The organism is Methanoculleus formosensis, from assembly GCF_025384765.1.
Lineage (GTDB): Archaea > Halobacteriota > Methanomicrobia > Methanomicrobiales > Methanoculleaceae > Methanoculleus > Methanoculleus formosensis.
Genome location: NZ_VHLL01000010.1, coordinates 1 through 56,839, shown reverse-complemented (window position 1 = coordinate 56,839; position 56,839 = coordinate 1). Strand labels below are relative to the sequence as shown.

Annotated in this window: 54 protein-coding genes and 1 pseudogene; 28 read left to right on the top strand and 27 right to left on the bottom strand. The window is 60.5% G+C overall.

Features of this window, described 5'->3' with window-relative positions:
- Positions 1-346: Fic family protein (locus FKB36_RS12270; RefSeq protein WP_390895716.1), on the top strand; the 346-nt coding region annotated here is incomplete at its 5' end.
- A gap of 68 nt (positions 347-414) precedes the next feature.
- Here FKB36_RS12270 and FKB36_RS12265 read toward each other — a convergent pair.
- The 3 genes from FKB36_RS12265 to FKB36_RS12255 all read right to left on the bottom strand — a co-directional run bounded on the left by FKB36_RS12265 (position 415) and on the right by FKB36_RS12255 (position 1,340).
- Positions 415-660, bottom strand: a complete 246-nt coding sequence (locus tag FKB36_RS12265) for a hypothetical protein (protein WP_261598382.1) — start codon at positions 658-660, stop codon at positions 415-417.
- A 153-nt stretch (positions 661-813) separates the two neighbouring features.
- Complete coding sequence (locus FKB36_RS12260) at positions 814-1,059, bottom strand: type II toxin-antitoxin system MqsA family antitoxin (protein WP_261598381.1); 246 nt, start codon at positions 1,057-1,059, stop codon at positions 814-816.
- Positions 1,056-1,340, bottom strand: coding sequence for a DUF4258 domain-containing protein (locus tag FKB36_RS12255; protein WP_261598380.1), 285 nt, complete (start codon positions 1,338-1,340; stop codon positions 1,056-1,058). The genes FKB36_RS12260 and FKB36_RS12255 overlap by 4 nt, the downstream gene beginning before the upstream one ends.
- A 256-nt stretch (positions 1,341-1,596) precedes the next feature.
- On the opposite strand from FKB36_RS12255, the gene FKB36_RS12250 reads away from it, so the two are divergent.
- Positions 1,597-2,103 carry a hypothetical protein gene (locus tag FKB36_RS12250; RefSeq protein WP_261598379.1) on the top strand — a complete coding sequence of 169 codons (507 nt, stop codon included), beginning with the start codon at positions 1,597-1,599 and terminating at the stop codon, positions 2,101-2,103.
- A 73-nt stretch (positions 2,104-2,176) separates the two neighbouring features.
- Here the strand turns inward: FKB36_RS12250 and FKB36_RS12245 are convergent, their stop codons facing one another.
- The 3 genes from FKB36_RS12245 to FKB36_RS12235 all read right to left on the bottom strand — a co-directional run bounded on the left by FKB36_RS12245 (position 2,177) and on the right by FKB36_RS12235 (position 3,234).
- A complete protein-coding gene (locus tag FKB36_RS12245) occupies positions 2,177-2,311 on the bottom strand; it encodes a hypothetical protein (RefSeq protein WP_261598378.1) in 135 nt (44 codons plus the stop codon).
- A 24-nt stretch (positions 2,312-2,335) separates the two neighbouring features.
- Positions 2,336-2,542, bottom strand: coding sequence for a hypothetical protein (locus tag FKB36_RS12240; protein WP_261598377.1), 207 nt, complete (start codon positions 2,540-2,542; stop codon positions 2,336-2,338).
- Positions 2,543-3,033: 491 nt separating this feature from the next.
- Complete coding sequence (locus FKB36_RS12235) at positions 3,034-3,234, bottom strand: hypothetical protein (protein WP_261598375.1); 201 nt, start codon at positions 3,232-3,234, stop codon at positions 3,034-3,036.
- A gap of 12 nt (positions 3,235-3,246) precedes the next feature.
- On the opposite strand from FKB36_RS12235, the gene FKB36_RS12230 reads away from it, so the two are divergent.
- From FKB36_RS12230 to FKB36_RS13450, 8 genes and pseudogenes are all read left to right on the top strand, one after another.
- Positions 3,247-3,792 carry a nucleotidyltransferase domain-containing protein gene (locus FKB36_RS12230; RefSeq protein WP_261598374.1) on the top strand — a complete coding sequence of 182 codons (546 nt, stop codon included), beginning with the start codon at positions 3,247-3,249 and terminating at the stop codon, positions 3,790-3,792.
- A complete protein-coding gene (locus FKB36_RS12225; protein WP_261598373.1) occupies positions 3,789-4,208 on the top strand; it encodes a HEPN domain-containing protein in 420 nt (139 codons plus the stop codon). Before FKB36_RS12230 ends, FKB36_RS12225 begins: the two co-directional genes overlap by 4 nt.
- 123 nt (positions 4,209-4,331) lie before the next feature.
- Entirely contained in the window at positions 4,332-5,498 is a 1,167-nt protein-coding gene (locus FKB36_RS12220; RefSeq protein ID WP_261598372.1) for an ORC1-type DNA replication protein, read from the top strand.
- Positions 5,499-5,681: 183 nt separating this feature from the next.
- Entirely contained in the window at positions 5,682-5,960 is a 279-nt protein-coding gene (locus FKB36_RS12215) for a hypothetical protein (RefSeq protein WP_261598371.1), read from the top strand.
- Positions 5,957-6,271: a hypothetical protein gene (locus tag FKB36_RS12210; protein ID WP_261598369.1), complete on the top strand. Its 315-nt coding sequence runs from the start codon at positions 5,957-5,959 to the stop codon at positions 6,269-6,271. The genes FKB36_RS12215 and FKB36_RS12210 overlap by 4 nt, the downstream gene beginning before the upstream one ends.
- Positions 6,268-9,174, top strand: coding sequence for a hypothetical protein (locus FKB36_RS12205; protein ID WP_261598367.1), 2,907 nt, complete (start codon positions 6,268-6,270; stop codon positions 9,172-9,174). The genes FKB36_RS12210 and FKB36_RS12205 overlap by 4 nt, the downstream gene beginning before the upstream one ends.
- Positions 9,175-9,299: 125 nt before the next feature.
- Positions 9,300-9,602, top strand: coding sequence for a nucleotidyltransferase family protein (locus FKB36_RS12200; RefSeq protein ID WP_261598365.1), 303 nt, complete (start codon positions 9,300-9,302; stop codon positions 9,600-9,602).
- Between the two features lie 60 nt (positions 9,603-9,662).
- A pseudogene (locus FKB36_RS13450) lies at positions 9,663-9,931 on the top strand (HepT-like ribonuclease domain-containing protein).
- A gap of 106 nt (positions 9,932-10,037) precedes the next feature.
- Here the strand turns inward: FKB36_RS13450 and FKB36_RS12185 are convergent.
- Positions 10,038-10,208, bottom strand: a complete 171-nt coding sequence (locus FKB36_RS12185; RefSeq protein WP_261598363.1) for a type II toxin-antitoxin system HicB family antitoxin — start codon at positions 10,206-10,208, stop codon at positions 10,038-10,040.
- Positions 10,209-10,588: 380 nt separating this feature from the next.
- Between FKB36_RS12185 and FKB36_RS12180 the strand changes: the two genes are divergently transcribed.
- The 6 genes from FKB36_RS12180 to FKB36_RS12155 all read left to right on the top strand — a co-directional run bounded on the left by FKB36_RS12180 (position 10,589) and on the right by FKB36_RS12155 (position 19,535).
- Positions 10,589-13,531 carry a phosphoribosylformylglycinamidine synthase subunit PurL gene (locus tag FKB36_RS12180; protein ID WP_261598361.1) on the top strand — a complete coding sequence of 981 codons (2,943 nt, stop codon included), beginning with the start codon at positions 10,589-10,591 and terminating at the stop codon, positions 13,529-13,531.
- A gap of 1 nt (position 13,532) precedes the next feature.
- Positions 13,533-14,339 carry a phosphoribosylformylglycinamidine synthase subunit PurQ gene (locus FKB36_RS12175; protein ID WP_261598360.1) on the top strand — a complete coding sequence of 269 codons (807 nt, stop codon included), beginning with the start codon at positions 13,533-13,535 and terminating at the stop codon, positions 14,337-14,339.
- A 104-nt stretch (positions 14,340-14,443) separates the two neighbouring features.
- The gene (locus tag FKB36_RS12170; protein WP_261598358.1) at positions 14,444-14,815 is read left to right on the top strand and encodes a hypothetical protein; all 372 of its coding nucleotides are present in this window, start codon (positions 14,444-14,446) and stop codon (positions 14,813-14,815) included.
- 133 nt (positions 14,816-14,948) lie between these two features.
- The gene (locus tag FKB36_RS12165; protein ID WP_261598356.1) at positions 14,949-15,830 is read left to right on the top strand and encodes a DNA-methyltransferase; all 882 of its coding nucleotides are present in this window, start codon (positions 14,949-14,951) and stop codon (positions 15,828-15,830) included.
- A gap of 375 nt (positions 15,831-16,205) precedes the next feature.
- Positions 16,206-18,266 carry a formate dehydrogenase subunit alpha gene (gene fdhF / locus FKB36_RS12160; protein WP_261598355.1) on the top strand — a complete coding sequence of 687 codons (2,061 nt, stop codon included), beginning with the start codon at positions 16,206-16,208 and terminating at the stop codon, positions 18,264-18,266.
- A 3-nt stretch (positions 18,267-18,269) separates the two neighbouring features.
- Positions 18,270-19,535 carry a Coenzyme F420 hydrogenase/dehydrogenase, beta subunit C-terminal domain gene (locus FKB36_RS12155; protein ID WP_261598354.1) on the top strand — a complete coding sequence of 422 codons (1,266 nt, stop codon included), beginning with the start codon at positions 18,270-18,272 and terminating at the stop codon, positions 19,533-19,535.
- 7 nt (positions 19,536-19,542) lie between these two features.
- Here the strand turns inward: FKB36_RS12155 and FKB36_RS12150 are convergent, their stop codons facing one another.
- The gene (locus FKB36_RS12150; protein ID WP_261598353.1) at positions 19,543-21,423 is read right to left on the bottom strand and encodes a chloride channel protein; all 1,881 of its coding nucleotides are present in this window, start codon (positions 21,421-21,423) and stop codon (positions 19,543-19,545) included.
- Positions 21,424-22,594: 1,171 nt separating this feature from the next.
- Between FKB36_RS12150 and FKB36_RS12145 the strand changes: the two genes are divergently transcribed.
- Complete coding sequence (locus FKB36_RS12145) at positions 22,595-23,467, top strand: formate/nitrite transporter family protein (RefSeq protein WP_261598352.1); 873 nt, start codon at positions 22,595-22,597, stop codon at positions 23,465-23,467.
- A 22-nt stretch (positions 23,468-23,489) separates the two neighbouring features.
- Entirely contained in the window at positions 23,490-23,999 is a 510-nt protein-coding gene (locus tag FKB36_RS12140; protein WP_261598383.1) for a nucleotide-binding protein, read from the top strand.
- 84 nt (positions 24,000-24,083) lie between these two features.
- On the opposite strand, the gene FKB36_RS12135 is transcribed toward FKB36_RS12140, so the two are convergent.
- From FKB36_RS12135 to FKB36_RS12120, 4 genes are read right to left on the bottom strand one after another with little or no spacing between them, the layout of a single operon-like run.
- Positions 24,084-25,682, bottom strand: a complete 1,599-nt coding sequence (locus FKB36_RS12135) for an ATP-binding protein (RefSeq protein WP_261598351.1) — start codon at positions 25,680-25,682, stop codon at positions 24,084-24,086.
- The gene (locus FKB36_RS12130; protein WP_261598350.1) at positions 25,660-26,700 is read right to left on the bottom strand and encodes a DNA double-strand break repair nuclease NurA; all 1,041 of its coding nucleotides are present in this window, start codon (positions 26,698-26,700) and stop codon (positions 25,660-25,662) included. Before FKB36_RS12130 ends, FKB36_RS12135 begins: the two co-directional genes overlap by 23 nt.
- Entirely contained in the window at positions 26,697-29,870 is a 3,174-nt protein-coding gene (locus FKB36_RS12125) for an AAA family ATPase (RefSeq protein WP_261598349.1), read from the bottom strand. The genes FKB36_RS12130 and FKB36_RS12125 overlap by 4 nt, the downstream gene beginning before the upstream one ends.
- Positions 29,857-31,017: a metallophosphoesterase family protein gene (locus FKB36_RS12120; RefSeq protein ID WP_261598348.1), complete on the bottom strand. Its 1,161-nt coding sequence runs from the start codon at positions 31,015-31,017 to the stop codon at positions 29,857-29,859. The genes FKB36_RS12125 and FKB36_RS12120 overlap by 14 nt, the downstream gene beginning before the upstream one ends.
- Positions 31,018-31,147: 130 nt before the next feature.
- Here FKB36_RS12120 and FKB36_RS12115 point away from each other — a divergent pair, with 130 nt between their 5' ends.
- Complete coding sequence (locus tag FKB36_RS12115; protein ID WP_261598347.1) at positions 31,148-31,330, top strand: hypothetical protein; 183 nt, start codon at positions 31,148-31,150, stop codon at positions 31,328-31,330.
- Positions 31,327-32,505, top strand: a complete 1,179-nt coding sequence (gene pscS, locus FKB36_RS12110; protein ID WP_261598346.1) for an O-phospho-L-seryl-tRNA:Cys-tRNA synthase — start codon at positions 31,327-31,329, stop codon at positions 32,503-32,505. Before FKB36_RS12115 ends, pscS begins: the two co-directional genes overlap by 4 nt.
- A gap of 356 nt (positions 32,506-32,861) precedes the next feature.
- On the opposite strand, the gene thiI is transcribed toward pscS, so the two are convergent.
- Entirely contained in the window at positions 32,862-34,046 is a 1,185-nt protein-coding gene (gene thiI, locus FKB36_RS12105) for a tRNA uracil 4-sulfurtransferase ThiI (protein ID WP_261598345.1), read from the bottom strand.
- On the bottom strand, positions 34,034-34,807 hold the full coding sequence (gene larE, locus FKB36_RS12100; RefSeq protein ID WP_261598344.1) for an ATP-dependent sacrificial sulfur transferase LarE: 774 nt from the start codon (positions 34,805-34,807) through the stop codon (positions 34,034-34,036). The genes thiI and larE overlap by 13 nt, the downstream gene beginning before the upstream one ends.
- A gap of 114 nt (positions 34,808-34,921) precedes the next feature.
- Between larE and FKB36_RS12095 the strand changes: the two genes are divergently transcribed.
- Together FKB36_RS12095 and FKB36_RS12090 are read left to right on the top strand one after the other, a co-directional pair.
- Complete coding sequence (locus tag FKB36_RS12095; protein WP_261598343.1) at positions 34,922-35,548, top strand: DUF2150 family protein; 627 nt, start codon at positions 34,922-34,924, stop codon at positions 35,546-35,548.
- On the top strand, positions 35,545-35,997 hold the full coding sequence (locus tag FKB36_RS12090; protein WP_261598342.1) for a DUF5814 domain-containing protein: 453 nt from the start codon (positions 35,545-35,547) through the stop codon (positions 35,995-35,997). Before FKB36_RS12095 ends, FKB36_RS12090 begins: the two co-directional genes overlap by 4 nt.
- Positions 35,998-36,252: 255 nt before the next feature.
- On the opposite strand, the gene FKB36_RS12085 is transcribed toward FKB36_RS12090, so the two are convergent.
- Complete coding sequence (locus FKB36_RS12085) at positions 36,253-36,687, bottom strand: GNAT family N-acetyltransferase (protein WP_261598341.1); 435 nt, start codon at positions 36,685-36,687, stop codon at positions 36,253-36,255.
- Positions 36,688-36,745: 58 nt separating this feature from the next.
- On the bottom strand, positions 36,746-38,230 hold the full coding sequence (locus FKB36_RS12080) for an oligosaccharide flippase family protein (protein WP_261598340.1): 1,485 nt from the start codon (positions 38,228-38,230) through the stop codon (positions 36,746-36,748).
- Positions 38,231-38,441: 211 nt separating this feature from the next.
- On the opposite strand from FKB36_RS12080, the gene FKB36_RS12075 reads away from it, so the two are divergent.
- The 5 genes from FKB36_RS12075 to FKB36_RS12055 all read left to right on the top strand — a co-directional run bounded on the left by FKB36_RS12075 (position 38,442) and on the right by FKB36_RS12055 (position 44,958).
- A complete protein-coding gene (locus FKB36_RS12075; RefSeq protein ID WP_261598339.1) occupies positions 38,442-39,356 on the top strand; it encodes a Gfo/Idh/MocA family protein in 915 nt (304 codons plus the stop codon).
- 12 nt (positions 39,357-39,368) lie between these two features.
- Positions 39,369-40,802, top strand: a complete 1,434-nt coding sequence (locus FKB36_RS12070; protein ID WP_261598338.1) for a nucleotide sugar dehydrogenase — start codon at positions 39,369-39,371, stop codon at positions 40,800-40,802.
- Between the two features lie 2 nt (positions 40,803-40,804).
- Positions 40,805-41,896, top strand: a complete 1,092-nt coding sequence (gene wecB / locus FKB36_RS12065; protein ID WP_261598337.1) for a non-hydrolyzing UDP-N-acetylglucosamine 2-epimerase — start codon at positions 40,805-40,807, stop codon at positions 41,894-41,896.
- A 309-nt stretch (positions 41,897-42,205) separates the two neighbouring features.
- Positions 42,206-43,321, top strand: coding sequence for a glycosyltransferase family 4 protein (locus FKB36_RS12060; protein ID WP_261598336.1), 1,116 nt, complete (start codon positions 42,206-42,208; stop codon positions 43,319-43,321).
- Positions 43,322-43,485: 164 nt separating this feature from the next.
- Entirely contained in the window at positions 43,486-44,958 is a 1,473-nt protein-coding gene (locus tag FKB36_RS12055; RefSeq protein ID WP_261598335.1) for a lipopolysaccharide biosynthesis protein, read from the top strand.
- A gap of 15 nt (positions 44,959-44,973) precedes the next feature.
- Here the strand turns inward: FKB36_RS12055 and FKB36_RS12050 are convergent, their stop codons facing one another.
- Together FKB36_RS12050 and FKB36_RS12045 are read right to left on the bottom strand one after the other, a co-directional pair.
- Positions 44,974-45,732 (bottom strand): class I SAM-dependent methyltransferase, encoded by a 759-nt coding sequence (locus FKB36_RS12050; RefSeq protein WP_261598334.1) that lies wholly within the window; start codon positions 45,730-45,732, stop codon positions 44,974-44,976.
- A gap of 64 nt (positions 45,733-45,796) precedes the next feature.
- Positions 45,797-46,942 (bottom strand): glycosyltransferase family 4 protein, encoded by a 1,146-nt coding sequence (locus FKB36_RS12045; RefSeq protein WP_261598333.1) that lies wholly within the window; start codon positions 46,940-46,942, stop codon positions 45,797-45,799.
- A gap of 309 nt (positions 46,943-47,251) precedes the next feature.
- On the opposite strand from FKB36_RS12045, the gene FKB36_RS12040 reads away from it, so the two are divergent.
- Positions 47,252-47,452: a glycosyltransferase gene (locus FKB36_RS12040; RefSeq protein WP_261598332.1), complete on the top strand. Its 201-nt coding sequence runs from the start codon at positions 47,252-47,254 to the stop codon at positions 47,450-47,452.
- Here the strand turns inward: FKB36_RS12040 and FKB36_RS12035 are convergent.
- The 9 genes from FKB36_RS12035 to FKB36_RS11995 form a co-directional block, all read right to left on the bottom strand.
- On the bottom strand, positions 47,415-48,731 hold the full coding sequence (locus FKB36_RS12035) for a glycosyltransferase family 4 protein (protein ID WP_261598331.1): 1,317 nt from the start codon (positions 48,729-48,731) through the stop codon (positions 47,415-47,417). The two genes, FKB36_RS12040 and FKB36_RS12035, sit on opposite strands and share 38 nt — an antisense overlap.
- 183 nt (positions 48,732-48,914) lie before the next feature.
- On the bottom strand, positions 48,915-49,616 hold the full coding sequence (locus FKB36_RS12030) for a class I SAM-dependent methyltransferase (RefSeq protein WP_261598330.1): 702 nt from the start codon (positions 49,614-49,616) through the stop codon (positions 48,915-48,917).
- A gap of 4 nt (positions 49,617-49,620) precedes the next feature.
- Complete coding sequence (locus FKB36_RS12025; RefSeq protein WP_261598329.1) at positions 49,621-50,817, bottom strand: glycosyltransferase; 1,197 nt, start codon at positions 50,815-50,817, stop codon at positions 49,621-49,623.
- Between the two features lie 31 nt (positions 50,818-50,848).
- The gene (wecB, locus tag FKB36_RS12020; RefSeq protein WP_261598328.1) at positions 50,849-51,946 is read right to left on the bottom strand and encodes a non-hydrolyzing UDP-N-acetylglucosamine 2-epimerase; all 1,098 of its coding nucleotides are present in this window, start codon (positions 51,944-51,946) and stop codon (positions 50,849-50,851) included.
- Positions 51,943-53,001 (bottom strand): polysaccharide biosynthesis protein, encoded by a 1,059-nt coding sequence (locus tag FKB36_RS12015; protein WP_261598327.1) that lies wholly within the window; start codon positions 52,999-53,001, stop codon positions 51,943-51,945. Before FKB36_RS12015 ends, wecB (FKB36_RS12020) begins: the two co-directional genes overlap by 4 nt.
- A complete protein-coding gene (locus FKB36_RS12010; RefSeq protein ID WP_261598326.1) occupies positions 52,991-53,881 on the bottom strand; it encodes a dTDP-4-dehydrorhamnose reductase family protein in 891 nt (296 codons plus the stop codon). Before FKB36_RS12010 ends, FKB36_RS12015 begins: the two co-directional genes overlap by 11 nt.
- A gap of 6 nt (positions 53,882-53,887) precedes the next feature.
- Positions 53,888-55,117, bottom strand: coding sequence for a glycosyltransferase (locus FKB36_RS12005; RefSeq protein ID WP_261598325.1), 1,230 nt, complete (start codon positions 55,115-55,117; stop codon positions 53,888-53,890).
- A 100-nt stretch (positions 55,118-55,217) separates the two neighbouring features.
- Positions 55,218-55,796, bottom strand: a complete 579-nt coding sequence (locus FKB36_RS12000) for a class I SAM-dependent methyltransferase (protein WP_261598324.1) — start codon at positions 55,794-55,796, stop codon at positions 55,218-55,220.
- Between the two features lie 615 nt (positions 55,797-56,411).
- A partial coding sequence (locus tag FKB36_RS11995) for a hypothetical protein (protein WP_261598322.1) occupies positions 56,412-56,839 on the bottom strand: 428 nt, incomplete at its 5' end.

The following is a 56,839-nucleotide window of genomic DNA, read 5'->3' as shown; positions in this document are numbered from 1 at the left end:
ACAAGTAACCGAACAAGTAACCGAACAAGTAACCGAACAAGTAACCGAACAAGTAACCGAACAAGTAACCGAACAAGTAACCGAACAAGTAACCGAACAAGTAACCGAACAAGTAACCGAACAAGTACGGCGCCTCCTGATCTGCTTGAAGGAGAAGCCATCGGGAGCGAGAGACGCAATGCAATGCCTGGGACTCAGTCACCGGCCCACATTCCTGTACGATTATCTGAAGCCGGCGATTCAGGCGGGCTTTGTTCAAATGACACAGCCCGATTCACCCAAAAGCCCGACACAGAAATACCGGCTGACTGAAATGGGAAAGAGGCGTCTGGAAAGAGTGGAGTGATACCCCGGATGGGAGTGGTGACGGTGCCCACCGATACCATGTCCAGCACCCGGCGGTTCCCTGCCCTCCTACCCGCCGCCGAGCACCCGCACAATCACCGCCACCACCCCGCCCACGACCCCGCCCGCCCCGGCGCCGATCGTCGAAACTCTTCGTTCCTCCCCGGCCTTCTCCGCCCGCCAGCCCTCCAGCGCCCGGAGCCGGCTCTCAAACTCCTCGTCCTGCGCCTCCATCCGCGCGAGCGCCCGGCAAATCCACTTCACGTCCCGGTTCGTCTCGTAAACGAGCTCCCGGGTGGTCTTCTCCTCGGTCATCCTGGTAACCCTCCCGGAGAACAGTAGGACGGGGAAGAGAAAAAGCCTGACCGTAACGGTTATGTGCAGAAAAAAAGGCGGAGCGTTGCGTGTCCGGCCGTGACCGGCTGGAGGATGGTGTGTCAGGTCCGAAAGCCACCGCGCCTTCCGGCTTCACCCGGTGAGTTCAACCTCGCCTGCCGCGAGAGGCCGGCAGCAAAGCCTGCCGCTATGGAAATCTTTCATCACGGCATCGATCTTCCGGGAGACCTCCGCGCTGTAGTATGCCTCGCCGCACCGGTCGCAGACGTATGCCGGGACGTCCCTGATGACGATGATCTCATCCCCAACCCGTGCAATGAACTCGGTCTTTCCATCCTGCAGGGTCCCTTTACAGAGGGTGCATCTCTCTGGAATCATTCTTTCTCTCTCCTCGTTCGCGCATCGATCCAATGTTCGTCATCCGGCATGTAGGCGGTGATGACCCGGAGATGATCGTCGCAGATACCAAGTACTACATGATATGCGTGGTCGCGTATAAAGCCGAGCATGAGTGCGGAGGGACAGGGCTCGTCATCACGATATGATTCGATAATTTCACCGACCCTGATCGCTAAAAAGAGGTCATCGGTGGAGATGTTACGCTCAAACATCCTGACCCGGGCATGGTAGGAGATGATGACCGAATCCTGATCTACCAACCTGATGATCCTATCTCTGCTGCGATTCACGTCTCTTCTTCCCTTGTGAATCACTTCTCTCTTCCGAAAACAAAAACATTCCCAACTGGTAGTCTGTTATGAGAACCGCTTCCATGGCTTACACCTTTGTTGTGGCCTTTTTCCGTCCTATCCCCAATCCGCCCTCCCCGATAAAGTCAGACTGATACCCTTACGGGTCGACCCTATAGTTGTCTGTCACATTCCCGGGAAGCCTGGCAGGCAAGGAGAGCCAACCATGGCAGACTTCGTGCAGACTACCGTGAACAGAACGGCGGTCCGGGACCTCGCCGTCCCGATCGCCAACGTAACGATGTTTAACACCCTCGTCGAGAGCGTCATCGACGACAACCCCTTCGGGTGCGTCGGGTATACGGGCGCCGACGGGCAGCCGGTGGCCGCGGTCGTCCGCAACCGCGAGCACTACACCGCGAAGGTGAACTTCCTCGACGGTGAGGGCAAGCGCGTCGGGACCGTCTCGATCCAGTCGCCGACGATCGCCGCGTTCAACGCGAACGCCGCCGAGGTCATGGACAACGCGGCCCTCGAGGCCGCGATGGGCGGCGAGGCCGTCCGGAACGCCCCCGGCGAGACCTACTACGCGCAGCTCAAGTGCCACGACCCGTCCGGTGACGACTACTACGTCACCTTCACCCGGAAGACCGTCCGGCTCTCGTCCTACCAGGACGAAGCCATCCGGGGCAAGGTCGAGACCTGGGCCGACACCGTCGGTTCGCTGGAGTGAAGAGGGGGAGCCTTCCCTCTTTCACGTTCAGCCCCGTGCGACCTTAGCGAACCGGGTCAGCATCGTCATGCGATCACTCTGCCTCCGGCGTCTCTTCCGACCATTCGATCAGTCGTTTCTTGAGCTCCTCTTTTGAAGGAAGATAGACCTGATACCGGGAAGCGTAGACATTGGCGTCTTTCGGGAGGGTGAGTTCTACCAGTAGCAACCGGGGGGTGAACTGCGCAGACGGTTACCCGGCCCCTGCCTTTGGCTCCCCCTGCTGCTCATGTTCGACGATCCGCCTGCCGATCTCGAAGTCGGTGACGACCTGTATCGAGTTGACGTTCTGTACTACGGCCAGGCGGGCTTTCTGGACGATATCCCGGTTCGGCCTGATGAGAGGGGAGATGGTCACTTCCAGTTCTCTCCCGGCCGTTCTCCCTGCTGGTTTTTCCAATGTATCGCCTCCTCTATCCGTTCCCGTTCACGGCGAGACGGTTGAGACCCCATCGGGGCCAGGCCCCGGGATTGTCTCGATCGGTGTCCTCGTCGGCGTAATGCCGGGGGATCGTGCCCCGAGCAGCTCCTCTCACACCTATCGGCATCGCCAGTCTCGCCCGATAACCAGGAGAGCGAGAGGAGAACCGATAAACGTGGCGGCGAGGCGAGCGAGCCCGCGCTCCGGAAAGATTGGCTCCGACCCGAGGAGGAAGAGGCGTGGAGCAATTTGTGAGGGGCGCTGTTGTCGTTGTACCGTTTCCTTTCTCGGGCCTCTCAACGGTGAAACGGCGACCGGTTCTTGTCGCTGGGGCCACCCCAACGACCGGGCCGTCACATTGGTCATCGATCGGATCAGCGGGACCCTGCAGGCGGAGTAACTTCCTTACCGGGAACCCGCAGTTGCGGCTGCTCGCCCTTCTTCACTTTCAACCCGCGCACGGCCCCTCGTTATCTATTACCTCTTCTCCAGTCTCTCTTATGGCGTATCCCTCTCTTCTCCGTAGCGACCAGACCCTCTTTCGCGACCCGGACGTCTTTAAGTTCGCGGATCGTCTCTCCGACCACCTCCACCACGACGCCCGGAACCTGTCTGACTCCTCCAGTGCCGGATCTTCTGCTCCAAATCCGTTTAATATATTGAACGATCATTCAATACATTGTATGTTTCAGGAGTTCGAGAGGTTTGTCGGGTTCCGGGTCCTTGCCTGGTTCCTCACCCACCCCACGGGCGAGATCCACATCAATAAACTCGCCCGGGAGCTTGGGGTCAGCCCGGGAAGCGTCAAAGCGTATGCCGATGCCTTCGAGCGCGACGGGTTGATCACCGTCACGCGCCTCGGCACCGCACGGCTCCTCTCCCTCGACAACGACTCCTTTGCCGTCCGGGAGTTGAAGCGGGCCTGCATGGCCCTCCTCCTCGCCCGGGCCGGCATCGAGGACCTTGCGCCCGAAAGCATCGCGGTCGCGGTCTATGGGAGCACTGCGGCAGGGACCTTCGATGAGCAGAGCGACATCGACATCCTGATCATCGGTGACGAGATTCAGGTCGACCACGGCCGGTTACCGGCACTGGAGGCGGAGACCGATCGAGAGGTGCAGTTGACGGTCGTCCCCTACTACCGGTGGGAGCGGATGAAAGAGGACAAAGACCCGTTTGTCGCGAGTGTCCTGCAAAACCACATGCTTGTCGGAGGGGCTCGCCTATGAGGTGGCAGGAGTGCGTCGACCGCGGCCTTATCCGCCCTTATCCCGGAGCGGTGGAGCGCATTCCCGGTTCGATCGCATCTGCGGCGAGGTTCCTTCGCGCCGCAGAGAAGAACGTGGCGATCGAAGAGTACGAGATGGCTCATCTCGCCGCCTACAACAGTGCGTTTCATAGTGTCCGGACATTTCTCTACGCTGCAGGTTACGTCGAGCGGAGCCACGCCTGTCTCGTTACCGCAGTACGGCATGCCTCCGGTGACGACCCTGAGATCGCCGGTCTCCTGAACGCCTTTGATAAACTGCGGGTTGCCAGGCACAATGTTCAGTACAGCGGATCGCTTGTATGCGAAGAAGAAGCAGCGTTCTGCATCCGGCTGGCTCATCGAACCCTCGTTCTGGCCCGACAGCGGTTTGGGTAAATGCCGGTCTTCTCCATCCCGACGCCGTCATCGCCCTGAACCAGCGGCCCTCATTCTTCCCCCTTTCACTTTCACTCCGCGCACGGCTCCCTGTTATCAACTGACTCTTCTCCACTCTCTCCTATGACGCATTCCTCTCTTCTCCGTAGCGACCAGACCCTCTTTCGCGACCCGGACGTCTTCGAGTTCACGTATCTCCCCGACCACCTCCACCACCGCGACGCCCAGGTCCGGGAACTCGCCTTCCTCCTCCGGCCGGCCCTCCGGGGCGCGAGCACGGGGAGCGCCGTCCTCCGCGGCCCGCCGGGGACGGGAAAGACCACCACCGTCCGCCGGGTCTTTCGTGAGGTCAGGGAGGAGACCCGGAAGATCGTCCCGGTCTACGTCAACTGCCGGCACGATCGCACGGCGCTCGCGGTCTACCGGAGCATCTTCGCGCAGGTCTGCGGCTGCCCGGCGCCGTCGGCCGGCCGGTACCTCGACGAGATCAAGCAGGGGATCGCCGCCCGGCTCCATGACGAGAACGCTGCACTCGTCGTCTGCCTCGACGATGCAAACTACCTCATCGCGGCCGGGACCTACAACCTCCTCCTCTACCAGCTCCTCCGGCTCTACGAGAAGTGGGACGTCCGGAAAGCCGGAGTCTTCGCGATCACGAGCGATCTTGCCCTGAACCTCTACGCGGAGGCCGACCCGAGCGTCCGGTCGGTCTTCCACCCGACCGAGGTCACCTTCTGGCCCTACACGAAGACCGAGGTCCGGGAGATCCTCACCGACCGCGCCCGGCAGGGGCTCTACCCGGGGGTGATCTCGAAGGTCCTCCTCGACCGCATCGCGCAGATCGCCGCCGACGAGCAGGACGTCCGGATCGGGATCGACCTACTCCGGGGAGCGGTCCAGCGGGCGGAGAGGGACGGGCGCCGCCGGGTCGGCCCCGACGACGTGACAGCCGCAGCCCGGGTGATCACCGCGCCGTCGCTCCGGAGCCGGGCCGTGGAACTCTCGGCGGGCGAGCGGGCGCTCCTCTCCCGGATCGCGGAGCGGTCGCGGGAAGGGAGAGAGATGACCTCGGGGGCGGTCTTCGAGGCGGCCCGGGAGTACCTCCCGGTCGGAAAGACGTCCTACCACGAGCACCTGAACCACCTCGCAGAGATCGGGATCGTCGATCTCGTGCCCCGGGTGGGTAAGGGGCGGGAAGTCCGGCTCCGGTATGACGCCGGGGACGTGGCCGCTGCCTGCGGTGTCCGGACGAAACCCGCAAAAACCCGGACTGAGCACGAGGTTTCGTAACCCGCGGTTTCCTGCCGGATCGGAGATCCTGCCCTGATTCTTCGTTTTTGAAATTATTCACTACAGTAAGATTTATCCAGAGTCCGTCTCTTTTTCCGGGATGGTTGGCTCACCCTTTTAACCGGCAGTTCCCGATGATGGTGTATGCGCCGGAGAGAACGCCGGTGCAGGGAGTTACAAGAAATGCAACCAGAAGCAACCCCGGACAAACGGAGTCCGGGAGGAACCGAACCGAGAACCAGGGGCGGCAGCCCGGATACAAAGTGCCACCACGCGCTCCGCCAGGCCGCCACTGGTACATCTTCACCGGAAGAGATAAACGTCTCCCCGGTCCCGCTCTTCCTCGTCCCGCGAGCGGTCGCCGACGAGATCCGGCGGCACGGGAGAGCCGTCCGCCAGATCAACGTCAGAAGAACCCGGAACCACCAGTATACGATCAGCGTCGAGCGGGGGCGGCCATGATGGAGCCGGGAACCCTCAGCCCCGGCCCCGACGGGGTGCTCCGGATCTCCGTCGAGGCCGAGCGCTACCGGATCGATGCCGGGGATATCAGGAACCTCCTCTTCTACGGCCGTGTCGTCCCGATCACGCAGGCGGCCGCGGACGGGCTCGTCATCGAGGGGCATGCGGCGATGAACGCTTCCGGCAAAGCGGTGATGCTCCATACCCGCGCCGGCTCCTTCATCATCCCGCTCATCAGTTTCCAGCGGGTCGCCCGCGGGGAGGCGGTGAGTGCTCCTCTCTTCCCGCTGGTGCCGGGGGTGACGGGGTGAGCAGCGAGATCCTGAGTGCGGTTAGCACCCTCGCCCCCGGCGGGGTGGTCGAGGTCCGGGCGCTCGCCGACGGCGCGACACATTCGGGCTACTTCGACGACTATACTCTGCTCGCGGAGCAGGTCGAGGCCCTTGACGCCGATCCGGCGGTCGCCGGGGTCTATGTCACCTTGAATGCCGTGAACCCCGCCCTCCTCGCCCGGCGGGCGAACCGGATCAAGATGCGGCTCTCCCGGAAAGACGCCACCACCGCCGACGCCGACATCCTCCGCCGGCGCTGGCTTCCGGTCGACATCGACCCCGTCCGGCCGAGCGGGGTCTCCTCGACCGATGCGGAGCATACCGCGGCGCTCAATGCAGCGGAGCGGATCGCGGCATACCTCAAGGAGCAGGGGTTCCCGGCGCCCATCCGGGCGGACTCCGGGAACGGGGCGCACCTGTTGTACAGGATCGACCTTCCAAACGACGAGACGGCAACGGAGGTCGTGAAGGGTGCGCTTGCCACCCTCGACGCCCTCTTCTCGAACGAGGCCGTCACCGTCGATACCGCGAACCACAACGCCGCCCGGATCTGGAAACTCTACGGCACGCTCTCCCGGAAGGGCGACAGCACGGTGGAGCGACCGCACCGGCGGGCGAGGATCCTCGCGGTTCCTGCGGATATCGGGGTCGTTCCAGTGGAGCGCCTGGAGCACCTCGCCGGGCTCCTCCCCCGGGAAGAGCCGTCGCGGCCGAAAGCCAGCATCGACCTCGCCGCCTGGCTCGCGGGCCACGGCATCGCCGTCCGGTCGACACGGCCCTGGCAGGGCGGCACCCTCTACGTCCTCGCCGAGTGCCCGTTCTCGTCGGCGCACAAGGATGGCGCCTTCGCGATCCAGTTTGCGAACGGCGCGATCTTCGCCGGCTGCCACCACGCGAGTTGCGGCGGGGGCGCCCAGCGGTGGCCGGAACTCCGGGAGATGTATGAGAAGAAGGGGCGCAAGCCAGAGGAGAAGGCGACGGGGAAGAAGGAGCAGGAGGAGCAGCCCCCCTCCCCTCCTCCCGTTGACGAGCACCGTCATCGGGCGATGGAGATCCTCCGGCACGGCGACCCGCTCGCCTTCCTCCTCGGGACCTTCAACAAAGCCCACGTCGGCGATCGGACGGTCGCGGAGTGTCTCGCGATGTCGCTTGCGTCACAATCCGTCGAGAACACGAACGGGCTGCACGTCGCCGTCTCCGGGAACTCCGGGAAGGGCAAGACCCACGCCTGCACGACGATGCAGAACCTCATCCCTGACGCCTACAAACTCAAGGGCACGGTCTCCAATAAGGCGCTCTACTACGACGACGACCTCCGGCCGGGCACCGTCCTCCTCTTCGACGACGTCTCGCTCTCCGACGACCTCCAGGAAGTCCTCAAATCCGCGACCGCAAACTTCCGGGAGCCGATCGAGCACCGGACCCTCACGACCGAGCGGAAACTCCGGGTCTGCACCATCCCGGAGCGGTGCGTCTGGTGGCTCGCGAAGGTTGAGGATATGGGCGACGACCAGGTAATGAACCGGATGCTGACGGCCTGGATCGATGACTCCGTCGACCAGGACAAACGAGTGCTCGAACATATGAAAGAGGTCGAGGCGACCGGATCGCTCCCCACAGAGGAGGATGACGTTCTCGTCTGCCGGGCGATCTGGGAGGCCGTCAAAGCGGAGATCCTCCCCGTCCGGATCCCGTTCGCCCGGCGGGTCCAGTTCTCGACGACCCAGAACCGCCGGAACCCGGGCATGCTCTTTGACCTGATCAAGTGCCATGCCCGGCTCTTCTACCTCCAGCGCGACCGGGGGGCGGACGGGGCGGTGATCGCCCGGGAGGAGGACTTCGCGGCGGCGGCAAGACTCTACGGTGCTCTCTCCGGGACGGCCGGGGGCCAGGAGACCAAACTGACGAAGAACGAGGCGGCGGCGCTTGAGACCGTCGCACGGATGGGGGTCGAGGTCTTCACCGTCCGGCAGCTCCAGGCGGCGATGGGACTTTCGTACCAGAAGACCCGGCGGCTCCTCAACGGCTACGTCAGCCGGGGAACACCATACTCCGGCCTCCTGGAGAAGTGCCCGGCGATCAGCCTCTACGACGCCACCGTGACGGAGGATGGCGGGTGCGGGGTCACGGTCCGCCGCCGGGAGCAGTATTTCACGTTCGATATCGAGGTCTACCGGGCCTGGAGCAGCGGTGCCACGGTCTGGCTGGACGACGGCCCGGACGATGACAGCAATGACAGCAGGTTTCAGCAGAATGACAGCAACTGCTGTCATCGAGACGAGGGTCAGAATGAGGAGGGTTCAGTGAAAGACGTTCAGGATCCTGATAGAGATCGATCTATGTACGTACATGTACAACAGAATGAGAAAACGGAGAGCGCAGGTGAGAAGACTCGCGGTGATGGTGGGGGTGCCTCTGTTTCCCGCATTGCTGTCATTCAAAACGAGAACTTCACGTATTGCGGCTCAAAGGAGGAACATGCCTCAATTATCGCACCGCTCGATGACAGCACCTGCTGTCAACGTGCTGAAATCCGCTGTCACTCTTCGCCTCCGGTCAACCCCGCGAATTACATCCCCCTCCCGGTCGCAAAAGACGAGCCCTGTCACGTCTGCGGCCGGCGGCCGACGTCATCGGTCAAACGCGGCGGGGGAGCATATCTCTGCTACGACTGCCTCAAGAGAGCGAAACGGCCGGCAAAGGTGCAGCCGCTCCCGGGGGTCCTCGACCACCAGGCGTTTGCGCGGGTGAAGGTCGAACTCGGCCGGTGCGACGTCTGCAGGACGGGGAAGGCGGTCTACCGCTCGCGGGAGGCGAATATCTGCGAGGGGTGCTATGCGAGGCTGGTGCGGGAGTGGAACGGCCGGGAGGGGGTGAGGTGAACGATGGGAGGAGCCTGCCGGAAGAAACAGCGTTGTCGGGACGACAGATGCTCGCCGCCATCACCCTGTGGCCGGCAACCCGGGGGAAAAGCGTTATCCTGACGGGCGGGTAACAGGAGCATGATATGCTTACGGTTGACGGCATCCTCGGTGCGCTGGCGGAACACCGCGAACGGATCAGGAGCATGGGCGTTCGGCGGATCGGGGTCTTCGGATCGTTTGCCCGGGGCGAAGAGCGCGAAGAGAGCGATATCGATATCCTCATCGAGTTCACGGAGGGAGGGCGCTCCTTTGACACGTACATGGACCTCAAGTTCTTCCTCGAAGACCTCTTCGGGAGAAGAGTCGATCTGGTCGACCGCGATGCCATAAAACCGGCTCTCGCACCGCATATCCTCCGGAGCGTTCGGTATGTCCCGGGAGTATAACCTCTATCTCCGCGACCAACCTTCGAGGCTATCGGGAGAATTAACCGATACACCCGGGGAATGGACTACGAAGAGTTCCTGGCAAACGACCTGGTGCAGGACGGAGTAATCCGGAACCTAATGGTCATTGGTGAGGCCGTCAAACTCATCCCCGAACCGCTGAAATGCGAACATGCCGATATTACCTGGAGAAAATTGCAGGGATGCGGGATATCCTCATTCACGCATACTTCGGGATCCATAACGAGATCGTGTGGGACGTTATCCGGAACAAGATCCCTGAACTACAGGTTGTGGTCCGGCAGATGCTCGATGACGAGGATGCCTGATCACCCCTCTGCCGTGGACAGGCGCACATGGCTCCCGGTCTGCCCGCTGACGACAAATCCATACTGTTTTGAGAGTATCTTTACCACGGTTTCGCCCGATACCAGCTTAAGCCTGGGCACCCCCGGTCACCTCAAACGTCGTGATGATCGGCCTTCTTCCGTCTTCCAGCGGGAATTCTTCTAAGTACAGCTCCGTAGCCTCCTTGAGGTTGGCTACCGCCTCCTCCACCGCTCGACCCTGGCTGACGGTGCCGACCTCCGGGCACTTCACGGTCACCCTCGATTTGAACTGTTAGATATTTTCTAACAGTTGCATCACGGGTCAACTCGCCGCTTTCGTAGATGTTTTTCAGGTGTACGTTTATTGTCGGAACCGTCACATCGAAGAGCGCCGCCATCATCTGTCTGGCTTAACCAGGACGAAACTCTCCAAGCAGTCGCTCTCTGCCTTCCTCGCCGAGGAGCCCGGCCTCTATACCATCAGGGAGGCCGGAGTTGTGTACCGGTGAAAGGGAAGATTATCCTGATACCGTTTCCCGACCACTGCAGCCAGACTGCGCCATCCGGTCATGATCGCGAGAATATCGGGATGACCTCTCCCACTCAGATCCCAACCCCATCGCAGCTCTTTTCTCCCGACCGCACCCATATATATACATGGCCTCGTACGTCCACCGGATAGAGGTACACTATACCCACGATCCACGGCTGCAGACGCGTACCGGGAGGTACCGCTCGCTCGGCATCCCGCTCCGTGAACTGCACCTCGTCGATGTCTACACCATAGCGACCTCCGGGCGGGACTTCTCCCCCGAGGAGCTCTCGCGGATCGGCGCGCAACTCAGCAACCCCATCGTCCAGCGGTACTCCGTGGACCGGCCGACCGAGGCCGACTTTGATTACGCGATCGAGGTCGGCTTCCTGCCCGGGGTCACCGACAACGTCGGGACGACGGCAAGGCAGACCATCGAGGACTCCTTCGGGTTCCGGTTCGGCGAGGGGGAGGCGGTCTTCTCGTCGCAGCTCTACCTCGTCGTCGGCGACCTCACCCCCGGGTCCCGGGAGCGGCTCGTCGCCGCCCTCGGAAATCCGCTCATCAACCGCGTCCACGAAAAAAGCCGGGAGGAATACGGCGAGAAAGGAATGGAGCCGGTCACCCCCTTCGTCCACCTCGGCGACCTGCAGGCGGCGGGAGCCGTCGACCTCGACCTTTTCGACGCGGAACTCGCACGTATCGGAAAAGAGGGTATCCTCGACCCCGTGACCGGGGAGCGGCGGGGGCCGCTCGCCCTCGACCTCGCCCAGCTCCACGCGATACAGGACTACTTCCGAAGACTCGGCCGGAAGCCGATGGACGTCGAACTCGAATCGCTCGCCCAGACCTGGAGCGAGCACTGCAAGCACACCATCTTCGCCTCGCCCATGGACGACGACGTCCCGAGGGGGCTCTACAAGACCTGCATCCAGGCCGCCACCAACACCATCAGGAAAGATCGCGGCGAGAACGACATCTGCGTCTCGGTCTTCACCGACAACTCCGGCGCCATCATCTTCGACGACGAACACCTCGTGACCTGCAAGGTCGAGACGCACAACTCCCCCTCGGCCCTCGACCCCTTCGGCGGCGCCCTCACCGGGATCGTCGGAGTGAACCGCGACACCATCGGGTTCGGCCTCGGGGCCAAACCCTGCATCAACATCTACGGCTTCTGCACCGGCGACCCCGATACCGAACCGCCCCTCTTCCGCGCCAGGAACCGGGAAAACCCCATCCTCCCTCCCCGGCGGATCTTCGAGGGAGCCGTCAGCGGCGTCGGCGTCGGCGGCAACTGCTCGGGCATCCCGACACCGCAGGGGTGGTGCTACTTCCACGACCGCTACGTCGGTAAACCCCTCGTCTTCGCGGGCACGGTCGGCGTGATGCCGCGCGCTCATGACGGGAAGTTACTCCACGAGAAGCAGGCCCTCCCCGGCGACCTCATCGTCATGGTCGGCGGGCGTGTCGGAAAAGACGGCATCCACGGCGCCACCTTCTCCTCAGAGGCGCTCGACCCGGAGAGCCCCGTCACCGCCGTCCAGATCGGCGACCCGATCACCCAGAAGAAGTTCTCCGACGTCATCGTCAAGGAGGCCCGCGACCTCGACCTCTACCGGAGCATCACCGACAACGGGGCGGGAGGACTCTCCTGCTCTGTTGCGGAGATGGCGAGAGAGTCCGGCGGGTGCCACGTCCTCCTCGACCGCGTGCCGCTGAAGTATCCCGGCATGGCGCCGTGGGAGATCTGGATCTCCGAGTCCCAGGAGCGGATGACGCTCGCCGTCCCGGAGGAGAAGATCGGGGCGTTCATGGTCCTGATGAGGAAGAGGGACGTCGAGGCGACCGCCATCGGGACGTTCACCGATACCGGGAGGTGCGTCGTGAAGTACAACGGCGAGACTGTCATGGATATCGACCTCGACTTCCTCCACGACGGTCTGCCGGAGAAGCACCTCGTGACAGAGCCCGTGACGACGGCCTACCCCGAACCCGAGTTCGGGTGCCCCGACCGGCTCGACGACCTCCTCCTCGCCATGCTCGCGCGAAAGAACATCTGCTCGAAGGAGTTCATATCGACCCGGTACGACCACACCGTCCAGGGAGGGCACGTCCTCGGCCCCGTGCAGGGGAGCGGGCGGGTCCAGGCCGCGGCCACGCTGACGAAGGTCGTCCCCGACTCGACGAAGGGCGTGGGACTCTCGCAGGGCCTCTTCCCGACCTACTCGGAACTCGACCCCTACCGCATGGCGCTCGCCGCGATCGATGCCGCGGTCCGGGGCCTGATCGCGCTCGGCATCCCGCTGGACGCAATCGCGCTCCTCGACAACTTCTGCTGGTGCTCCTCCGACGAACCCGGGCGGCTCTGGCAGCTCAAGCACGCCGCGTTCGGGTGCTATGACGGTGCCGTCGGGTTCGGGACGCCCTACATCTCCGGGAAAGACAGCATGTTCAACGACTTCTCCGGGTTCGACGCGGACTCGAACCCCGTGAAGGTCTCCGTGCCCCCGACCCTCCTCATCACCTCGATAGGCGTCCACCCCGACGTCACCGCCGCGGTATCGATGGACGCGAAGTTCGAGGGCGACCTCGTCTACGTCGTGGGGGAGACCGGGGAAGAACTCGGCGGGTCGGAGTACCTCGCGCACCTCGGCGTCGAGGGCGGCACGGTTCCGCTCCTCGATATCGAGGCGGCGAAGGTGCGCTACGGGAGGATGACCGGTGCGATCGAGCGAGGGCTCGTCGCGTCCGCCTTCCCGGTCACCCACGGTGGGCTGCTCGTCGCCCTTGCAAAGGTCGCGCTCGCAGGAGAGATCGGCATGGACCTCGCCATACCCGGCGGGATGCGGTCGGACCGCTACCTCTTCTCCGAGTCGCCCGGGCGGCTCATTGTCACGGTCGCCCCCGGCGACCGCGAAGCGTTCGAGGAGGTCTTCGGCGGCGACGCGCACCTCCTCGGCCATGTCGGCGGCACGACGTTGCGGGTATCGGCAGGAGAAGTCCTCGTCGAGCAGCCGCTAGCGGCGATGGAAGCAGCATACAGAGCGCCATTTGGGGGATACTGAGATGACTACCACGGCAAAAGCCCTCGTCATGAGCGGCTACGGGATAAACTCCGAGATGGAGACGGCGGTCGCCCTGATGCGTGCGGGCATGGCGTCCGACATCGTCCACATCAACGACCTCATCGCCGGCGAAAAGACCCTCTCCGACTACCGGTTGCTGGTCTTCCCCGGCGGGTTCTCCTACGGCGACGACATGGGCGCCGGCAACGCCTGCGCAAACCGCGTGAGAAACAACCTCTGGAGCGATGTCGAGGAGTTCCTCGCGGGAGACAACCTCGTCCTCGGGATCTGCAACGGCTTTCAGATCCTCGCGAACCTCGGCCTCGTCCCCGCGTTCGACGAGGACCGTCCCCGCGAGATCGCCCTGATGCCGAACCGGAAGGGCGTGCTCGAGTGCCGGTTCGTCACCCTGAAACCCGCGGCGGAGAACCTCTGGACGCGGGGCATCACGCACCTCTACTGCCCGGTATCCCACGGCGAGGGGAACTTCACCTGTTCGGAGGAGACCCTCGCGCGGATCGAGCGGGAGGGGATGGTCGCGTTCCGCTACGTGCGCGACGACCTCTCCCCCGCGGGAGGGGAGTACCCCTACAACCCGAACGGGGCGCTCGCGGACATCGCCGGGATAACCTCGGCGGACGGGAAGGTCCTCGGGCTGATGCCGCACCCCGAGCGGGCGATGGAGTTCGTGAACCTCTACGACTGGCCGACCAGAAAAGAGCGGCTGAAACGCGAGGGTAAACCGCTGCCGAGCGAGTCGATGAACATGCAGTTCTTCCGTAACATCGTCGCGTACTTCAGGGAGTAGGGACTCCCCCGACATTTTTCCCGCGACCGCGAAGAGAGAGCGGGACTCCTGCCGTGCGAAGAAGACCTCCCGCGCCCGGCATAAAACTATATCGTTTCGGGAGAATGTCGGCCCAAACCGGGGGAGGAGTCGCCACGAAGATCAGGGTCGTCCGCTGTTTTGGAGAGGAGAGCGCCGATACGCCTGCGGTGATCGAGGTCGAGGTCGAGCAGGCGGGCGTCCCCTCCGCGGACGAGATCCTGACGTTCGCCTCCCTGCACGGGAACTTCGTCTGCATATCCGACCGCATCTTCCGCCGGTTCGAGGTCATCCTCCCTCCCGAGAGCCGCCTCGAGGTCCTCAAAGACGCGCTCCTCCAGATCGTGCACCTCGAGCGTGAAGGCTCCGGGGGTGAAGGCCCCCATCCCTACGAGGTCGAGGACTTCATCGATGCGCTCGAGCGGACGCGGCAGAAGGTACTGGGCGACGCCCCCTGATACCCCGCTCCGGCAGGGCGCGGCCTGACCGGAGGGTCGTCGCCGGCACCCCGGGCATGCCGTGCAGCACCGGTGTCGTCCACTCTCACCGTTCGTTCACCTTTTTGCCCGGGACCGCGAACCTGTAGATCGAGTGGCAGAAGAAACAAGAGCGGCGCCCGGACCCGGTGGGCTTGCCGTCAACACCATCCATACCATCGACTGCATCGAGGGCATGCAGCGCCTCCCGGAGGGCATCATCGACGTCATCGTCACGTCGCCGCCCTACAACATCGGGAAGAACTACAACTCCTACAACGACCAGCAGCCCCGCGAGGACTACCTCGACTGGATGGGGCGGGTCGCTGCCGGAGCGGCGCGGGTTCTCGCCGACGACGGTTCGTTCTTCCTCAACATCGGCGGAAAACCCCGGGACCCCTGGATCCCGTTCGACGTCGTCCAGCGGTTCCGCCCTCACTTCGAACTGCAGAACGTCATCCACTGGGTCAAGTCGATCGCGATCGAGAAGGAGGACGTCGGTGACTACGAGACGATCGCCGGCGATATCGCCGTCGGCCACTACCAGCCGGTGAACAGCGTCCGCTACCTGAGCCAGTGCCACGAGCACATCTTCCACTTCACGAAGAGGGGCGACGTGGCGCTCGACAAACTCGGCGTCGGGGTGCCCTACCAGGACAAGAGCAACATCGGCCGCTGGAAAGCGGCGGAGCGCGACCTCCGCGATCGGGGGAACACCTGGTTCATCCCCTACCGGACGATCCGCTCCTCCCGGCCGCACCCGACCAGTTTCCCGGAGAAACTCCCGGAGATGTGCATCCGGCTCCACGGCTGCCGGCCGGGGACGCTCGTTCTGGACCCGTTCATGGGCATCGGGAGCACGGCTCTTGCGGCGCTTGCCCTTGGCGCGGACTATATCGGTTTTGAGATCGACCCCGATTACCGGGAGATCGCGGAGAGCCGGATCGCCGGCGCCCGGCCCGGGAGAGAGGCGGGTGAAGACTCGGTACTTCGCTAAAACGGTTGAGGTAATCTTCAAGCGGTCAACCCATCGACCTCTCTTCGCGTTCTCCCGCGTGCTTCCGCGTGAGGTTGTCGTAGGGAAAATACTGAAGTCTCACGCGAAGAGCGCGAAGCCGCGAAGTCCGGGTCTGCCGATCCCGTTGTAGGTCGCTATGCGAGGTTGCATGGGTCGATTGCAGACGTTGAAATTAACGAAGTACTGGGACTGACAGATCTTGTATTCCCGAAACCATCACCTTCTCCTGCGCGGAACCACGCCTGCCGCTCACCCGGGCCGTGATGGAGCCCACTATTATTCATCAGAAAATCGCCCGTGACCATTCTTATTATATAACCCGGGCGGTATGTAGTCCCTGCCAGAGGGAGAAAGATGGAGATCAAGTATGTATCGACGACATGCCCGTACTGCGGCACCGGATGCGGGTTCAACCTTGTCGTCCGGGACGGCAGGGTCTTTGATGTGGGGCACTGGCAGCGCGCCCCCGTCAACGGTGGCAAACTCTGCCCCAAAGGACGCTATGCCCATGAATTCATCAACAGCTCCGATCGCCTCACAAAACCGCTCATCAAGAAGGACGGTAAGTTCGTCGAGGCGACCTGGGACGAAGCCTACGACCTGATCGCGGAGAAGTTCAGGTCCTACAAGCCCGCGGAGATGGCCTGCCTCTCCTCCGCCCGGACATCGAACGAGGAGAACTACCTGATGCAGAAGTTCGCCCGGGTGGCGCTCAAGACGCCGAACATCGACCACTGCGCCCGGCTCTGCCACTCGTCCACCGTCGCGGGCCTTGCGGCGGTCTTCGGGTCCGGGGCGATGACCAACTCGATCAAGGATATCGGGGAGTCGAAGTGCATCTTCGTCCTCGGGAGTAACACCTTCGAACAGCACCCGCTGATCGCGCGGAGCATCGTCCGGGCGAAGCAGAACGGCGGAAAGGTGATCGTGGCCGACCCGCGCTACACCCCGACCGCCCGGCAGGCCGATCTCTACATGCCGTTCGTATCAGGCACCGACGTCGCGATCCTGAACGGCCTGATGCAGGAGATCATCAAGAGCGGCCGGGAGGATAAGGAGTTCATCCAGAAGCGGACGAAGGACTTCGAGAACCTCAAGGAGGTCGTCATGAAGGAGGACTACAGCCTTGAGAACGTCTCGAAGACCTCCGGGATCCCGGCCGAGAGCCTCAAGCAGGCCGCCGAGTGGATCGCAACCGCAGACGTCGCCGCGCTCATCTACTCGATGGGGATCACCCAGCACACCACCGGCGTCGACAACGTCAAATCGACGGCGAACCTGATGATGCTGACCGGCAACCTGGGCAAGCCCGGGGCCGGCGTCAACCCGCTCCGCGGCCAGAACAACGTCCAGGGCGCCTGCGACATGGGGGCGCTCCCGAACGTCTACTCCGGCTACCAGAAGGTCACCGACGAGCCGGCGCAGAAGAAGATGAAGGAGATGTGGGGCGTCGACGAGCTTGCCGAGGGCAGGGTCGGCTACACCGTCACGGAGATGATCAACATCCTCGCCGACAGGCCCGGCGAACTCAAAGCGATGTACATCATGGGCGAGAACCCGATGCTCTCCGACCCGGACATCCAGCATGCCGAGGAGGGACTCCGAAACCTCGAGTTCCTGGTCGTGCAGGACATCTTCATGACCGAGACCGCCGAACTCGCCGACGTCGTCCTGCCCGCCGCCTGCTACGCGGAGAAAGACGGCACCCAGACCAACACCGAGCGGCGCGTCCAGCGCTGGAGGAAGGCGCAGGATCCCCCCGGCGAGGCGAAGCCCGACTGGCAGATCCTCTGCGAACTCGGGAGCAAGATGGGTTATCCGGAGCAGTTCGCGTTCGAGAGCCCTGAGGCAGTCTTCAATGAGATCGCCGCCGTCACGCCCTCCTACCACGGGATGTCCTACCCCCGCCTCGACCCGGACGGCCTGCACTGGCCCTGCCCGACCGAGGAGCACCCGGGAACGGCGATCCTTCATCGGGAGACGTTCGCCATGCCCGACGGGCTCGGAGTCTTCTCGCCCATCGAGTGGAAACCGGCCGCCGAGGTGCCGGACGCCGAGTACCCGTTCGTCCTCACGACCGGCCGCACGATCTGGCAGTGGCACACCGGCACCATGACCCGCCGGTCGTGGAGCCTGGAGAAGGAGGCGCCGATCGGCTGGATCGAGATCAACACCGAGGACGCAGAAGCGCTCGGGATCACGGACGACGAGGTCGTCCGGGCGAGCACCCGGCGGGGCTCGGTCGACATCCCCGCGAAGGTGACGGACGAGATCATCAAAGGTGTGATGTTCATACCGTTCCACTACAAGGAGCATCCGGCGAACAAACTGACTCACAACGCGCTTGACCCGATCGCAAAGATCCCCGAGTTCAAGGCCTGCGCCGTGAAAGTCGAGAAGATCGAGGAGGTGTGAGAGATGGCAGTTAACGGCGATCTGCTCTATGCATGGACGACGGACGAAAACCTCCGCGAGAAGGCGGAGACCGGCGGGGCGGTGACCGCGCTGCTGCGCCACGCTCTCAAGAGCGGTATGGTCGACGGGGTCTTTGCGGTCAGGAAGGGTGCGGACGTCTATGACGCGGTTCCGGCGCTGATCACCGATCCCGCTGAGATCGGAGGGGTTGCCGGCTCGCTCCACTGCGGCACCCTGCTCCTCCCCAAACAGATGCGGCGGTGCCTCCTCGCGGCCGACCCGAATATGCGGATCGCAACCGTCCTCAAAGGCTGCGACGTCAAGGCGATGTATGAGATGGCGAAGCGCGGGCAGGTCAACCTGGACAACATCATCGTGATCGGTCTCAACTGCGGCGGCACCATCCGGCCGGAGGTGGCGCGGACGGTCGTCCGGGAGAAACTCGGTCTGGACCCCGATGATGTCGTCAAGGAAGAGATCGACAAGGGGAAGTTCATCGTCGTCACAAAGGACGGCGAACATGCCTCCATATCGATCGACGAGCTCGAGGAGGGGGCGGAGGACCTCCTCGGGAACGAAGGGCTCGGCCGCCGCTCGAACTGCCGCCGCTGCAAGATAAAGATCCCGCGCCAGGCGGACCTTGCCTGCGGGAACTGGGGCGTGATCGGCGATAAAGCCGGGAACGCCACGTTCGTCGAGGTCTGCTCCGAGAAGGGCGCGAACCTCCTCAACAGTGCTGTTGCGGCAGATGCCGTGGCGACGGAACCCGCGAACCCCAAAGGGGTCGAGATCCGCGGCAAGGTCGAGAACGCCATGCTGAAACTCGGCGACAGGTGGCGAGAACGCTACTTCGGTGCGCTCGGCGAGGGCAAGGAGCGCCTGAACAAGATCCGGGAGCAGACGAGCCGGTGCATCAAGTGCTACTCCTGCATCGAGAACTGCCCGATCTGCTACTGCATCGAGTGCAGCGCGAAGAAAGACTACCTGGTCGAACCCGGCGTCATCCCGCCGCCGTTCATGTTCCACCTGATCCGGTTCGCGCACATCTCCGACTCCTGCGTCAACTGCGGCCAGTGCGAGGAGCTCTGCCCGGTGGAGATCTCGAACTCGGTCTTCCTCCACGCCATCCAGACCGATCTCGAGAGGCTGTTTGGGTTCCATCCCGGTGAGGACATGACCCCGCCGGTGCTCGCGCTCGTCGAGGAGAGCGCGGAACGCGACCGGCTCATCGCCACCGGGAGCGACCAGATCTTCGATATCTTCAGATAACCGGAGATCAACCGTCAACCATCGATCCCTTTTTTCCGTCAGGGCTGTTTTCCGGTTCAATCAGGGTGCTGTTCCCGGTAAGGCGGCGTTTTCCCCCTAACTGCGACGCTCTCCTGACATAGGCCTTCATGACGTCCGTTCGTGCGACAAATCCCGAGAGCGCCCTCGGGTCCTCCGCCGGGACAACGGGCAGGTGATGGATATCGTGTTCGGTCATCAGATCCAGAGCCTCGCGTAACGTACAGGCAGGATGCACGGTAAACACCCGTGAATTCATGACCTTCTCCACCGGTACGTCGTGTTCGCCATTCATCCGGTGATCTCTGACATCATCAAGAGCGATAATGCCGACGAGCTTCCCTTCTCCATCGAGCACCGGAAATCCGGTATGCAGTGTCTCGTCGATCAGGTGGAGCACCCGCCCGGTGGTGTCATCGGGTGATACGGCGACGATCCGGTCACGGGGCACCATAATGTCGCCCACGTGAATATCCTGGAGAATTTCGACCATATACTCGTCCCGGTGAGCAGCTGACTGTGACCGGTTCAGCACCTGCTCGCGGAAGATGGTAGACTGACCGATGAGAAGGACCGCCACGGAGACGGCACCCATTGCCGGGACGAGCAGGGAGAAATCGCCGGTCATCTCCACGACCATGATCATGACCGCGATCGGTGCGTGGGAGATCGCACCGAAGAGAGCGATCATCCCGACGATGAAGAAGACCGGCACGGACTCGACGGGCACGATCCCGGGGAGCGCGAGGTGCAGCAGGGACCCAAAGGCGCCTCCCGTCGCCCCCCCGATCACCAGTCCCGGCGCGAAGACGCCGCCGCTCCCTCCGGAGCCGATGGTGAGCGATGTTGTCAGGATCTTTGCAAACGGGAGGAAGAGTAGCACTCCGATCGGGAGCATGTTATAAAGCGCGAGTTGTGCAAAGCCGTATCCGGTTCCGAGGCTGCCGAGGCCGACGATTGCCGCTTCGGGAGAGAGAGCCGCAAGAGCGAGAACGAACGTGCCGGTGAGGAATGCCCCGGCAAGGGGTCTGAAGTGATTTGGAAGATTGAAACGGCTGAATATTCCTTTGAAAACCTTGTTTGCCCCGTAGAAGGTGTTGATGTACAGCAGGCCGACTGCCGTCGCGACCACGCCGAGGAGAATGAAGAGAGGGATCTGGAAGACATTCCAGGAGGTTGCCGCGGGGCCGAAGACCGGTTCGAACCCCTCAACCAGACCGAAGATAGCGTATCCGATAACAGAGGCAAGGAACGCAGGAACGATTGCTTCGGCTTCGAAGTCCTGTTTGTAGAGGATCTCCGCAGCGAGAATTGCCCCGCCGAGAGGCGCCATGAAGATCGTGCCGATTCCGGCGCCGACACCGGTGGCGATGGCAAGCCTCCGCTCACGGGCGGAGAGGCCTAACAGATCGGCGGCGATCGAGCCGAAACCGGCCGACATCTGTGCAGTCGGCCCTTCACGCCCGGCGCTCCCCCCCGTCGAGATGGTTAGGACGGCAGTGACCGCTTTGACGAGGGGGACGCGCCAGCGAACCCGTCCCCCTCCATGAAACGCCTTTATCGCCGCGTCGGTCCCGTGGCCTTCCGCCTCCGGGGCAAGGGTGTAGACCAGGAGGCCGGAGAGGAGTCCTCCGAAGCAGATGACGGGGAGGATCATCCAGAGGTGCTCGGGAGGAGCCCACTGGCCGATATCCTGGAGTGTCTGCCCTTCCTTTGGGAGGTGGAACCCGACGATACCTTCCATGAAAAATGCAGTCCCTAATTTCAGCCCTTCAAAAAAGAACAGTGCGCCAATGCCGGAGATGAGCCCGACAATGACGGCGATAAGTATGATCCTCCTGTAAGGTGTGACGGTTTCCTCGATCTGCATGGGATATATGGGGTGTGGTTGCTTAACACATATTTAATTTGGTTAACTTCTTGCAGCGGTATATGATAAATGGTTGCGCATCGCCGCCGGACGACCCGGGGCGCCCTCTTCTTTTATCGCCCCTCCGATATCGTGAGAACCGGGCGATAACTGCGTAGGGGGCGATTTTCTTCAAAGGGGGCACTGAAGGTCACCAGATCATCGCCATCGGATCTTCGATGTGTTGTGGTGACGCTCCGCAGTGCGACGGATGGGACGTCCGGAGCTTGAGCACCAGATATGTCCATCCGGTCGGGGTGCTTTCCCCACTTCCCTGCGTGCCCGTTCCCGGAGCCTGCCGCATGGCTCCCCGGAGATGCCTGACAACGTCCATGTAACCCCCGGTGTCCCGGGATCGGGTTTCCCTGCTGGAGCGGGATCGCAGCCGTCAGAGGTTGAGCATATGCGTCTCATCAAGGTTGCAGCACCAGTGGGGGTTCGTGACGGGGCTGTACCGAAGACCGTCCTTCAAGATAAAATGTGCGGCCGGTCGCCGCTTGCCGCGGCACCGTGACAGACCCCGGTGATCGTGGCCGAACTGCAGTCGGGCTCCTTTACCGGCAGCGCCGCCTGCCGCGCCGGGGTTCCGGGTGCGGCCGATCCCTGGAGAGACTGGGAGGGGCCGCAGAGGGGATACCTCAGGCATCCATAGACCGTTCGGGTGGGGAATCTGACCCGGAACCCGAGATGGCTATCAAAAACGGAAACAAGTGCGTAACGCCTCCCTAAAATCACCCGCCTTCCCGTAGGAAATCCTGTTTTTGGAACACATCCCGACGCGCAGACCTCTACGGTGATATTACCAACTATTTGCCGTCCCGACACAGATGTCGTCGGAGATCGGATGATCGGCGCGGCAGCTTCCATAGACCTGAAGAAATATCTTTCCAAAACCACCCATAATCCGCGTGGCCCCAAAAGCATTTTTAATAGCATCATTTACCTATTTATGAAGTTTAATTGCAGGAATGAACTTACAGCGTCGATAAACGCCTCAATCCCGGATATATTCCCCACCCATAACGATCATTTCGAAACCTATTAATAGCACTCTCAGATTACAGATTAATCAGACCTATCCATCTGAATTACCTGATGGTGTAGGTAGGACGTTTAGAGAGGTGTATGAAAAATGGTATTCCATCCTCCAGTTGCTATCGTAGCAAAAGCAGGAGACTCCGGAAAGTACAAGGTCGGACTCCCTGCCTGGAACATGGTTCTTCGTGGATTCCTGTCCGGAGCGTTCATCGCGATGGGTGCTGCCCTGGCGACGGTCTGTTCGACCGGTATCATGGCATCCGATGTCGCGATGCGGTTCGGCTTCGCGAGTCCCGGTATCGCCCAGCTCGTTCTGGGTGCTGTCTTCCCTGTGGGGCTTATCATCACAATCATGACCGGTGCCGAACTCTTCACCGGCGACGCGATGCTCGCCCCCATGGCAGCGTTCATCCACAAGGTCAGCTGGGCAAGCGTGCTCAACCTCTGGCTCTGGGTGTACATCGGTAACCTCATCGGGTCGGTGGTCTTCGCGTACATCATGGCATACGGCCCGTTTGTCAGCTTCGATGCCGCCGGAACCGCAACACTCACCGCGTTTGGTACAAGAGCAATCGCCATAGCAACCGCAAAGACGAGTTACTTCGGTGTCATGGGAATGTGGTCGGTCTTCCTCAAGGGGATCGCCTGTAACTGGCTCGTCAACCTCGCTGTCCTGCTTGGTATATGCGCGGACGATGCGATCGGTAAGATCGCCGGTATCTGGTTCCCGATCTTTGCCTTCGTTGCCAGCGGGTTCGAGCACAGCGTAGCGAACATGTACTTCATCCCGGCAGGTATCTTCTGCACGGGCATCGACCCCACGAAGGCGGTCGACACGGTCAACTGGGTTGCCATGTGGACCAACAACGTCATCCCGGTCACGCTCGGTAACATCGTCGGAGGTCTCTTCTTCGTCGGTGTCCTCTACTGGGTCGCGTTCAGAAAGGAAATTGCAGCCCTTAAGTAGACCTAAGTAGACCTTGATCACGATGCAAATCGGAGATATCAAAGTGAGGGTGACGGCCGTTACCGTGGCCGTCTTCCTCTTTTTTATTGTCCTGATCGCCGTCTACGTCCTCACGGTCGGGGATGTATACGCGCTGTATTGGGCGGTTCCCGCGGTAATCATGCTGCTTCTCATACCCATGGCACTCAACTACATGAGTCAGAGTCAGTATGCGTCGCTGGTGCCGATGTATGAAGCGGAAGCAAAGAACACCCGGATACGGGAGATCAACCTGAACAAACTCGGCGAGCCGGTGCGCATAACGGGCGTCGTCGAGCGGGTCTATTTCCAGTTCCTCAACCGGCCGCAGTATCTCGTCGCCGACCGGACAGGTGAGATATCGGTCAAGATGTTCACCTCGCCGGCAGAAAACGTGCAGAAGGGCGACGTGGTCGAGGTGCTCGGCGTCATCGTCAAACGCTACATCATGACCGGGGATGCGGTCGTCAACTGTGTCTCCATACGAAAAGTCGAGAAAAAACAGCAATCCTGACGCCCCCACGGGGAGCGCCAAGCAATTCAGTGAAGGGACCGGCGGAAACGAGTGTTTCCTGCCCAGATTACCTTCGCATTCTTGTTAGAATCCCTTTTCAAGCCCGTCGTCTATCGGCGTTGCCGCCGGCCTTCTGTTGAGGTCTGCGATGTACTCCTCGAAGAGATGGATCCGGGTGCTCACCGGGAAGGGTATCCCGATGGTGCTGATGACTGCTTCTCCCGCTTCAAGCGTCTGAATCTCGGTGTCAAGGCGCGAGAGATCCTGTTTTGCGCTGCTCGCGATGGTGTCGCGGTCGCCCCGGTCGGAGAGCCCCATCACCACGAAGGTGTTCAACTGGGCGAGAACCCGGGCGTCGATGTTCTTCGGCTGCTGGGTAACCACACAGAGCCCCACGCCGAACTTCCGGCCCTCCATCGCGGCTTCCCGGAACGTCCGGGTGCTCCCGGACCCTGAACCCAGCACCCGCTGGGCCTCCTCGATGGTGATCAGGACCTGTCTGGGCTCTCCCTCGCCCCCGGCTTCCTCACCCTGGTGGCTGCGCATGATCTTACGCGTGATGATCGAGAGGACGAAGAGTTCGCTCTGCTCGCTCATCCCCGGGATGTCGATCAGGACGACCTTGTTCTCGTGGAGCGCCTTTAAGATATCCGGGATCGATGAACCCTGCCTCCGGAAGAAACCCCGGTTCCTGTTCATCATGCCGGCGATCCGCCGCTGCATCACCGAGAGGGTGCTCGGCGAGAAGTTCTTCAGGTCGTTTGCAATCCGGGGGTGCCGGCCGGTGTAAGTCCCGGCGTCGAAGGTCGCGAAATCGGTGCTCTGGAAGAAGTCGATCACGTCGGAGCCCGGCGTGCTCTCGAGCATCTCCACGACCTCGCGCTGGGGCGGGGAGTGCTCATAGAGGAGGAGGAGATCGGGCGCCCTGAAGTCGTCGTAGTCCAGGTAGAGCTGGTCCAGGTGATACCTCCTCCGGTAATCCTCAGACCGGGTGGAGAAGACCGCGAGCCCGTCACGGCCGGCCTGGTAGTGCAGGAGCCCCATCGTCGCCTCCCCGCTCGAAGACCGCCCTCCCGCCACGTACTCGCCGTGCGGGTCGACGATGAGGAGCCCGAACTCCCGCGCCTGCATGCAGGAGGCGCAGAAGACCTTCATGAAGTTGCTCTTTCCCATGCCGGTCGTCGCAAAGACGCCCATGTGCTGGCGCATCACCTGTGCGTGGAGCGCCACCCTGACGTCTTTTAAGACGCCCTGGCCGGTCTTCATCACGCCGACCTCGATCTCGCCCATCACCTGCGAGAGGAACGCGAAGTCGCGGGCCTCCGGGCGCTCCACGCGGGAGAACTTCGCAGGAAGTGTCCGGGGTTTTCGGAAGGCGCCGTCGCCGCCGACGTATCCGAGCGGCATCGCCTCGACGAGGATGAAGACGTCCTCCCCTATCCCGTAGAAGTGCTCGGTATGGGGACGGGTATCCCACTTCGGGTCGGCGAAGTTGCAGTCGTGGAGGAGGTCGTTCACCTTGGCAAAGAACGTCAGCCCTTTGACACTGTCGGTGATCTTCAACACGTCGCCGAGATAGAGTTCCGCGTCATGGGGGACGGCAAACCGGTAAGCGAGCACCCGGTCACCGATCAGGCGGTACTTCGAGGCGTCGCCGCCGCTAATATCGGTCAAGTTCATCATGATAGTCACCAAAGATGCCGGTATAGTCGGTACGGGTCATGCCGAGCCGGTCCATGTCCCGGATGATATCCTGGCGGACCTGCTCGACCGCATCCCTCCCGATCTTCGTCGTGAGGTGGGCGTCGAGGAGCGGGTAGGGGTAGCCCGTGACGCGCCCGTCGTCGGCGTAGGCCGCGAGCCCCGAGAAGACCCGTTCGACCATCTCCGGGCTGTAGAACGCGGGGATCTCGACCTTGAACGCCCGCTCGGCCCGCGGGTGCAGCCGCGCGACGTACTGCTCGCCCCGCTGCTTCCAGGAGTCCGTCTCCCGGCGGTCGATCAGGCCTTCGGGGGTGGAGACGCAGAGGTACCAGGGTCCGGGGACGCCGAGGTCGCGCGCAAGCCCCTCCGCCGCCGGGACGATCGGGTGTCCCCCGCCCCAGGTGAGCGACGTCCGTTTCGTCACCGCGGCGATGAGCACCCCCCGGAGGTTGCAGAGGTTCAGGAGTCTCTCGACGACCTCGTCGTGGCTCGCGTGGCGAACCTGGAGCGTGCCGTCGAGGACGATGAGGTCGCCGGCGTCAACCTCCGCGGCCATCTCCATCGCGGCCCAGAACTCGAGGGTGTCCCGTATGACGGCGGTGTTCTGGACCGGGTCTTCGTGGTCGAGGTGCACCTTCGGCGGGCAGTTGAAGCAGTCGTGATAGATCTCGTCGAAGTCCTCGTTCCCCCTCCCCGGGTTGACCGTGACGACCTGGAGGGGCGTCGTCCGGTGGTGGAGGCGCGAACCGCCCGAGTACGAACTGACCGATGCCCGGACGGCGGCAACGGCAAAACTGCCCGCATCGAGGATGACGGTGTTGCTCCCGTCCACCGCAGAGACCGCCCCGTCGAACCGGGACGAGCAGCGGCGGTAGGACGATGCATCATACCCGCTCGCGGCCGCGAACCGTCCGGCAAGATCGGGCGGGGTGTAATCGCGGATCTTCCCTGCGATCCGGCGGATCGCGTCCCGGTAGGCGGCATGCGGATCGGTCATTCGAACTCCCTGACCTGGCTCGCCTGGTCTCTGCCCATCTCGACCATGAGCGTCGTCGAGAACTCGTCCTGGACCTCGGTGATGTGAGATATCAGGAGGATCTGGGGGAAGTGGGCCTCCTGAGTCCGGAGCGCCCGGAGAAGGTTGCCCCGCCGTCCCTCGTCCTGGCTCCCGAAGATCTCGTCAAAGATCAGGAACGTTGAGTCGTGCATCTCGTTCACCTCGGCGAGGAACCGGGAGAGCGCCACCCGGAGGGCGATGGCGATGTCGTCCTGTTCTCCGCCGCTGAACCGCTCGGCCGGGTAGTCGTCTCCCATGTCGTGGACAAGGACGGTGAAGTCGTCGTCGAGCATCACGGTGCTGTAGCGCCCGTCGGTGATCTCCGAAAGCACCCTCCCCGCCTCCTCCTCGATCCGGTCCCTGACCACCTGGAGGAGGTGATCGGTATACTCCTTGATCATCGACCGGGTCAGTTTCAGGCGGGCGATCTCCTCGGTGAGCGCTTCCTGCTGCCGGAGGAGGTCGTCCGCGCGCGAGAGTCTCCCGGTCTCTTTCTCGATATCCATCTTGAGGCCGTTTATCTTGAAAGCAACGGCGGATCGCTGCTCCCGCGCCGCGAGGAGGTCTCGCTCGCACTTCAAGGCTCGCTCCTCTGCTGCCGTGACCGCCTCTTCGCTGAACCCGAGCCCTTCGGCGGCCTCCACGACCCGGAACCGTTCGGCCTCCCTCTTCGCGAGGAGGGCCTGCTTCGCCTCCAGCGCCTCGACCAGCCTCGGGACTTCTTCAAGGCGGACGCGGAGTTCGAGCGCCCGATGATGCGCCGCCTCAGCGCGACTGAACTCCTCGCTCTGGCGTGCGAACCGGTCGGGGTCGAACGAGAGGCGGGTGAGTTCGTCCCGGATAGCCTGCAGCCTCCCTTCGAGTGCGGTGATCCGTGCGGAGACGTCCTCCCGTTCCTCTTCCAGCGCCGGCCGCCGCGTGAGCCGGGCCTGCGCCTCCGTGTATGCCCGCCAGGACGGTTCGAGTGCCTGCGCCTCGGCCTCCAGGTGCTGCCGGACCGCCGGATCGAACCCGAGCAGGGAGAGTTTCGTCTCGACCTCCTCTTTTCGAGCGAGATACCTCTCGACGTCGGTGATGAGCCGTTGCCGCTCCTTCTGGAGGGCGGGGAGGCGGCTGCACTCGCCCCGGAGGGTATCGGCCGACGTCCGCATCTCCAAAAGAACGCGGATCCGCTCCTTGAGAGCGGCGTGCGCCGCCGGGTCGTACCCCTCCATGCCGAGCGCCCGAACCGCCGCACGGTGACGCTCCGCCTCGGCCCGCCACCGCTCTGCGACGCTCGCGCTCTGCTCATACCGGGACGAGTAGAGCGCGTGCTGCTCTTTTAAGCGCTGGGAGACAGTGCGCCGTCCGGAGAGGTCCGCCAGCGCGGCGACGAGGGCCTCGCGGTCGGCGGTCGCCCTCGCATGCTCACCCTCAAGGCCGGCGAGCGTCTTCTGCATCGCCGCGCCGGCATCCGCAAGATCGCCGAGCAGTTGCTCGTAGTGGTCGCCGAGGCCCTGGTGGCATGTCGGGCACGACCCCTCCGGGCCGGCGGCGAGGATCTCCGCCCGGTGCTCGGCAAGTTTCTTGATCTCCTCGCGGAGCGCCTCCTGCCGCTCGGCGCAGGCGCTGATCCGCGATGTCAGGTACTCTTTCCGGCTCTCCGCGGACTCTATCTCATCCTCGATCGAGCCCATCCCGGCAAGTTGCCGGGCAAGCCCGGCAATCTCGCTCTCGAGGAGGCCCATCTCTTCGGAGGCCGTGGCGACCTCCCGCAGGCACCGCTCTTCCTCGCGGGCGAGTTCCTGGGCCCGGAGGAACACCTCCTCGCGGGCCAGGAGAGCGTCGTACTCCCCGATCTCCACTTCGAGCGTGCGGAGACGTTCGACCTTCTCCTCGATCCCTTCGATCTCCGTCCGGTTCTCCCCGACACGCTGCTCGATCTGGGCGAACCGCTCGTCCATGCGCGTGGCTTCCTCGCGGAGGGCGTCGTACTCCGACTGGAGCGCTTTCATCGCAGAGATCCGGTCGCGGAGGCTCTGCCACTCCCCGACGTCCCGTTCGAGGCCGGCGAGCGATTCCGCATCTGTCGTAAGCGCGGCGAGTTCTCTCTCGACCCTCGTCCGGCGCTCGCCGTACTCCTTAACCTGCCCCTCTGCGGTCTTCGCCTCGACGGTCAGGCGGTCGGCGAGCGCCTTCTCCTCGGCCATCGCGGCCGTCCCGGCCTTCAGGGCCTCGTAGCGGCCGGCGAGGGGGGCAAGTCCTTCGAGGTCGGCCTGCAGCCGCTGCCGTTCGGCGATCTCCCCCTCCGCTGTCCGGCACTCGGCCCGGAGCCGCTCGATCTCGGCCGCGTGCATCTCCCCTTCCCGCGCAAGGTGCAGGTAACGCTCGCGCACCGAGAGCAGCCGGTCGCGCGCCGTGCGCGCACCGTCGAACTCTTCCACGGCCGCTGTCTCTCTCTCCAGGGCTTGTTTTGCCTCTTCCTGTGCTCCGGCGAGTTCCGTGCGGAGCACCGCAAGGCGGTCGCGGACCCCTTCGGCATCCAGTTCCTGGAGCCGGCCGGAGAGTTCCCGGAAGACGCCTTCCCGGGCATCGACGATCGATTTGAGGTGCTCCATGCTGTCCTTCTTGAGGTAATCGATGCCCAGCACCTGCATGAACCAGTCCTTCCGGGAACCGGCCCTGCTCTCGAGCAGGGCAAGGAGGTCCTTCTGCCCGGCGTAGATGGTGTTGCGGAAATCTCCCGGCCCCATGCCGACAACCCGCTGCACCTCCAATCCGACGTTCAGGACGCTGTTTGCGAGGAGTTTCTGGTTCAGGTAGAGGTTTGCCTCGTGGAGGTTTGACGAGGCGCGGCGTTTGAACCTGCGGACGACGGCATACTCGTTGCCGCCGACCGAGAAGTCCAGGCGAACCTCGCAGACGTCCTGTGGCCCCGCAAAGGAGCTGACGATGTAGTTCCCGTCGAGCCCCGTGCCCTGCAGGCCGTAGAGGGCGAAGAGGACGGCGGAGACGATGCTGCTCTTTCCCGTCCCGTTGTTCCCGACGATCCCCGTGATGCCGTCCTGGAAGACGATCTCCTGGTCGCGGAAGCGCTTGAAGTTGCGCATCCGGAGTTTATTCAGCAGCACGCTCTCCCTCTTTATGGCGCGCGATGACCGTCCGGAGGACATCCGTCCCGGTCTTCTTCACGAACTCCGCATCACCGGGAGCGAGGTGCTCCTTCTCCACGAACCGCTCGAACTCAGCGACGTAGTCGATGCCGACGAGCGAGTCCTCGTGGAGTATCCGGGACGGATCGTCGACGGCCAGCACCTGCAGTTTGAGGTCCAGCGCACGGTTCCGTATTTCCTGGAGCGCCTTCTGGTCGAGCGCGCGAAGCGTATCGCGGCGTATCCCGTCGAGCGTTATCTGGCAGATCGCGTGAGAGATATCCTTCCCGTGGTTCTCGGCAGCGTCGATGATGCCGTCCACGACCTCTCTCGCCGAGAGCCCGTCGCAGTTGATCCTCCCGAGGCTGAACATCGGTGTGCGCGGGAGGTCGATATGCTCGACCTCGCCCGACGCGAGATCGACGGCGAGGCCGCCCTTCTCCTCCGCGATCTCGCCGTAGTTGCAGTGTTCGAGCGACCCGCTGTACCAGGCGTTGTCGGCGACCTGCACCTGGCCGTGAAAGTGGCCGAGCGCGATGTAGTCGAACCGGTCGGAGAGGATCGTCGCGTCCAGCTCGTGCTCGGCGACGGTGTGCAGCCTCCTATCCTTCAGGATGCTCGCAAGGCCGTGGGTGACGAGCACGTTCGTGCCACCGGCGAACTCTATCCCCTCGAACGCCCTCCGGTAACCTTCCACCTCGAGCATATTCGGTATCAGGTGAAAGACCGTATCCCCGAGTTCCACTCGCCGGTAGCGGTTGTGGTGGGCGACGTAGAGGTCGGTTGCAGCGTAGCCGCCCCGCTCAAGCACCTCGAACGGCGACGCCGTATACCGGGTCTTCGCCATGCTGTGGTTGCCCGCGACCACGAGCATCGGGATCCCCGCATCGTGCAGACGGGAGAGAGCGTCGAGCGCCGTCGTGTAGGCGCGGGTCTTCGGCTTGACCTGGTGAAAGAGGTCGCCCGCGTGGACGAACACGTCAGGGCGCATGGCGATGATCCGGTCGATGGCAGCAAGGAAGTTGTCGTAGATGAGTTGTTCGCGCAGGTTCATCCCGGTCTCCGGATCGACCCGGTTAAAAGCCGCCAATCCGAGATGCGTGTCTGCTAGATGAACGATCTTCATGCCCAATTAATCTCCGTGTTCCCTGGGTATTAATGTCTGATCCGTGCGGCGTGAATGTATTCGGCACCGGGTCGGTGGCCGGAACACGCGTAATCTAATATACCCTCACCAATATTTGTATGGTGATCTCGTGTCAAAAAGAGCCGTAGATGCAGTTTTTCAGGCGCTCTTCCTCCTTTCCGACGTCCGGTTCCTGCTCCGGGAGACTGCTCCCGGGCATGACCTCAATGAGGCGCAGAAAGCGCGCGCCGCAACAACCCTCGATAAGGTGAAACGGCAGGTCGCAATCCTCGAAGAGGAGTTGATCCGGTGAAGTGCGCTGTCGATATCGAGTCCCGCGACGTCGAGGAGATGTACATCAACATCGACCCCATCCAGGCGGGCGGGCGGCTCACCGCAGAAGCCATGAGGGCGGCGATAGCCTACGGGGACGGCTACTCGGTCTGCGACAACTGCCGGAACCCTCCCCGGCTCGACTATATCAAGAACCCACCCATTGCGCAGTACCACGCGGACCTCGCTGCGTGGCTGAATATGGACACCGCGCGGGTCGTCCCCGGCGCCCGGCGGGGGTTCCAGGCGGTCGCCTCCACGCTCGTCGAGAAGGGCGACCCGGTCATCCTCACGTCGCTTGCCCATTACACTGAGTTCATGGCGGTCGAGGCGGCCGGCGGGATCCCCCGGGAGATCCCGAAGGACGCGAAGAACCACATCACCCCCGATGCCGCGGCAGAGAAGATCGAGGCGGTGATCCGGGAGTTCTCGAAGACGCCGCCCCTGCTCTTCGTCGACCACGTCGACTACCAGTTCGGGAACGTCCACGACGTCGCGGGCATCGCGAAGGTCGCCCACCAGTACGACATCCCCGTCCTCGTCAACGGGGCCTACACCGTCGGGATCATGCCGGTCGACGGGAAAGCGCTCGGCGCCGACTTCGTGGTCGGGTCGGGGCACAAGAGCATGGCGGCACCGGCGCCCTCCGGCGTCCTCGCGACGACGAACGAGCACGCAGAGCGGGTGTTCCGGACGACGCAGGCGAAGGGAGACGTGACCGGCCGGACGTTCGGTATGAAAGAGATCGAGATGATGGGCTGCACCCTGATGGGGGTCACCGTTGTCGGGATGATGGCCTCGTTCCCGCGCGTCAGAGAGCGGGTGCAGCACTGGGATACCGAGGTGGCGCATTCGCAGGCGGTCGTGGACGCCCTCCTCTCCATCGAGGGGACGAAGGTTCTCTCCGACTACCCGCGCCAGCACACCCTGACCCGGATCGATACCCGGGAATCCTTCGATACCGTGGCGCAGCAGCACAAGAAGCGCGGCTTCTTCCTCGCAAGCGACATGAAGAAGCGGGGCATCACCGGCGTCATCCCCGGCTCGACCAGGGTCTGGAAGTTCAACACCTTCGGGCTGACGGAGAAGCAGATCCGGCATGTGGGGGAGGCTTTTGTCGAGGTTGCGCGGGAGAACGGGCTGAATATCATCTGAGGGATATCCCCCGGAGTTCAATTTTTGAGTGGGTTTGGGCAGGCCGGGGTGCTATTGTCGTAAAGATCTTGAGCGAACCAGTGAGAACTACGGTAATCGATCAGAAGCCCAGGGCAGTGGACCGTGGGAGTATCGCCACGGGGGAGAGGCTGACGGGGAGGGGGTCTCCCCCTCCCCTGTCTCTACTACGCAAAGGAGATACCTATAACCCCCACCCCACCCGGCCTTCGGCCTCCTCCCCCGCCCCTTGGGGCGGGGGCAGTGCGTGGCGATAGCCGATGGAAATCCGTGCATGGGATTATGCAGATTAAGAGAGAGTGAAGGTTTTCCAGGAACAATCATGGATTAACACGCATTCAATGGCTGAGAATCTCCTCAACCTCCCCGTTCTTCGCCCGGAACCGCCGAATCGTCCCCGCCGCCCGTTCTGCGAGTTCCTCCGCGCCAATCGCCTCTTCGATCTTCGCGATCGTCTCCGCAGGCGCCGCCGTCGAGGGGTAGCGGGGGGCGACCGTGCACCCGACATCTCCCGGCCGCTCCTCGAACGTCCCGATGGCGCGTGCGCGGTCGACGACCTCTTCCTTGTCGAACCCGATCAGCGGCCGGAGCATCGGAACGGTCGCCGCAGGAGCAATCACCGCCATGTTCGCGAGCGTCTGGGACGCCACCTGCCCCAGGTTGTCGCCGCTGACCAGGGCGGCGTCTCGGCGCTCTTCTGCAAGGATGCTCGCCACCCGGAGCATGAACCGCTTGCAGAGGACGCACCGGTAGCGCGGCTCCTTCAGCGCGGTGATCGCCTCAAAGAACGGCTCCATCTCCACGACCAGGAGATCGAGGGGGTGTCCCGGAACCCAGAGAGAGAGCCGGGCGTGATTTTCGAGAACTCTCTTTCTCGCATCCTTACCCCCGAACCGCCCGCCGTGCATGTTGACGTGCACCATCAGGCATCCCCGGCGCATCATCAGCCACGACGCGACGGGCGAATCGATCCCCTCCGATATCAGGGCCATCACCTCGCCCTGCGTCCCGTAGGGGAGCCCGCCCGGCCCTGCAATCAACTCGTCGTAGACGAGGCCGCCGTACTCCCGGGCTTCCACGAAGATCTCGTAGTCGGGCGCCGAGAGGTCGACCCGCGCCTCCGGTATCCGGTCGAGGACGGCCGAACCGACCGCCGCCGCGAGTTCCTGGCTGCTGAACCCCTCGACACCCGACCGGCGCGCTCTGACCGCAAACGACATCCCGGGTCGGAGATTCCTCTCCGCGTGCGCGACCGCCGTGGCGGCGAGCCCCTCGATATCCGCTGCGCTCACCGTGCAGACGCTCGCGCTCACCACCCCGAAGGTCTTTGCGGCCACCACGGCGATCCGCCGGGGCTCGTCGCCGTAGATCATGATCCGCCCCCGGTAAGTCTCGATGCGGTGGGTGAGCCCCTCAGCCTCCAGCGCAAGGCCGATATTCCCCGTCATTATCGATATGTACCGCCGTTTCACCGTCTCGCTCTTGAGGAAGATCTCCCCGTACCTGACCATCACCGCTTCCACGAATCCGCACCTCCCTCACGATAGCCTCCGGAGGCTATCGCCACGTCTATAAATCCGAGTTCCTTCACCGCACCGAGCAGTTCCTCAAGCCTCCGGCGGTGCGCCGGGTCGGCCTCGACCAGGGCCCGGGCGCCGCCGGTGCACCGGACCCGGATCGTCCCCGGGATCTCCCGCGCGAGGAGGGACTCCGCCGCCGCGACGAGGGCGAGGCACTCCCGGGTGACCGGCTCACCGGTGGGGATGCGGGTTGCGAGGCACGCGGACGGCGGGCGGATGGGCACCCCGAGTTCTTCTGCAATGGCCTCGATCTCCGCCTTCCCCATACCGCGCTCGGCAAACGGGCTCCTGATCCCGAGTTCGGAGAGCGCCTGCATCCCGGGCCGGGTATCCGCCCGGTCATCGGCATGCGTCCCGTCGACCACCGTCCGGCACCCCTGCCGCCGTGCCTCCGTCACGACCGCCTCCATCATCGCCCGCTTGCAGACGTAGCACCGTTCCGGCCGGTTCTCCCGGACAGCGGGGATCTCGAACATATCGAGCGGAACCACGACGTGCGCGATCCCCAGGCGCTCCGAGAGTCTGCGCGCCGCCGCGAGTTCCCCGGGCGGGGTGAGGCCGGTATCGACGCTGATGGCGATCGCCTGGATCCCGTGATGCCGGGCGAGGGCCAGCAGAACCGAACTGTCCGTTCCCCCGGAGAGCGCAATCGCAACAGGTTCGTAGGATCTCAGGAGAGCATCAAGCCCGCGAACTCGCGTCATCTGCTCTTCATATGCTCGCTCGTTCTAGATGAATGTTCGCGAATCGCGCCAATTCCCGGTATCTAGACGAAGAGCAAATGGTTTTTAAAAGAGGCACTCCGAATGTGTACTGATATGGCGAAGAAAGCGAGTGCCAAACAGGCAGAACCCATGAAACTCTTCTATATTTTTTACAATCAGGAGCGCTGGGACAACTGGATCAAGACGCTGGAGGAAGCAAACTTCGAGCCCGCCGAGGGCGAAGAGGTCTCGGAAGGCGAGCAGATGCTCTTCAGTTTCACCGAGGACGTCACCCTCTCGGTCCTGAAGATCGTCCGTCTCTACCAGAACGGCCGGTTCACGAAGGAGGAGACCATCGCGAAACTCGATGATGTGGAGCTCATCGTCATGACCGGGCTTCCCGAGGGAGACCTCGAGGATATCATCGGGTCACTCCAGCTCTCCCTGCTGGTGCTCTTCACCGCCTGCCGGAAGTACATCGAGGGCGAGTTCGATAAGGACATCAAGGCGCTCGTGAAGAAGGGCAAGGGTATCGACGAGGAGAACCTCGAGGAAGCGCTCGAGGTTGCGGCGAACATCGGGGCCGCCGTGGTCGACGGGGCTACCTGCTGCGCGAAGTACATCAAGGACAACATAGAGGACCCCGGCCTCTTCGATGAGTGGCTCATCGAGATCGAGACGATGAGCAACGCCATGAAGTCGCTTGCGAAGTTCGACGAGGAGCCCGGCGAGTCGTCGTGATTGCGAAGAAGGCCCGGTTCCGGGCGGCACGGAAACTCGAGCGGGCAGCAGGGTTCCGGCTCCCGGACCATGTCTTCTCGGGCGCGTTTCTTGAGTCGCTCGGGAAGGCGATCAACTTCGAGAACCTCGACCGGCGGATGCATGAGCAACTCCAGGCCTTTTTCCGCGACTTCATGGACTGCAAGTGCAAGAACGCACCCTTCTGCGGGTGCCCGGAGAGGAAGTTCACCCTCACCATCATCGAGTTCCGGGAGTTGGGGCTTGATCACCGCCAGATCAGCGCCCACCTCCTCGACGAGTACGGGATCGACCTCTACCCTGCCGACATCCTCAGTTTCCTCGAAGACTCCGTCCACATGCTCGAGGCTATCCGGGACGTCGCCGAACTGCAGGGAAGGGAGAAACTCGCGGAGAACGCTATAGAGCACATCAAGAAGATCGAGCACTAGTGCTTGTTGTCATCTTAAATTTAGAGATCTCCCATCCCTCTTCGCGACCTTCGCGGCTTCGCGTGAGACTTCGCTACTCTCTATTACCCCTCACGCGAAGCCGCGAAGAGCGCGAAGGGACGTTTCAGGGAATTATATCGACCTTCGCGCACTCCCGCGCGAGACCGGAGGCCCGTCCCAACATGCGACAAAAGTTTCTAAAATAAGATGACACAATGCAGTAGGCCCTGTTTTTGTAATACCAGGGCCCGGTGTTCAGTTCCCGGATTTTCTCATCATGGGGGCGACATTGCACCCCTCCATCTCCCCGAAGCAGAAGTTAAACCGTTCTTTGATACTCTCCGGGAGTCTTCCCTCCGGGATGGGCTCGAACCCGAGGCTCCCGTAGAAGATGACCAGGGGGAGGGTCGAGTGGATATAGATCGTTTCGGAGCCGCATTCGTCGAGGAGCATCTGCACGACTTCCCGGGCGTATCCGTGTCCGCGGTGCTCGTCGAGCGTGAAGACGCAGTCCATCTCGAGGCCGCCCGCATGGCGTGTGCAGCGCGCCGTCGCTGCAAGGGCGCCGTCGACAAAGACGCCGAATATCCTCTCCCGCGCCGGGTCGGCCTTCTGGCCGCGGTAGTGTGTCCAGACCTTCTCTGCAAGCGGGAACTCTTCCTGGTTCAGTTCACGGACCTCTTTTGCCATCGTCTCCCTCGCGTATAACTACAGGTTGCCGCACCCGGGTATTTAAGTGAACGGCCCCTCAGAGCAGACCCGGCCAGGGGACGCCGAGGCCCATGGTCAACTCCTTCAGTTCATCGCGGATGCCCCGGTCGATCTTGAGGAGAACCAGGAGATAGACAACCCCCCCGAGCGCGACCGCCCCGAGGACGACGAAGACGTTCGTGAGCGGGATGACGAACGAGTAGGCTGCGACGACCGCCGCCATGACGAGCGCGGCAAGGACGATGTGGCCTACGGCCCGGAGCTCCATCCGCACGCGGATGGTCCGGGAGAGGGCGCGGTTGGCGAGCGCCGCGTTCAGCACCATGGTGGCGAGCGTGGCCGCCGCCGCTCCGGTGATGCCGTATGTGGGGATGAGGTAGAGGTTTAGCCCGACGTTTGCAGCGACCGCGATTGCCGTGACCCGGAACGAGTCGCGCGGCCGGTCGAGGGCATTCAAGCACATCGTCTGGAGGAACATGAAGACGTGGGCCACCTGGACGAGCAGGAGCAGCGCGAGAGCCGATGCCCCGGCGGAGAACGCAGCCCCGTAGAAGAAATAGAGGAGGCGTTCGCCGAGGAGCCAGCCACCGAGAACGACCGGGACCGCGAGCAGAAGCGAGTAAGTGAAGGCGCGGGCGAGCGCGTTCTCCACCGAGGAGAGGTCGTTCTGTTTTCCCCAATAACTGACTTTCGGGTAGAGGGTAGTATGGAGTGCTACGGTGATGAACGTCGCGATTGAGGTTAGTTGGAGTGCGACGCGGTATACGCCGACGTCGGCCTCGGTCATGAAGTAGCCGATCATGATGGTGTCGGCGTAGGAGAAGACGAGGTAACCGCTTGCGCTGAGGAAGGTCCAGAACGAGAAGGCAAAGAGGCTCTGGATGTGTGAACGGCGAAACGACGCGAGAGCAAGGTCGAGGAACCGGTAATTGACGAGCCCTGCCGCAAGGAGCCCGGCGACGAACCCCCCGGCAAGGCCCGCAACTCCGTAGCCGAGGACGATCGCGACGACCTGGACGATGATCCGGATCAAGGTGTCGAGCAAACCACTGATCTGGTTGATACCGACCTTCCCTCTGCCATAGACGCCGTTTGAGGCGACGCTCGTTAAGGCACCGGCGATAAGCGCGACGATCAGCCAGAGGAAGACTTCCGGCGAAGCAAGGTCGGGGATATACGGCCGTATGATGAGGAGGAAGCCGATCGAGACAGCCACCAGCACGACCCTGAGGACGATAAACGCTGTGAAATATGCGTCTTGGTCTTCACCCTCGCTGATCCGCTTTACTGCGGCGCCCCCGAACCCGCCGTCCCCGAACAGGTTGAATACACTGTAGTAAGCGACGAAGATGAAGTATGCGCCCAGTATCGCGGGACCGACGGTATGGGCGAAGAACATCGTGGAGAGGAACCCGATCGCGGTGAGGACCAGCGTCGAGGCGAGGCTGATAGCGCTCTGGCGCTGGACGGGATCGATGCGCATGACACGGGCGAGATACCCGGAGGGGCGGAACACGAGCATTGGTTTTGCCGTGAAAGGCCTTATTGGTTGTCAACCATCCGGGCTTTCGGGGGGAGGCTCTTTCCGGGGTCGGTTCAAATGGAGCAGGAAGAGCGGCCGCGATCACCGGGCACCCCGGGAAGAGGGACACGATAACGTCATAGCGGAGTGATACCAACGTATATCAGCACTCTCACAGGACTGAGCACATGGGATATCGGTGGGTGATAATTTGGACGTAGGGGTAATCGGTGTCGGAGTGATGGGCAGGAACCATGCCCGCGTGTATTCGGAATTGAAAGCGGTGGACTCGCTCTATCTGTACGACCTCAACGGGAAGGCGGCCGGCGACCTTGCCGGAGCCTTAGGGGCAACGGCCTCCCCGACTGTTGAGAGCCTGCTCGGAGACGTCGACGCGGTGAGTGTCTGCGTCCCGACGCCCTACCATTTTGGGGTTGCGGAGCAGGTCCTCGACGCCGGGGTGCCGCTCCTCATCGAAAAGCCCATATGCGCAACGGCAGAGGAGAGCCGGCGGCTCATCGGGAAGATCCCCGACGGCTTCGTCGCCGGGGTCGGGCACATCGAGCGGTTCAACCCGATCGTTCCTGAGATCAAGAAGATCGTCAAGAGTCCCCTCTATATCGAGATGAAGCGGCACAACCCGGCGTCGTCGCGGGTGAGCGGCTCCTCGGTCGTCGAGGACCTGATGATCCACGACGTGGACATCATGCGTAACGTCCTCCTCCCCGACGGGGCTTATCGCCTCGCCGGCAGCGGGAACGAGGATCTCTGCAGCGCACTCTTCTCTTTCGGGGAAACCTCGGTCTACCTCTCGGCAAGCAGGAAGTCGTCAAAGAAGATCCGGATGATCTACATCGAGGAGGAAGAGTTCACCGTCGAGGGAGACTTCATGGCCCAGGAGATCTACATCCACAGAAAACCCGGGCAGTACGCGGTCGAGAACGAGCGCTACGTCCAGGAGAACATCATCGAAAAGGTGCTCGTCAACAAGCAGGAGCCGCTGAAACTCGAACTCTCGACGTTCCTCGGCTGCGCGGCACGCGGCCGGGAGTTCCCGGTCAGCCCCGCGCAGGCGCTGCTGAATATGGAGATCTGTGAGGACGTCGCGCGGTGTTTTACAGTGTAGGATGGTTTCTACATGAGTGACAGGTTACAATCGATCATCAACGCCAGAGGTCCAATCAGGAAGATCGGCGTCGTCGGGATGGGATACGTCGGCATCCCCGCCGCGGTGCTCTTTGCGGACGCACCGGAGTTCAAATCCGTTCTCGGGTTCCAGCGGGGTTCTCCGTCATCTGGCTACAAGGTCGATATGCTGAACCGCGGCGAGTCGCCGTTGAAGGGCGAGGAGCCCGGGCTCGAAGAACTGCTGGCGAAGGTCGTCGCCGCCGGAAAGTTCCGGTGCACCTCGGATTTCTCGGAGATTGCCGGGTGCGACGCGGTGACCCTTGCCATCCAGACGCCTTTTGCGGACCCAAAAGACCTCATCCCCGACTTCTCGGCGCTGATCGAGGGGCTCCGGAACGTTGGGAAGCACCTAACGGAAGGCACGCTCGTGGTGCTCGAGTCGACGGTCACCCCCGGGACGACTGCCGGGATGGCTCGCGAGATCCTCGAAGAAGAGTCGGGGCTCGTCGCCGGTGAGGAGTTCGCCCTCGCCCACGCCCCCGAACGGGTGATGGTCGGGCGGCTGCTCCGCAATATCCGCGAACACGACCGGATCGTCGGCGGGATCGACGAGGTCTCGACGGCACGGGCGGTCGAACTCTACCGGCCGGTTCTCACGACGGGGAAGATCATCCCGATGACCGCGACCGCGGCCGAGGTGACAAAGACCGCCGAGAACGCCTTCCGCGACCTCCAGATCGCGGCCGCGAACCAGCTGGCGCTGCACTGCGAGGCGATGGGCGTCAACGTCTACGACGTCCGCGCCGGGATCGACTCCCTCAAGGGCGAGGGGATCACCCGGGCGATCCTCTGGCCCGGCGCCGGGGTCGGGGGCCACTGCCTCACGAAGGACTCCTGGCACCTCGAGCGGGGCGCGCAGGTCCTCGGTGGTGACCTCTGGTACCCGCACGGGGGCGAGTCGATCTTCGGGGTCGCCCGGAAGATCAACGAGTTCATGCCCGAACACATGGTTCACCTGACTCTTGAGGGGCTCAAGCGGGCCGGGAAGTCCCCGAAGGGCGCGACGGTCGTGCTCCTTGGGTGGGCGTTCATCCAGAACTCCGACGACACCCGGAACACGCCGGCGGAGCCCTACTTCGCGGCGCTGAGGGAGGCCGGCGCTGAGGTCCGGGTTCACGACCCTTACGTTGATGCGTATCCGGGGATAGAGGTCTCGCACGACCTCGATGGGACCCTTGCGGGAGCCGACGCCGTCATCGTCTTCACCGGGCACCACCATTATGCCTCTCTCGATCCGGTGCGGGTGAAGGAGTTATCCGGAGAGGAGCACCCGGTCATCGTCGACGGCAGGAACGTCGTCGACCCGGACGCGTTCATCCAGGCGGGGTTCGTCTACAAGGGTATCGGCCGCGGCGATAAGAACAATCATCCGATCCGGCAGTAACCATGAAGATCGTATCGATCGTCGGCGCGCGTCCCCAATTCATCAAGTGCGCTCCGGTCTCCCGGGAACTCCGCAGGGTGCACGAGGAGATCCTCATCCACACCGGCCAGCACTACGACCACGGCATGTCGGAGGTCTTTTTTGAGGAGCTCGGTATCCCAAAACCCGACTACAACCTCGGCATAGGCTCCGGAACCCACGGCCGCCAGACCGGGGCGATGCTCGGTGCGATCGAGGACGTCCTCCAGAAGGAGGAGCCGGACTTCGTGCTCGTCTACGGCGACACGAACTCGACCCTTGCTGGCGCGCTCGCGGCGGCAAAACTCCACATCCCGGTGGCGCACGTCGAGGCGGGGCTCCGGAGTTTCGATCGCCGGATGCCCGAGGAGGTGAACCGGGTGCTTACGGATCATGCATCGGACCTCCTCTTCTGCCCGACGGAGACGGCGGTGAGAAACCTCGCGGCCGAGGGGGTCACGGAGGGCGTCTTCCTCGTCGGGGATGTGATGTGTGATGCGATGGAGTACAACTGCGTGATTGCTGAAGAGCGCTCCCGGATCCTTGAGGACGTCGGGGTCGAATCGGGAGGCTACCTCGTCGTCACCGTCCACCGGCCCTCGAACACCGATGATCGTGACAATATGGCCGCCATCATCGGCGCCCTCGGCGAGGCCGGGATGCCGGTTGTCTTCCCGGTCCACCCCCGGACGCGGAAGTATCTCGGTGAATACGGCCTCCTTGAGAGGATGCCGGAGAACGTCCAGGTCGTCGAACCGCTTGGCTACCTCGATATGCTCCGCCTGATGGCGCACGCAGAAAAGATCCTCACCGACTCCGGTGGCGTCCAGAAGGAGGCCTACATGCTTGGCGTCCCCTGCATCACCCTCCGGGAGAACACCGAGTGGGTCGAGACGGTCGAGGCCGGGTGGAACGTGCTCGTGGGGGCGGAGAGGGAGAGCATCATTGATGCTATTCGGCATTTTTCTCCCGAGTCGCAGCAGAAAGAGATATTCGGGAGCGGAAACGCCAGTGCTTTGATCGGGGAGATCCTCACCCGGCGCCAGGACGCTGGAGAGACACCGAATCTCTCCTGAAACCTTCGTGTCGAGAATACAGCCAATCACATGCGTGACAGTGGGGGATACCGGCACACCAGCATCCGGGGTTCCGACCATTGCGTAGTACCTGACCTGCATCCTGTCCATTCACCCTTTTGCAGCGGTCCGGGAGTTCTCCTGCGATCCCGTATGCTCCATATCAATCCGCACCTGAGCATCCACGATAAAGTATAAGTACCCCGGGGAGACAGTTGGGGCCGTTCAGCCCTCTCATTTATGTCTGGTAATGCCGGGGAAGGTTCCGGGCGGGGAGGAGCAGACGAACTCCGGATTATGCGTATCTGCATGCTCACCACGACCCACCCGCCCCGCGACGGGCGGATATTCGAGAAAGAAGCGAAGAGCCTTGCAAAGGAGCATGGCGTCACGATTCTCGCCCCATTCGACGCCGGATGCGTCGGGGAGGACGGAGATGTGCGGTTTTTCACAGTCCGAAAACCCGCATCGAACCTCCTTCACCCTCTGACGCTCTTGAGAGTGCTTCGGGCCGGTCTGGGAGAGGAGTGCGACGTTATTCACTGCCACGAACCGGACGCCCTCCTCGTGGCGCTCCTGCTGAAGGCGGTGAAAGGTCGAAAGGTCGTCTACGACATCCACGAGCACTGGCCGAGCGAGATCCCGTTCGATCTCGGTATCCCGAACGCGACAGTCCTCGCGAGGGTCCTTGAGCCCCTGCTTTCCCGGGGAGAAGTCCTTCTTGCACGATTCGCCGATGCGAGGATTGCCGTCAGCGAGAGCGTCGCGGATCGGTTCGGTCGAAACGGGACGAAGCCTGTGATCGTATCCAATTACTCGATCGCCGATCGGGTGCCGCCGACGCCGCGGACGAAGAGCAACTGCAACGTGGTCTATATGGCCGGGAATATGCAGATGTTTCACGGCATTCGTGAATGCATCCAGGCAATGTCGCAGGTGGCGGCAACGTTCCCCGACGTCTCTCTGACGCTTGTCGGGAACGTTCGCGAGGATATCGGCGCGATAGCAGCGAGGACGGAACCCCGGCCGGAGATCACGATGCCGGGCTACCTTCCCTACCGTGAGATGTACGAAACCCTGTGCGAGGGGAGCATCGGGCTCCTGGTCTTCCAGCCCGATTACTACAACGCTTTTATCGGCCTCCCGAACAAGCTCTTCGACTACATGCTCTGCGGCCTCCCTGTCGTTGCGAGCGACTTCCCGGAGATCCGGAAGGTAGTCGGCGATGCCGGATGCGGGGTGCTGGTCGACCCGACCGACCCGAATGCGATCGCAGAGGCGATCGTCTACCTCTTCGAACACCCGGACGAGGCGCGGAGGATGGGAGAGAACGGGCGGAAGGCGGTTCTTGATCGGTATAACTGGGAGGAGATGGAGAAGAGGCTGCTCCAGACGTACCGGGCGATTGAGGGGCAGGCGAAGTGATTGAATCTGAACGCGAACCGTAAGAAGAGCCCCCGCGCCCCTCGCGGAGAGAGTGTCTTCATCGCTCATCACAGCGTTCCCGCAACGCAACCATCGCATCCTGTCGGCCCCATCCGGAGCAGATATCCGTTTACCCTCTATCGCCCGGGGGGTGGGATCTTCTGATGCCGCGCTCAGAGCCCTCCCGGGCGTCTGCTTTCGCCGCAGACGTCTTCAAACTCGTCACCGGCACCACCCTCGCCCAGGCCGTCGCGGTGCTGGCATCCCCCCTTCTCACCCGCCTCTACGGCCCGGAAGCCTTTGGATTCCTTGCGCTCTTCATCTCGATCACCAGCATCCTCGGGGTCGTCGCCTGCATGCGCTACGAATTCGCCATCATGCTCCCGCAGGAAGACCGGGAGGCCGCGAACCTGCTGGCCCTCTCCCTCCTCTCGGTGGCGGTCGTCAGCGGCCTGACCATACCGGCCCTGTACTTCGGGGGGGATCCCCTCCTCTCCCTCATCAGGGCGCCGGGCCTCGCGCCCTACCTCGTCCTGGTTCCGCCGTATATCTTCGTCAGCGGAGTCTTCCTCGCGCTGAACTACTGGAACTCGCGCACCAAACATTTCGGGCGGCTCTCGGTTGCCCGGGTCACCAGTTCGCTCGCTACGGTAGGCACGCAGCTTGGAGCGGGGTTTGGCGGATACGCAACGGGAGGGAGCCTCATCGGCGCGAGCCTGGTGGGGGTATCCGTCTCCACCGGAGTCCTCGGCGGCCAGATCTGGCGGGACGATCGTGCGCTCCTGCGCGGGAGCATCTCATGGAGGGGGATGCTCGAGGGGTTGAGGCGGTACAAGAAATTCCCCCTCATCGATAGCGGCTCGGCCCTGCTGAACACGGCTTCGTGGCAGTTGCCGGCGTTCCTCCTTGCCGCCTTCTTCTCCCCCGTGGTGGTGGGTTTCTACTCCCTCGGCTTCATGGTGCTCCAGCTCCCGATGAGCCTGATAGGCAGTTCGATAGCGCAGGTCTTCTTCCAGCGGGCCGCCGAGGCTCGTTCCGACGGTACGTTCTCCCACCTTGTGGAGAATGTCTTTCGCCTGCTGATCATGATCGGGATCTTCCCCATTCTCACCGTGACGATCATCGGGCCGGATCTTTTTGCCGTCGTCTTCGGGGAGAACTGGACCGAAGCCGGAGTTTACGCTCAAATACTGAGTGTATGGGCGTTTGTGTGGTTCATCTCCTCGCCTCTCAGCACGATCTGGGCTGTCCTCGAAAAACAGACGTTCGGCATGCGGGTGACGACACTGAACTTCGTGACGCGCGTCGGCTCGCTCATCCTCGGCGGAATGAGCGGAAGCCCGGTTGTCGCCCTTTCCCTCTTCGCAGGTTCGGGTATTCTTGTGTACGGGTATCTCAACGTGAAGATGATGCTCTTTTCGGGCGTGCGGTTGCTAGACGTCAGAAAACATGTTCTATCGAGCCTCAGGCTGTTCTCTCTGTTCGGAGTTCTCCTTGTCGGACTCAAAGCGGCAGGTGCCGGACCCACGATTCTCGTGGTCGCGGCATGCGTACTCGGGCTCATCTACTACCTCTACATCGCCCGGACCGACCGTACCGTCAGATCGTTAGTCTCAAGTCTGGGTTCCCGAACGTGACTTTCGGGGCATCCGTCACCTCCGCATCAGCAGTACCACCTGGTGGCACGGTCTGGTGATCCGGAACGACTCTTTCACCTTCTTATCCAGCAGATCCAGGGCCCCGAACGCGTATCGAAGGATAATTCGCGGTTGGGCTGCCCTCCCCCCGCACTCCGGGCAACTTGCGTTCCGGTATCCGGAGTACGTTCTGCAACGGTGCCTCAACTGGACAAGGTGAGGGTTCGGAGCGGTCTTGTACGTTGTGTACCTGACGAGCATCGCATCGTAGTCCGGGAACTCCTCAACGAACCAATCTTCGTTGAACGTTCGGTAATGGTGGGCGGGATGGAATATCGACCCGCACGAGCCGCACTTACACTGGTTTGCTTCCAGGTTCTCTTCGAACGGGATCGATATCAGGAGGTATTTTGCCTGGAGCCTGCCGATCTCCCGGAGCGCTTTCCTGTAGACCCTATTGGGGAGGTGCTCCAGGACCTCCGTCATCAGCACCAGATCGAATGTACCTTCCTTAAATGGTAACGAGTCGATACTTGCACGGATTGCGTCTTTCTTCACGTTTCTCAGGGGGAGATCGGCGAAGTCCATACCGATTACAACTTCTCTGTCGATCAGATTGGTGATGATCCCGTTGCCGCAGCCGATGTCCAATACGGATGCCACCTCGTCGGGGATGTAGGTCACCGTCTCTTTCGCGCGTGCGATCTCGGTTGTATTCTCCGCGTAGATCTCCCAGACCTCCTTCTGGTTGTAGTGTTTCAACTCAAGATCCATAGCGCTGCATTCTCCTTCTCTCCCATGCGGATACGGCAGGCTCATACTCTGACCATCTCCTCACTTACGCCACCTGATTGTAGAGATCTTTTAGATCGCGCCCGACCGCGTCCCAGTTATACCGTTTATCGATGAATTCTCTCCCGTTCTGTCCCATCTTCTCCGCCTCGACAGGATTGTCGAGGAGATACCGCACCGCCGATGTTATGGCATCGCTATCGTCGGGATCGACACAGATCCCGCACCCGGCGGCCTTGATGACCCTCTGGATCTCGGGGAACGCGCTTGCGACGACCGGGATGCCGCACCCCATATAATCGAACAACTTGCTCGGAAGCCCGATGTACATGTTGTGGTGCGTGTTCCGGAAGAGGAGGAGACCCACCTGGCCCTGAGCGATCGTCTGGTACATCCGATCGAGCGGGAGCATCCCCGTCACGGCGACCTTCTCGGCCTGATCCTTTAAGAACGGCAGTTCCGACGCCCGGTCGTCGAGTCTCCCGACGAGCGTCAGGGAAACATCGGGGTATCGGGCGCGCAGCGCTGAAAGAAGGTCGCCGCAGAGGTCGATCCCATGCACATAGCCGAGGTTGCCGCCCATGTACACCAGGTTGTGCGGCAGTCTCTCTAGTCCGGGTTTGTGATTGAACTTCCGGAGGGGGACGTTCGGGATGACGGTTGTAGCGACGTCGATATCGCGGAACCGCTCGCCCACGCTCTCGCTGACCACGATGATGCCGTCCGTCCGCTTTGCAAGCGTCCGTTCGATGCGCGCGACGAGAGTCTGGATGATACGGGATGCGCTTTTCCTCTGCAGGAAGGAGAGGTGCTTCAGGCTGCCTGCCATGTGCGCCAGGGCGCTCGGCCAGTGCTCGTGAACGTCGTAGATCACTTTCTTTTTGCGGACCGTTTTGATCATCACCGAGATCAGCAGAGAGTCGAGCTCGTGGCAGTGGTATACGTCGCAGTTCTCTTTGGCGGCCGCCCTCAGGACCTGCCGGCGAAAGACTGTCAGTGATCTCAAGAGTCCCTTTGGCTTAGGTATTTTGACGACCTTTATGCCTGCATCGTCGTAATCCGTTGTGATATCTTTGCTACGCGGCTTCGTCTCATCAGGAGCGATGATGACTACATCGTAACGGGCCTGGAGAGATCTGGCCTCTTTGTGATATATCCGCGAGTCGTTCGGACGGTGAAACGTCGTAACCATGCATATCGTTTTTCTGCCCATCCTCTCCCCCGAAGGATGTTTTGTGTGTGGCTGAGCGGAAGGTTAACTCCAACCCGGTGTGGTGGTAGCCCTGTAAGCGCAGGCATGTTTCGAAGAAATGTTAAAGGTATCTATGTGAAAGTGCCAGGTTGCTAGGGTTGGGATGTGGGCTGAGTCTCGTGACAATAAACAGACTGCAACGCCTACATCGGCCTCCGAACAAACTCTTCGACTACATGATCTGCAGTCTCCTGTCGTTGCAAGCGACTTCCCAGAGATCCGGAAGGTGGTGGCGGAGACAGAGTCCGGGTGCTGGTCGACTCGACCGACCCTAATGCGATCGCGGAGGCGATCATCTACCTGCTGGAGCACCCGGACGCGGCGCGGAGAATGGGCGGCGAGCGGTTCTTGGGCGGTACAACTGGGGGAGATAGAAGGGAGATTGCTGAGGACGTACCTGTCCCTGAACGGTTCAGGGATGGCTTGAAGATCCGGTGGGAATTGACGTAACAATCTCTTCTGTTGCTCTGCCCAATCCGTAATATTCGTGGATTGCGGTATCGTAGATCTGGAGGATCTCTCCGACCACTCTCTCCCACGAAAACTTCTTTGCGAACTGGAGGATCTCCTTCTGGTTCCAGTCCTTCTGCAGCCCGATCTGGATCTTTTCTGCAAGATCCTCTTCATCTGCCGGCCGGCAGAAGAGCCCGTGTTTATCGGAGGCGATGATTTCCCTGCTCCCGGGGGTATTCGTTGCAATGACGGGCTTTCCACAGGCCATGGCTTCAATTTGGACAATCCCAAAGCTCTCATTCAGACTCGGGAGAACAAACAGGTCGCATGCGTTCATCCAGAGCGGGATCTCGGTGTGGGGCCTGTTACCTGCCAGCATCACATGATCTGACAGGCCTTCATCGGCGATCTGCTGTTCCAGCGCCGCTCTCTGCGGCCCGTTGCCGACGATGACACAGAGCAGGTCAGGATACACTGAAATGATGCTTTTTGTCGCCGAGAGAAGGTAGCGGTGGCCTTTGATAGTCTCTAGGTTCCCGACGGAGAGAACGATGCGTCGGTCCTCCGGCAGTTCGAGCGTTCTTCGGCAGGTCGTCTGGTCCATTGGGCGGAAGATGGTGGAGAACCCGTTCGGGACCCGGAACACGTTCGCGTTGTAGTTCTGCAGCGTGGATATGTCGTAGGTGTTTGCTCTCAGCACCGCGTCCGCGTTGAGCCAGGCTTTCTGGATCAGGGGGTGATCCATATTGTTCTCTTCGGACAGCCATGCCGGGTCCTCGTGGATCGTCGTGATGACCGGGATCTTCAGTTTCTCCTTCAGCATCACGCCAATGTAGGCCGACGGCCACGTAAAATGGGCGTGGATAAGGTCGAACTTCTTTCCGAGTTTCCCAAGCAGTCGCTCCACGACATAGGGGCGGGTGTCAAAGGACAGTTTCGATCGGTTCGTGATGCCCGGGAGAGAGAGGCACCTTGGGAGGAAGAGGCAGCGCGGGTAGAACACCGAGACGTTATCATATTGGTAGTCCCTGCAGAGCCGGTCGTTCGGCATGAGTCTTCCGGAGAAGAGAACGGGCGCCACCACGACGATCTCTTGAAAAAATGGCTTTACCGCATCGACATAGTCCTTTATGAATATGCCGCCGACATACGTGTCTGTCGAATCGGGGTAGTCGGGGGTGATTATCAAGAGATTGCGCTTCATGCTATCTATCCGCAAGTGCTGGGCTTCATCGAGTTCATCGGATACAAATGCCGGATTACCGATCTTTATCAAGTTGACTCTTTATTTTGTTGTAAAATATGCTCTTGACTGGGTATTTATAGGATTGATTGAGGCATAATAATATCTGTTTGATCCGTCGGCTGATGCCGGATGCCAGGATCCGACCGGCGTTCAGCGGAATATCTGTCGCACCTGGTCTTGTGCAGATGCTGCCGTTCGGAGGCCCGGCTGTCCCTACCGTGCCAGCACCAGCAGGGAGTATCCGCCGAATATCCTCACAGTCAGGTCTTTGTGGAGAGGGAAACAAATCCGCCTCGGTATGTGGAGAAGATCGTCTTTCCACCCATGTCCGCGTGAAACCAGAAAGCCCGGCGTGTAGCGAGCATCGAGAACATCATAGTCAAGATCATCGAAGACCTGCAAGAGTATGTCTTTCGTAAAGTAATGCAGGTGGCCACTGTTCTGCCGTTGTTTCCGTAAAAACCCTGAATGAAGTGCCGAAAGGACGAAAAGTTCCAGCGGGATGTGAAATACCTTGTATGTTGCCTTGTCCTTAACTGCTCGCATGAATCCAAGATAGTCCTCGACATGCTCGACCACGTCAATGGCAAGGAGGAGATCCCAATGAATATCCGCCTCCTTGAGTAGGTCGCCCTGGATGAAATGTAACCTTTCATTTGATTTTTGCCTGCATAGTTCGATCGCTTGAGGCGAGATGTCGTAGCCCTGGAAAACACAGTCCTCGCTCATTGCTCTCTGCAGATTGACCAGTATCTCGCCCGCTCCACAACCGACTTCGCCGATAGTATGTGCATGGACGTCGAGTTCTTGGAGAATTCGCAGGATCTGCTTGGCCTTCCAGGGAGAATCCTCTACGTCCCATGTGGGGTTCCTCCGGAGGTATTCGCCGTTTTGGTATATGTCGCTGTAATCCACTCTATCACCCGGTACACTGAGCTGCTAGTAGGTTGGTAAATTTTCTCTTGATGGTTATATCATCAAAATCCTCTTTTGCGCGGGCATATGCGGCCTTGCTTAAATTTCGCCGGAGATCCCCATCCTCAATAAGCGCCTCGATCCCTTTTGCAAGTTCGGCAGGATCGTTCTCAGCGACCACCAGACCGCATGAGTGCTGTTTAAAATACCACGAGACGAAGGAGTCAGCAGGTGCATGCACCAGCACGGGACGTCTTGCAGCCAGAAGCTCGCCCATCTTTCCCGGCGATGCCGTCTTCACGATCTCCGGATAGGGTGAGTTGAACGCGAGTGGGAGGAATAACATATCAGCCTTCTGTTGAATCTCGGGCATCGTGAATATCGGCTGGTTCTTATGGTATGTGATGAAACCTCCAGATATGCCATTCACTCTCAACTTAGATTCCGATTGCGGTGTGTAGATATGGAGGCGGACCTCCGGCCTGTCGAGGGAGCGGAGGGCCCGGACTAGATTTTGGAAGGCGTCGTAGTGTGCTTCATAGATTGCCCCTGTGTAGAGTATCGTTGTCTCTCTTTTCCTCTCGGTTCCATCAAAGCCCTGATCTGCCCTGTACTGGGAGAGATCACAGGGATTGTGCAGCACCGTCGCCTCAACCCCATATGCCCGGCGGTACTCCTGATGGAGGAACTCGTTAGGCACGATGACTTCTGCTGCGCCAGGAATGAGTTGCCGTTCATGTTTTAGAGCAAAATCATGCAGGAGAGGAGACATCCACTGATGGGAGTAGTGGTCGAACGCGTAGAGGATGTATGGGATTCCAAGAGACTTGCTCACCTGATATGCCGCGGGGGGGTCGAAAAGGTCCCCAGTGCATGCGACTACGGCCTCACACTTTTCCTGACGGATTATCGTTCTCAACTGGTGGATCCGCATCTTCAGGAGTATATTGAGGATACCCTTACTATGTGCGGCTGATGCAAAGCTGAGCATCCCGCGGATTATCTGGTAGTCGGGATTGATGTAGTGGTACCTGCCGGGCAGGCGGGATGAACCGTTTCCCTGACTGCCGTAGAGGTGGAAGTTCTTTTGCGTGATCAGGCAATATTGATCTGGCTTGAAGTCCTTGAGCAGGTGGTACAGCACCAGCGACTGTCCGGACTGGGACGGAGGTAAACCAAGGGAAACAAGGGCAAATTTCATAAGATTCGCACGTCCCTTACTGATGTGTGAGTCATCTCCTTCTTTCCGGGCCATAACCCAAAATGATCTTTGCAATTTTATCGCTGACTCCTCGCGCCATATATTCCCCCGGCACTTCCCAGTCGGGATCCTGCGACAGCACACATTCGACTGCGCGCACAATCGTTTCGCACTCCGCTCCGCTCAGAATATTACTGCCGCATTCGATTGTTTCGGGCCGTTCGGTCACGTCACGGATGGTTACATTGGGGACGTGGAAGATGCAACACTCCTCCTGAACAGTGCCGCTGTCACTCAGTACGCAACGGGCGTTCTGCTCGAGCCTGATGAAATCGAAGAGGCCGAAAGGATCGTGGAACTGTATGCCTGGAGAGATATGCTCTTGTAATCCGAACCGCTTCATTGTGTCCCGCGTACGGGGGTGGAGGCTGCAGATGAGGGGTATTTCATAAATCTGGTGGAGCCTTTCCAGCGCTGCTATCAACGCAGAGAGGCGTGACTCTGTGTCGACGTTCTCGGCCCGGTGCATGGTAACCAGAAAATATTCGCTGGGTTTCAGGTGCAGTCGTTCGAGGGCATCAGATGCATCGATAGAAGGTTGATAGTATTGTAGTACTTCATTGATCGGGTTTCCCGTCACATAAATTCGTTCGCCCGCAATGCCTTCACGCACGAGGTTTGCCCGGCTTCGTTCGGTGTATGGGAGTAGAACGTCGCTGGAGTGGTCGATGATCCGCCGATTGACCTCTTCAGGAACCCGATCATCATAGCATCGGTTCCCTGCCTCCATGTGGTAAACCGGGATCCCCATTCGCTTTGCTACGATTGCTGAGAGACTGCTGTTTGTATCACCGAGGATGAGCAGTCGGTCTGGTTGCTCAGACCGCATGATCTCTTCGGAAGTGCGGATTATCTGGCCGATCTGGTCGCCGAACGATCTCCCCTGGATGCCCAGGAAATAATCTGGAGATCGAATTCCGAGTTCTTCAAAGAAGATCTCGCTCAAATTCGGATCGAAATTCTGCCCGGTGTGAACCAGGATATGCTCACAGAGTTGGTCCAGCTTCGGGATAATCCGGCTCAGGCGGATGATCTCGGGCCGGGTGCCCAGAACAGTCATTACTTTCATCTGAGCAACTCACCCTGATTCGATTCCAGATCCTCAAGGAGAAGCCCGTGACGGTGCAGTTCACCGTGCAGTTCTTCCGGTGTCATCAGATTGTCGGCCGAACTGTATTCTTTACCGATAGTCGGCCCGGAGTCGGCCTCTCTACGGATTTCAGGTAAAATCGGCTGAATGGCGTAGTAGTCGCCACGAGGTATGGTACGATGCGCCTCTTCTTCAGAGACGAGAATTTCATGGATTTTTTCTCCAGGCCTGATGCCTGTGGTGACCATCCCGATGGGACGGTCTCCAATAAGAGAGGCAGCAATATCGGTCACCTTTGCCGAGGGAACGCGGGGGATGTAGGTTTCACCGCGATGTGCATACTTTACCGCCTCGAAGATCGTGTCGACTGCCTGATCCAGACTGAGTAGGAAACGCGTCATGTCTGTTGTAGTAATGGTAACTGGGCCGCCGTTGAGGATCTGGTCGTGGAAGAGCGGGATCACCGAGCCGCGAGATGCGAGCACATTGCCGTATCGGACACAGATGAAGCGTGTGTTCTGACAATCAAGGTTCGCCTGAATGAATATGCGCTCCTGGATCGCCTTTGTCATGCCCATGACGTTGACGGGTTTACAGGCTTTGTCCGTGGAGATGCCAACGACGGTGTCGATGGGAAGGTTCTGCTCCCGTATTGCCCTGACGATATTTTCCGGCCCGGTGATATTTGTCAATACAGCTTCAAAGGGGAAGTATTCACAGGAAGGAACCTGCTTTAATGCAGCGGTATTAAAGACGAAATCCACCCCCCGCAGAGCCCTGCTTATGCTGTGGAAGTCCCTGACATCCCCGATGCGGAACTCGAGCATGCGTTTGAAGTTGTTGTAGATGACCTCGTCGGTAGCCGTCGTGCGATTGAGGTAATCCATCCGCATGAAATGCTGCTTTGCCTCATCGCGCGAGAATACGATGATTTTTTTTGGGCAGCCCATCTCTCCGGAGAGTAATCGCTTTATCAGAACCTTACCAAGCGACCCCGTACCTCCGGTAACCAGTATCGTCTTATCAGTTAGCATTCTTTGACCTCGTAGCTCCATATGGTGTCGGATCCCGGTGCATCTGCTCGATCATTGTTTGCCAGGAGGGGATTATAATACTCGTATTCTCTCGTAACTTGCTTCCATTCAGACTGCGATCGATCACAACTGAATTCTCCGGTTGAATCTCAATATCGAGATTATAGATCATTTTGACCAGTTTGAGCAACTCGTATTTGCTGATTGGTTCGGATGCGATATGCCAGACTCCGCGCATCCCTGGATAATCCGTAATGACAGTGGCAATGACATCCGAAAGAGCGTTCGTCGTTAAGCCGCTGAAGATAGCATTTGTATAGCCGCTGACCGTTCTTCCTTCCTGACGCAGGAACCACTCAATCAGACCGTGATTGGTACTAAGTTCGCGGCCAATGATGGATGTTCGAAGAGTGAGGGCATTTTCGTAGTCGACCTCACCAAGGTACTTGGTTCGACCATACAGGTCGTCGGCGTCGGCAAAATCGTTCTCTTTGTAGTTCCCCTTCTTGCCGGAAAAGACGCAGTCCGTGCTGATATGGATCAGCCGGGCACCTCTTTTGCGGCAGATCTGAGCAAGTTGATGCGGGAAGAGCGCATTGATGGCAATGCTTGAGAGGGGATCGTGGGCGGCCGGCAATTGTTTGACGATGCCGATGCAGTTGATGACGACATCGGGTTTACACTCTATAATCGTTTTTTCAACAGTGGAGATGTTGTCTGCATTGACATGTCCTTTCAGGAGATCGGGCTTCAATATAGGGTGATTCAAATGTTTTGCTACATCCCCCCGGATGGTCCCTACTACAGAGAACTGTCCTGATAGTATCTGTAGCAACTTATGGCCTAACATGCCTGTGGCACCTAAAAGCAGTAATTCCATAATGCTTTATTCCTCGCATAAAATTGATTTGTACAATTCTATATGTCTTTGGATGTATTTTTCAAGACTGTATTCTTCCCGAACAATACGTAATCCATTTTCGACCAATTGGGCGTATCTTTGCTCATCCTTTAACAACCCAGTAATCGCATCCGCCAAAGCTTTGGAGTCCCTGGCCGGGACTGAAATCCCTCCTTCTGGTGCATGGATAACGTCGGGTAGGGCGGTCCCATCGAAAACGATGACAGGAGTTCCACAAGCCATCGATTCAACTGCCATCATTCCAAATGCCTCGGCAGTAGATGGCATCAGAAAGATATCGGCAGCGTTGAGTGCATGAATGACTGTCGCAAGATCTTTAGACCATCCTAACTCGATAACGTTGTATTTCTCTTTTAGAATATCTAAAGCTCCTTTTCCGTCAAAAATCAAAAGGTATGTTGGTTTTTCAGGATTTATAGATATTAACGCTTCTTTTATGAAATTCCACCCTTTAATATGATCATCAGTACCTTTGAATCGGAATGCCAGAACATCAGCATCATCAGGTATACCGAATTCTTCTCGACATTTTTTACGATCTATCTGTCTAAATTTATCTAAGTCGATCCCTAAGGGGATTATATGGCATGGCAAATGCGAGAGTATCGGGCTCGCGCGTATATTATCATACATCCATTTTGAGGCGACAATTAATGTGACATCTGAACGATGCATTATCCAACATTTTATTCTCCACATCAGGGCAGTACTGTCATGTCGAACTCGAAAAGGGATTTCAAACTTTTGACAGTCCCCACATCCATATTTCCATCGTTCACAACCAAGTGGATATATGCAGTGCCCTGTCATCATCCATGGGTCGTGGATTGTCCAAACCACCTTATGTCTTCTGCTCATCAAGGGAATGTTTAAAATACTAAAGAATGAATTCCCATGTATAATTTGTAAGTGAATCAGGTCTGCATCATGGTAGTATTTCTTAAGGAATACGGTCGATCCAGATATTGGAAGGATAGAGCGCAGTCCTAATAGGGATTCAAGAAGTGCTGCAAATGTTTTATCGTAAAGCCTTGTTAACACGTTTCCTAATGTGTGAATGCCTTCATTGTGGGATTGTTTTATCATTACTGACATGTCAGATTTATGTCCAATCTGGTTCAGTACTTTGTGGATTTGGTAGCCGTTAAATTGCTCCCCAGCCGAATCCCACGTAGTTATTGTGAGTATTTTCATTAATCCTCTTCCCGTGCAATTTTTCTTTTTGGCCATTTAATTGCTATATTGTCATGAACGCGAATTGTTGCTTAACGTTATCCAGTTGGATCCTCTGAAATCAATGATCAATTGTATCTTGGGACACTACCCTTTTCTTAAAAACATACATTCCGGTGGAGTTGTTTGGAGGACGTTCGACGGCTATAAGATCGAATCCTGCCGTTTCAAGTATGGGCACGTATTTTTGGAAGTCCCGATACTTCTGGTACGTACCGTCGGTCTCCATCCCCTGTACGAGCATGGTCCATGCATCCTGGATTCTCCCTTTCTTTAGCCGGACTGCAGCACCTAGGAGTCTGGATCGCCATGAATTCCAGGGATTTTCAGACCATGTATAGATAAAAATCCATTGGTTCGAGTAATGCGCTAGATTCTCCAAGATCTTCTCGTAGACAGCATCCGAAAGAATGTGGAACAGCATGTCAAAACAGAGCACAATATTGTCTGAAACAGGTAGGCGCATATCGGCGGATGCCGCATGGAACGTCCACGAAGGGTGGGTAGATCGATTCTTCTCGATGATGCTCTGGGAAATGTCGATGCCTGTGTACGTGCAGCAATCTCTCCCGACCCAGAAGAGCAGGTCTCCGCAACCGACGTCCACAACATGATTGATGACGCCTGCGTACTTCTGCATGATGCTGTACCTCCATGCATAATCAGAGGTGAGGTCGATCGGGATGAGGGTGCCCGTACTGGAGCCACCTCCCTTGTAATGTGATTCCCAAGAAAATTCCATAAACGTTATCGACCAAGAGCATTAAAATAACTTTGTCGCAGGTTCTGAGGCCCTCCGGGAACTCGAACTTAATTTTCAGCTTCCGGATCGGGGCATCAAGTCGCCGCATTGGCGCGGTGTATATAGGGTTCCCTTTTATTATGCTGATATGAAAACAAGTATGAAACCACCCTCGGAGTATGCAAAGCATCCGCTAAAGTAAACCGCTATTACCAATACAGACCTGCTATCGCCGGTTTTCATGCTCATTTATGAGCCGCTGGCTCATAACGCGCTGTGTTGCACATAATCTCTAGAGAAGATCTCGATGCGCGGCGTTAACTGAGTGACCGGCCAGTATCAGACCACGATCGCCCGGTACTACCGGCTGGCCGGTGAGCAGGGGAATCTCCTGACATCCGTCTCCCTCTAGGACCTCGACCCCGGCCGGATCGAGCTGGATGAGTTCTGGGCGTTCGTAAAAAACAAACGGTGCGGGGAATCCAACGACTGGAACTGTGGGGATTGGTGGACCTACATAGTTATCCGGAGCGGTATGGACTGACGGTCGCGCATTACGCCGGGAAACGGACTGATGTAGCCTGTACCCGGTTTCTCTTCCAGATTTTTGGGCGCCTCTGGGTATCCTACTTGATGGCCCGGATCAGCATCACAACTGATGGAAACCCCCAATATCTCATTGCACTCGCGAAACGATGCTGAGAATCCTACATCGACTACGGTCGGGTGGTCAAACACCGGAAGGGGAACCAGCTGGTTGCCGTGATCCGGGAGAGGATCGCTCGGCAACCCGGCGATCACCTCGATCTCAACGGGTAACGTCTCAGATCTTCTGTAATTTGCCTGAGCCCCGTCTCCTTGCCTGATCATTCCTTCTCCATGGTCAAATACCTTCTGCCGGTGACCCACTCCTCGTTGATGTCCATCAGGATAGATCCGAC

Bases quoted from the DNA above. Each gene is read 5' to 3' on its own strand.
- FKB36_RS12265 (WP_261598382.1), bottom strand. From the start codon at position 660: ATGACCGAGGAGAAGACCACCCGGGAGCTCGTTTACGAGACGAACCGG.
- FKB36_RS12260 (WP_261598381.1), bottom strand. From the start codon at position 1,059: ATGATTCCAGAGAGATGCACCCTCTGTAAAGGGACCCTGCAGGATGGA.
- FKB36_RS12250 (WP_261598379.1), top strand. From the start codon at position 1,597: ATGGCAGACTTCGTGCAGACTACCGTGAACAGAACGGCGGTCCGGGAC.
- FKB36_RS12235 (WP_261598375.1), bottom strand. From the start codon at position 3,234: ATGATCGTTCAATATATTAAACGGATTTGGAGCAGAAGATCCGGCACT.
- FKB36_RS12230 (WP_261598374.1), top strand. From the start codon at position 3,247: ATGTTTCAGGAGTTCGAGAGGTTTGTCGGGTTCCGGGTCCTTGCCTGG.
- FKB36_RS12225 (WP_261598373.1), top strand. From the start codon at position 3,789: ATGAGGTGGCAGGAGTGCGTCGACCGCGGCCTTATCCGCCCTTATCCC.
- FKB36_RS12220 (WP_261598372.1), top strand. From the start codon at position 4,332: ATGACGCATTCCTCTCTTCTCCGTAGCGACCAGACCCTCTTTCGCGAC.
- FKB36_RS12215 (WP_261598371.1), top strand. From the start codon at position 5,682: ATGCAACCAGAAGCAACCCCGGACAAACGGAGTCCGGGAGGAACCGAA.
- FKB36_RS12210 (WP_261598369.1), top strand. From the start codon at position 5,957: ATGATGGAGCCGGGAACCCTCAGCCCCGGCCCCGACGGGGTGCTCCGG.
- FKB36_RS12200 (WP_261598365.1), top strand. From the start codon at position 9,300: ATGCTTACGGTTGACGGCATCCTCGGTGCGCTGGCGGAACACCGCGAA.
- FKB36_RS12180 (WP_261598361.1), top strand. From the start codon at position 10,589: ATGGCCTCGTACGTCCACCGGATAGAGGTACACTATACCCACGATCCA.
- FKB36_RS12175 (WP_261598360.1), top strand. From the start codon at position 13,533: ATGACTACCACGGCAAAAGCCCTCGTCATGAGCGGCTACGGGATAAAC.
- FKB36_RS12170 (WP_261598358.1), top strand. From the start codon at position 14,444: ATGTCGGCCCAAACCGGGGGAGGAGTCGCCACGAAGATCAGGGTCGTC.
- fdhF (WP_261598355.1), top strand. From the start codon at position 16,206: ATGGAGATCAAGTATGTATCGACGACATGCCCGTACTGCGGCACCGGA.
- FKB36_RS12155 (WP_261598354.1), top strand. From the start codon at position 18,270: ATGGCAGTTAACGGCGATCTGCTCTATGCATGGACGACGGACGAAAAC.
- FKB36_RS12150 (WP_261598353.1), bottom strand. From the start codon at position 21,423: ATGCAGATCGAGGAAACCGTCACACCTTACAGGAGGATCATACTTATC.
- FKB36_RS12145 (WP_261598352.1), top strand. From the start codon at position 22,595: ATGGTATTCCATCCTCCAGTTGCTATCGTAGCAAAAGCAGGAGACTCC.
- FKB36_RS12140 (WP_261598383.1), top strand. From the start codon at position 23,490: ATGCAAATCGGAGATATCAAAGTGAGGGTGACGGCCGTTACCGTGGCC.
- FKB36_RS12135 (WP_261598351.1), bottom strand. From the start codon at position 25,682: ATGATGAACTTGACCGATATTAGCGGCGGCGACGCCTCGAAGTACCGC.
- FKB36_RS12130 (WP_261598350.1), bottom strand. From the start codon at position 26,700: ATGACCGATCCGCATGCCGCCTACCGGGACGCGATCCGCCGGATCGCA.
- FKB36_RS12120 (WP_261598348.1), bottom strand. From the start codon at position 31,017: ATGAAGATCGTTCATCTAGCAGACACGCATCTCGGATTGGCGGCTTTT.
- larE (WP_261598344.1), bottom strand. From the start codon at position 34,807: ATGACGCGAGTTCGCGGGCTTGATGCTCTCCTGAGATCCTACGAACCT.
- FKB36_RS12095 (WP_261598343.1), top strand. From the start codon at position 34,922: ATGGCGAAGAAAGCGAGTGCCAAACAGGCAGAACCCATGAAACTCTTC.
- FKB36_RS12085 (WP_261598341.1), bottom strand. From the start codon at position 36,687: ATGGCAAAAGAGGTCCGTGAACTGAACCAGGAAGAGTTCCCGCTTGCA.
- FKB36_RS12080 (WP_261598340.1), bottom strand. From the start codon at position 38,230: ATGCTCGTGTTCCGCCCCTCCGGGTATCTCGCCCGTGTCATGCGCATC.
- FKB36_RS12070 (WP_261598338.1), top strand. From the start codon at position 39,369: ATGAGTGACAGGTTACAATCGATCATCAACGCCAGAGGTCCAATCAGG.
- wecB (WP_261598337.1), top strand. From the start codon at position 40,805: ATGAAGATCGTATCGATCGTCGGCGCGCGTCCCCAATTCATCAAGTGC.
- FKB36_RS12060 (WP_261598336.1), top strand. From the start codon at position 42,206: ATGCTCACCACGACCCACCCGCCCCGCGACGGGCGGATATTCGAGAAA.
- FKB36_RS12055 (WP_261598335.1), top strand. From the start codon at position 43,486: ATGCCGCGCTCAGAGCCCTCCCGGGCGTCTGCTTTCGCCGCAGACGTC.
- FKB36_RS12050 (WP_261598334.1), bottom strand. From the start codon at position 45,732: ATGGATCTTGAGTTGAAACACTACAACCAGAAGGAGGTCTGGGAGATC.
- FKB36_RS12045 (WP_261598333.1), bottom strand. From the start codon at position 46,942: ATGGTTACGACGTTTCACCGTCCGAACGACTCGCGGATATATCACAAA.
- FKB36_RS12025 (WP_261598329.1), bottom strand. From the start codon at position 50,817: ATGAAATTTGCCCTTGTTTCCCTTGGTTTACCTCCGTCCCAGTCCGGA.
- wecB (WP_261598328.1), bottom strand. From the start codon at position 51,946: ATGAAAGTAATGACTGTTCTGGGCACCCGGCCCGAGATCATCCGCCTG.
- FKB36_RS12015 (WP_261598327.1), bottom strand. From the start codon at position 53,001: ATGCTAACTGATAAGACGATACTGGTTACCGGAGGTACGGGGTCGCTT.
- FKB36_RS12010 (WP_261598326.1), bottom strand. From the start codon at position 53,881: ATGGAATTACTGCTTTTAGGTGCCACAGGCATGTTAGGCCATAAGTTG.
- FKB36_RS12005 (WP_261598325.1), bottom strand. From the start codon at position 55,117: ATGAAAATACTCACAATAACTACGTGGGATTCGGCTGGGGAGCAATTT.
- FKB36_RS12000 (WP_261598324.1), bottom strand. From the start codon at position 55,796: ATGCAGAAGTACGCAGGCGTCATCAATCATGTTGTGGACGTCGGTTGC.